31 protein-coding genes and 1 pseudogene (1 of these 32 running past the window's edge) are annotated in these 43,876 nt (G+C 35.2%); 18 read left to right on the forward strand and 14 right to left on the reverse strand.

Annotated elements, in window-relative coordinates; all coding sequences use genetic code 11:
• The 3 genes from ACECE_RS0222520 to speD form a co-directional block, all read right to left on the reverse strand.
• On the reverse strand, window positions 1–557 hold the start of the coding sequence (locus ACECE_RS0222520; RefSeq protein WP_010251326.1) for a glycoside hydrolase family 9 protein. It extends 1,450 nt beyond the left edge of the window; 557 of the gene's 2,007 nt are visible here — the first part of the coding sequence; its start codon is at window positions 555–557; the stop codon falls past the left edge of the window.
• Window positions 558–672: 115 nt separating this feature from the next.
• Window positions 673–2,325 (reverse strand): glycoside hydrolase family 9 protein, encoded by a 1,653-nt coding sequence (locus ACECE_RS0222525; RefSeq protein WP_010251328.1) that lies wholly within the window; start codon window positions 2,323–2,325, stop codon window positions 673–675.
• A 571-nt stretch (window positions 2,326–2,896) separates the two neighbouring features.
• Window positions 2,897–3,721 (reverse strand): adenosylmethionine decarboxylase, encoded by an 825-nt coding sequence (gene speD, locus ACECE_RS0222530; RefSeq protein ID WP_010251330.1) that lies wholly within the window; start codon window positions 3,719–3,721, stop codon window positions 2,897–2,899.
• A 212-nt stretch (window positions 3,722–3,933) separates the two neighbouring features.
• Between speD and ACECE_RS0222535 the strand changes: the two genes are divergently transcribed.
• The 5 genes from ACECE_RS0222535 to ACECE_RS0222555 all read left to right on the forward strand — a co-directional run bounded on the left by ACECE_RS0222535 (window position 3,934) and on the right by ACECE_RS0222555 (window position 10,724).
• Window positions 3,934–5,481 (forward strand): Ppx/GppA phosphatase family protein, encoded by a 1,548-nt coding sequence (locus tag ACECE_RS0222535; RefSeq protein ID WP_010251332.1) that lies wholly within the window; start codon window positions 3,934–3,936, stop codon window positions 5,479–5,481.
• Between the two features lie 5 nt (window positions 5,482–5,486).
• Complete coding sequence (locus tag ACECE_RS0222540; protein ID WP_010251333.1) at window positions 5,487–7,592, forward strand: RNA degradosome polyphosphate kinase; 2,106 nt, start codon at window positions 5,487–5,489, stop codon at window positions 7,590–7,592.
• 69 nt (window positions 7,593–7,661) lie between these two features.
• A complete protein-coding gene (locus ACECE_RS0222545) occupies window positions 7,662–8,621 on the forward strand; it encodes a D-2-hydroxyacid dehydrogenase (protein ID WP_010251335.1) in 960 nt (319 codons plus the stop codon).
• Window positions 8,622–9,153: 532 nt separating this feature from the next.
• Entirely contained in the window at window positions 9,154–10,023 is an 870-nt protein-coding gene (locus ACECE_RS0222550) for a class I SAM-dependent methyltransferase (protein WP_010251338.1), read from the forward strand.
• On the forward strand, window positions 10,023–10,724 hold the full coding sequence (locus tag ACECE_RS0222555) for an RluA family pseudouridine synthase (RefSeq protein WP_010251340.1): 702 nt from the start codon (window positions 10,023–10,025) through the stop codon (window positions 10,722–10,724). Before ACECE_RS0222550 ends, ACECE_RS0222555 begins: the two co-directional genes overlap by 1 nt.
• 189 nt (window positions 10,725–10,913) lie before the next feature.
• Here the strand turns inward: ACECE_RS0222555 and ACECE_RS0222560 are convergent, their stop codons facing one another.
• Together ACECE_RS0222560 and ACECE_RS0222565 are read right to left on the reverse strand one after the other, a co-directional pair.
• A complete protein-coding gene (locus ACECE_RS0222560) occupies window positions 10,914–16,175 on the reverse strand; it encodes an Ig-like domain-containing protein (protein ID WP_010251342.1) in 5,262 nt (1,753 codons plus the stop codon).
• Window positions 16,172–16,702 carry a sigma-70 family RNA polymerase sigma factor gene (locus ACECE_RS0222565; protein WP_010251344.1) on the reverse strand — a complete coding sequence of 177 codons (531 nt, stop codon included), beginning with the start codon at window positions 16,700–16,702 and terminating at the stop codon, window positions 16,172–16,174. The genes ACECE_RS0222560 and ACECE_RS0222565 overlap by 4 nt, the downstream gene beginning before the upstream one ends.
• A 246-nt stretch (window positions 16,703–16,948) precedes the next feature.
• On the opposite strand from ACECE_RS0222565, the gene glgA reads away from it, so the two are divergent.
• Window positions 16,949–18,394, forward strand: coding sequence for a glycogen synthase GlgA (glgA, locus tag ACECE_RS0222570; protein WP_010251346.1), 1,446 nt, complete (start codon window positions 16,949–16,951; stop codon window positions 18,392–18,394).
• A 253-nt stretch (window positions 18,395–18,647) separates the two neighbouring features.
• Window positions 18,648–19,976: an ATP-binding protein gene (locus tag ACECE_RS0222575; RefSeq protein WP_010251348.1), complete on the forward strand. Its 1,329-nt coding sequence runs from the start codon at window positions 18,648–18,650 to the stop codon at window positions 19,974–19,976.
• 57 nt (window positions 19,977–20,033) lie between these two features.
• Here the strand turns inward: ACECE_RS0222575 and ftsH are convergent, their stop codons facing one another.
• A complete protein-coding gene (ftsH, locus tag ACECE_RS0222580) occupies window positions 20,034–21,887 on the reverse strand; it encodes an ATP-dependent zinc metalloprotease FtsH (protein ID WP_235715997.1) in 1,854 nt (617 codons plus the stop codon).
• A gap of 411 nt (window positions 21,888–22,298) precedes the next feature.
• Between ftsH and ACECE_RS0222585 the strand changes: the two genes are divergently transcribed.
• From ACECE_RS0222585 to ACECE_RS0222600, 4 genes are all read left to right on the forward strand, one after another.
• Window positions 22,299–23,504 (forward strand): NADP-dependent isocitrate dehydrogenase, encoded by a 1,206-nt coding sequence (locus tag ACECE_RS0222585; protein WP_010251354.1) that lies wholly within the window; start codon window positions 22,299–22,301, stop codon window positions 23,502–23,504.
• 76 nt (window positions 23,505–23,580) lie between these two features.
• Window positions 23,581–24,318 carry a tRNA pseudouridine(38-40) synthase TruA gene (gene truA, locus ACECE_RS0222590; RefSeq protein WP_010251356.1) on the forward strand — a complete coding sequence of 246 codons (738 nt, stop codon included), beginning with the start codon at window positions 23,581–23,583 and terminating at the stop codon, window positions 24,316–24,318.
• A 184-nt stretch (window positions 24,319–24,502) separates the two neighbouring features.
• On the forward strand, window positions 24,503–24,997 hold the full coding sequence (locus tag ACECE_RS0222595; protein WP_010251358.1) for an SEC-C metal-binding domain-containing protein: 495 nt from the start codon (window positions 24,503–24,505) through the stop codon (window positions 24,995–24,997).
• Window positions 24,998–25,027: 30 nt separating this feature from the next.
• Window positions 25,028–25,324, forward strand: a complete 297-nt coding sequence (locus tag ACECE_RS0222600) for a hypothetical protein (protein ID WP_010251360.1) — start codon at window positions 25,028–25,030, stop codon at window positions 25,322–25,324.
• Window positions 25,325–25,469: 145 nt separating this feature from the next.
• Here ACECE_RS0222600 and ACECE_RS0222605 read toward each other — a convergent pair whose 3' ends face one another.
• The 3 genes from ACECE_RS0222605 to ACECE_RS0222615 all read right to left on the reverse strand — a co-directional run bounded on the left by ACECE_RS0222605 (window position 25,470) and on the right by ACECE_RS0222615 (window position 29,545).
• Window positions 25,470–27,176, reverse strand: coding sequence for an LTA synthase family protein (locus tag ACECE_RS0222605; protein ID WP_456049042.1), 1,707 nt, complete (start codon window positions 27,174–27,176; stop codon window positions 25,470–25,472).
• A gap of 551 nt (window positions 27,177–27,727) precedes the next feature.
• A complete protein-coding gene (locus ACECE_RS0222610; protein ID WP_010251364.1) occupies window positions 27,728–28,465 on the reverse strand; it encodes a M48 family metallopeptidase in 738 nt (245 codons plus the stop codon).
• A 123-nt stretch (window positions 28,466–28,588) separates the two neighbouring features.
• Complete coding sequence (locus ACECE_RS0222615) at window positions 28,589–29,545, reverse strand: Na/Pi cotransporter family protein (RefSeq protein ID WP_010251366.1); 957 nt, start codon at window positions 29,543–29,545, stop codon at window positions 28,589–28,591.
• 283 nt (window positions 29,546–29,828) lie between these two features.
• Here ACECE_RS0222615 and wsfD point away from each other — a divergent pair, with 283 nt between their 5' ends.
• Window positions 29,829–31,262, forward strand: a complete 1,434-nt coding sequence (wsfD, locus tag ACECE_RS0222620) for a glycan biosynthesis hexose transferase WsfD (RefSeq protein ID WP_010251369.1) — start codon at window positions 29,829–29,831, stop codon at window positions 31,260–31,262.
• Window positions 31,263–31,376: 114 nt separating this feature from the next.
• Window positions 31,377–32,096, forward strand: a complete 720-nt coding sequence (locus ACECE_RS0222630) for a peptidylprolyl isomerase (RefSeq protein WP_010251371.1) — start codon at window positions 31,377–31,379, stop codon at window positions 32,094–32,096.
• Between the two features lie 111 nt (window positions 32,097–32,207).
• On the opposite strand, the gene ACECE_RS0222635 is transcribed toward ACECE_RS0222630, so the two are convergent.
• From ACECE_RS0222635 to ACECE_RS0222645, 3 genes are all read right to left on the reverse strand, one after another.
• Window positions 32,208–33,878 (reverse strand): DUF2339 domain-containing protein, encoded by a 1,671-nt coding sequence (locus tag ACECE_RS0222635; RefSeq protein WP_010251373.1) that lies wholly within the window; start codon window positions 33,876–33,878, stop codon window positions 32,208–32,210.
• 152 nt (window positions 33,879–34,030) lie between these two features.
• On the reverse strand, window positions 34,031–34,681 hold the full coding sequence (locus tag ACECE_RS0222640) for a response regulator (RefSeq protein ID WP_010251375.1): 651 nt from the start codon (window positions 34,679–34,681) through the stop codon (window positions 34,031–34,033).
• A gap of 65 nt (window positions 34,682–34,746) precedes the next feature.
• On the reverse strand, window positions 34,747–36,540 hold the full coding sequence (locus tag ACECE_RS0222645) for a sensor histidine kinase (protein WP_083878898.1): 1,794 nt from the start codon (window positions 36,538–36,540) through the stop codon (window positions 34,747–34,749).
• A 203-nt stretch (window positions 36,541–36,743) separates the two neighbouring features.
• Between ACECE_RS0222645 and asnA the strand changes: the two genes are divergently transcribed.
• The 5 genes from asnA to pyk all read left to right on the forward strand — a co-directional run bounded on the left by asnA (window position 36,744) and on the right by pyk (window position 42,928).
• Window positions 36,744–37,757 carry an aspartate--ammonia ligase gene (gene asnA / locus ACECE_RS0222650; RefSeq protein ID WP_010251378.1) on the forward strand — a complete coding sequence of 338 codons (1,014 nt, stop codon included), beginning with the start codon at window positions 36,744–36,746 and terminating at the stop codon, window positions 37,755–37,757.
• A gap of 172 nt (window positions 37,758–37,929) precedes the next feature.
• On the forward strand, window positions 37,930–39,324 hold the full coding sequence (asnS, locus tag ACECE_RS0222655; protein ID WP_010251380.1) for an asparagine--tRNA ligase: 1,395 nt from the start codon (window positions 37,930–37,932) through the stop codon (window positions 39,322–39,324).
• A 247-nt stretch (window positions 39,325–39,571) separates the two neighbouring features.
• Window positions 39,572–40,147, forward strand: a complete 576-nt coding sequence (locus ACECE_RS0222660; protein ID WP_010251382.1) for a Crp/Fnr family transcriptional regulator — start codon at window positions 39,572–39,574, stop codon at window positions 40,145–40,147.
• A 14-nt stretch (window positions 40,148–40,161) separates the two neighbouring features.
• Entirely contained in the window at window positions 40,162–40,773 is a 612-nt protein-coding gene (locus ACECE_RS0222665; protein ID WP_010251385.1) for a Crp/Fnr family transcriptional regulator, read from the forward strand.
• Between the two features lie 415 nt (window positions 40,774–41,188).
• Entirely contained in the window at window positions 41,189–42,928 is a 1,740-nt protein-coding gene (pyk, locus tag ACECE_RS0222670; RefSeq protein ID WP_010251386.1) for a pyruvate kinase, read from the forward strand.
• 228 nt (window positions 42,929–43,156) lie between these two features.
• Here the strand turns inward: pyk and ACECE_RS28655 are convergent, their stop codons facing one another.
• Both ACECE_RS28655 and ACECE_RS29820 read right to left on the reverse strand, forming a co-directional pair.
• The gene (locus ACECE_RS28655; RefSeq protein WP_010251387.1) at window positions 43,157–43,630 is read right to left on the reverse strand and encodes an IS110 family transposase; all 474 of its coding nucleotides are present in this window, start codon (window positions 43,628–43,630) and stop codon (window positions 43,157–43,159) included.
• A 14-nt stretch (window positions 43,631–43,644) separates the two neighbouring features.
• Window positions 43,645–43,876 (reverse strand): annotated as a pseudogene (locus ACECE_RS29820) (hypothetical protein); the annotation flags it as partial.

The raw sequence follows: 43,876 nt of genomic DNA on the forward strand, positions 1-43,876 counted from the left end.
CCAACCATATCTTTATTCTGGCCTGATTCGGAACCACATTTGGCATCGTCTGTGTGACAAGCTTTGTGAAGTGCTTCAGCACTTGGTCTGTTGGTGAAGCCGCTTGACGGTATTGCTTGATTAGTGTCAACACCACAACGCTGAATTCTGTAAAACTCAACCATTTCATCAGTATAATCTTTCCATATATTATCCTTTATTGAGAATGTATAGGAAGATACTGAATTTGACTTGATTTTAAATTCTCCTGTCTGATCAAAATCAGTAAAATCTGCAAGATAATAGGTCTCGCCCCTTGTCCAGCCTGATGGGGTGTATGGACTCATTGTTCCGCTTCCGACTTGTGTTCCATCGCTTGCTTTTACTATCTGGAAAGTTGGATCTGTTAATGTGCCTGTAACTACAACAACAGCTGTTTTGATCTGACCAACAGAATATCCTGCCTGGCAGACTGTTACAGAAGATGGTGCAGCTGCTTGAATGCATGTTATACAAAATAGATTAACTATGAGCCCTAAAACTACTATAAAAGAAATTATTTTTACAACCCTTTTCATTTTTTTCTCCTTTGCTAATTTTAGAACATAAATTTTTATACATATACAAAAAATATTATTTCTATCTGGTTCAAGCATTTACTTGAACCAGATAGAGATAATTCATAATATCGGATTAGAATGAAGAAATCTTTCCAAGTAAATACAATCTCAAATAGCCAAAGTCAATTGAATTATTAGCTCCATCACTATTAACGTCAGCTGCATCAATCCAATTATGGGAAGGGTCTATTAACGTAGGAGTTTTGATCATGCCGAGAATCAATTGCCTATAGAAACCAAAATCAATAGAATTTACTTTGCCGTCTCCGTTTAAATCACCTTTAATAACAGTGCTTGAAGATGTAGCTGTTGGTGTAGGAGTAGAAGGATTTTTTGTAGGTGTAGGTGTTGAGGAGGATGGTTTTCCAGCCATTAATCCTGCGACTGCTCCTACAAAGGCAGCATTGTAGTCTATTGCTACCTCTGTATTCTGATAGGAGTTTACATCATCTAAAAATGCATCACTTGAATCCGGACCTCCAACTAAAGCTCCGGTCAGTGTATGCTTAGCAGGTTTTGTATTTTCTCCGCCAGCATATGTATAGCCGTTAGCAGCTCTGTGGTGTGGATGTAAGCTATAATTACTTCCGTATCCAATTACATAAGACATACTCTTAGGGTTTTTACCAAGCGCGTAATCTATTTGTGATTGGGCGAAGGTTTTGTAAGTTTCATTACCAGTTTGCTTATAGTACTGCAATGCCAGAAGAGCTTCAGCAGAAGCATATCTCAATACTCCCCAGTTGCTTAAATACTTCAAACCGCCTGGAGTTGTAGTAAGTGAAGTCATCCAATAGTTAAGGTTATACTCCATGGCATCTTTATATTTCTTTTCTCCTGTAAGTTCAGCCATCTTACAGAATACAGCCATGTACATATCATCCCAGCACATTGTCCATTTGTTTATAAAAGGTGATTCACCAAGGAATGTAGTGTGTGATAGGTAACTATCGATTTCTGTCATATAGGAACTATCTTCTTCAGCGACATAGAGCCATGCCGCAGCCCATGATAAATCATCCCAATAACCGTTAGACTGGTAGAACGCACCTTCTTTATATTTACCAAGATTAGTTTTAGCCATTGTATAAAGCTCTTTTGCAGCCTTTAGGCAGGTACTTGCATAGGAGGAATCTACATCCTTATAGTTTAAGTACATTAATGTAAGAGCTGATGAAGTAAGAGCACAAACATCGGAAGCTGCACTTGATGAATTTGCAACATAGGGAACGGCTCTTTCGCCAGTTTGAGTTTCAGGAGCTCCCCAGTATGTGTGGTCTATCTGTCCATCTCCAACCTGGTAATAGTAAGTTGTTGCATTAGGATGGCATTTTAATAAATAGTCTGTAAAATATTTCATTGTAGATAACATCTTGGTTTTATTGCCGGTTGAATCAAAAACAGATTTATATTCATATAATGACCAACCTAAAATTGATGCGGCATATGCCTGAGGTAAATTGAATTTTACATGGTCACCAGCATCGTGGTATCCGCCTGTTAGGTCTAGGCTGACTACGGAGCCGTCTTGTGTATGGCATGCTCCTCTCCAGTCAAAAACATTGTCTTTTGCTACATCAGGACCGCATTTGTTACCATCATAAAAATAAATTGAATATTTTAGTGCAGTACTGTAATCACTTCCAGCTGCGGTAACACTCACAGCGGTAAATACTGAAGTTAGTAATAGTGACATTGCAAGCACTATTGTTATTATCCTTTTCATATATTTCCTCCTTAATAATAAAAAATGATAAATTTGGGAAAAACAAAAACCATACCACTATTGTCATAGGTATTTTGATTAGCTGCTGCATTGAAAATACTAAACTATATGCATAAGCATAGAATCAATAAAATAGTGTAATGGTTTACCGGGTTTGAATATTGTATCTAATCACCTCCATATTTAATTGTAATATCAAAGTTGTTTAACAACCACCTCCGCTAAAAGATAATCATAATAAAAATATGTACTATAAACATCCAAAACAATGGAATGAGTATATACCAAAAAAGTATATTTGCAGGATCATTTCTCAGAAGATTGGTATAAAGAAATTAATGTCAAATCTTAAAACTATTATATCATAAAATATATTTAAAATTAACTAGGAAGTAAATTAATATTATTAAGGAATAGCTGAGATATTAATTCGGATTTTTTACTTAGCAATGATAGATAAATAAAAAGCATTATTAAATAGAGAAACTATATATTCCAAGAAGCAGCAGAGAAAAAAACTTCCTAGAATATATAGTATTTGTTGAAGTATTGGATTTGATAAATTTCATATTTATACTTTGGGAATGTTTCTTCCATAAAATATTTCTGCCATTTCCTTTTTCAATTTCTGTTTGATTTTTTTCTTTTCACCCTGTTGTAAATCTTTTTTGGTTACACCAAATAAATAATTGTCAAGGTCAAAATCCTTAATTAGCATTTTAGTGTGAAAAATATTCTCCTGATACACGTTCACGTCTACATTATGATAGAGGTCCTTTGTTTCACTGGCAATATAGTTTTGTATAGAGTTGATTTTATGATCTATAAAAAACTTTTTACCTTCAATGTCACGAGTAAAACCTCTTACTCTATAATCAATGGTAATAATATCCGAATCAAAACTGTGAATCAGATAATTGAGTGCTTTAAGAGGAGATATACGTCCACATGTAGATACGTCAATATCTGCCCTGAATGTACTTATACCTTCATCAGGATGGCTTTCAGGATAAGTATGGACTGTTATATGGCTTTTATCCAAATGTGCGAGTACTGTCTCAGGAATTGGACCGGGAGACTCCGTTTGGTTTGAATCATCTTCATGATCATGAGTGTTATTTATTTTCTCCTCAGATATAAGCATGGTAACACTAGCTCCTTGAGGTTCGTAGTCCTGACTGGAGATATTTAAAATATTTGCTCCGATAATATTCGATACATTAGTTAGTATTGTGGTCAGTCTTTCAGCGTTATATTGTTCATCAATATAGTCAATATAGCCTTTTCTATGCTCTAGCGTTTTTGCATAGCAAATGTCATATATGTTAAAGCTAAGTGTTTTGGTCAAGTTATTAAAACCGTAGAGTTTTAACTTCTTTAAGGATTTAATTTCCATAACATTTCCCTCCTTCCTAAATAATAGTCCATGATTATTATAATTTTATAATGCTATTTTGTAAATGGTCCATAAAAAATATGTACAACAAAATGTCGATTTGTACCAAATCTAAGCAATTTACCATAGTAAAAAAAGGTGATATAATAAAATGTACATATCACAGATGTGAGTAGTTATCGTAAAATCATGGGGAAGAGGTCTAATCTCAAATGGATAGAGGCAAGTACAAAGTAATGGCGGCTATTGATGTGGGATCTAATGCTCTAAGGATGATGATCGCACAGGTAAAACCAGATGGGGAAGTAATTCCCATGGAAGATTTATATCAACCAACTAACATGGGAAAAGATACATTTGCTTTTGGAAGAATCCAAGTTCAATCAATTCATGATACATGTGATATATTAAAAGGCTTTTACAGGCTTATGCAGGACTATAAGATTAAAGATTATCGTGCTGTAACTACGAGCGGAATCAGGGAAGCTGAGAATAGGGAATATGTGCTCGAACAGATTAGAATAAGGTCTGGACTTGAGGTCGAAATAATAAATAATGCCCAGGAACGTTTCCTGATGTACAAAGCGATACGTAATCATATGGTAAATGAACGGATGTTTTCTGAAAAGGGTACAATGATAGTAGATATTGGCTCAGGTGGTGTTGAAATTTCAGTATATAACCTGGGAACACTGAAATTTACCGAATATATAAAGATAGGTTCTTTAAGACTAAGTGAGGTTCTGGCTGATCTTCAAAAGAAGACTCTGGATTTTCCAAGTATAATGGAAGAATTCATTGACAGTAGGATTGATTTTTTGGAGGAGATATTGCCACAGTTTAAGATCAACAATTTTATAGGTCTTGGCGGTGAGCTTAAAACAATCAGTGGGTTGTGCTTAAGTGAGGGTGGAAATAAAGTTCCAAACTTTGTTGGAAAAGAAGAACTTAAGAAGTTGTATTCAAAAGTTCATAGACATACAACTGCGCAAATTAAAGAAGAATTCGGGCTTAAAAAGAATCAGGCACAAATACTGCTGCCTTCAATAATTTTGTTTAACAGCTTTTTAAATATGACCGAGGCCGATGGAATATATACACCTATGGTCTCATTAAGGCATGGACTTCTTGCGGACATGGTAGACGAAAGGTATGATGTTGCTGGAAGGAAAGAGGCCTTAAATAATATAATCAGTTCAGTATGGCATGTTGGAAAAAAATATGCTGTCGATGAAGTTCACAGTGCGTTTATTGAGAAGCTGACCTTGTCTATGTTTGATCAGATGTTAAGGGTTCATATGCTTGGCGACAAGGAAAGATTATACTTACGGGTGGCCTCAATATTACACGATGTTGGAAAATATCTAAATCATAATGGTCATGATATCCATTCTTATAATATCGTCCGTTTCTTGGATATTATGGGCTTCTCGGATGAAGAGCTTAATCTTGTAGCCAATATAGTGAGGTATCACAGTGATGACATTCCTGACTTATCGCATGAAAATTACAGGGTTTTAAGTCCTAGCCAACAGATAGTAGTTTCAAAATTGGCAGTAATTTTACGAATGGCTGAAGCACTGGATATTTCACACAAGCAGAAAATAAAGGATATCAAGATAAGTAAGGTTGGAAATGAACTGTATTTTGATATAGCTGCCAGAGAGGATATATTGCTGGAAGAATGGAGTTTTAATAGTAATGCGACTTTTTTTGAGGAAGTAATGGGAAATAAACCTGTTATCAGACGTAGGGGATGATGTCTATGAAAAAATGTGAAAATAAAATGAACAGTAATTTCTTTAATCGCGAATTAAGCTGGCTGGAGTTTAATGAAAGAGTTCTTGAAGAAGCTTGCGATACCAATAGTAATCCGGTACTAGAAAGAATAAAATTTATTTCCATTGTAAGTTCAAACCTTGATGAATTCTTTATGGTCAGGGTTGCATCATTGTTTGACCAGATACTTGCTGGGTTTAATGAGCCTGATATGGGAGGTTTTGCTCCGGCTGAGCAGATCGGTTTAATCTCTACTAGAACTCACAAAATGGTTAATGACCAGTATATTTGCTATAACCGTTCTTTACTGGCATGCCTGAAAAAAGAAAAAATCTTCTTTGTGAAACCAAAAGAACTAAATGAAAAGCAAAAGCTTTATATTGAAAATTTATATTACAAGACCATATTTCCTGTATTGACGCCGATGGTAGTTGACAGGAGCAGACCTTTTCCGCTGATACTTAATAAAAGCTTAAATGTTGCACTATTGCTTGAAAACAAAGAAGATGAGAACGAACCTATATTTGGAATGGTTCAGGTTCCCTCTGTGCTTGAAAGACTTGTGGAATTGCCCTCAAAAGAGAATGAGAAGCATTTTATTCTACTTGAAGATATAATCAAGATGTACATTGAAACTCTATTTACCGGCCACAATATTATTACAATGGCCTGCTACCGTATTACCAGGAACACAGATCAGGGGCTTGATGAAGAGGAAGCAGAGGACTTGCTTGAGGCAATTCAGCAGTTTATTAAGAAGAGAAAATGGGGAATGGTAATAAGGCTGGAAATAGAATATGGAATGTCAGAGGAACTTCTTGGAATTCTCACTGATGAGTTGGAAGTTCCAAAAGAAGGAATATACGAAATAAAAGGTCCTCTTGATTTGACATTCCTGATGAAAGTATATTCCCTGCCAGGCTTTGTAGATTTAAAATATCCTGTTTACAGGCCTCAGCCTATACCTAAGTTGGAAGCTGAAGGGGATATGTTTGACGCTATTTCAAAAGGGGACATTTTGCTTCACCATCCATACCATTCTTTTGACCCTGTAACCGAATTGGTTAAACAGGCTGCCAACGATCCTAAAGTACTTGCAATTAAGCAGACTCTTTACAGGGTTAGCGGTAATTCTCCTATTGTTGAAGCACTTGCTCAAGCTGCAGAGAATGGGAAACAGGTAACCGTGCTTGTTGAGTTAAAAGCAAGATTTGATGAGCAGAACAATATAATATGGGCTAAGAGATTGGAAATGGCAGGGTGCCATGTTATATACGGACTTGTGGGCTTAAAAACTCACTGTAAGATATTGTTGATAGTTAGGATGGAAGACGATGGTATAAAAAGGTATGTTCATATGAGTACAGGCAATTATAATGACATTACAGCCAAGTTCTACACAGATATAGGTTTGCTGACTGCCGATCCTTATTTTGGCTCGGATGCGTCTAATCTTTTTAATATGCTTTCGGGATATTCACGATTAACTAAAATGTATAAGCTGGATGTAGCACCAGTAGGTTTAAGACAAAAGTTTATAAGCCTTATAAGGCAGGAAGCGAATTATGCGCGAAGTGGTAAAAAGGCTAGAATTGTTGCAAAACTTAATTCCCTTGTAGATGAAGGTATAATTAACGAACTGTATGAGGCTTCGAAAGCTGGGGTTGAGATAGATCTGCTGGTAAGGGGGATATGCTGCTTAAAACCTGGAATAAAGGAACTAAGTGAAAATATCAATGTTAAGAGTATAGTTGGAAGATTTTTAGAGCATAGCAGGGTGTACTACTTCCATAATGATGGGGAAGAGCAGTTATACCTGTCTAGTGCTGATTGGATGGGAAGAAATCTTGACAGGAGAGTGGAAATACTTTTTCCAATTGAAGACAAAGGTATTGTTTCAAATATAAAAGACATGCTGAAGACTTATTTGAAAGACACTGCAAAATCAAGGGTTTTAGATAAGGACGGAAATTACAGGCATGCTAACAGGCGGGGAAAAGCAGTTATGAACAGTCAGGAGTATTTTTGTAAACAGGCAATAAAGCAGGCTCAGGCATTCTTAAATGATAAAATAGATAAAGAACTTGAGTGAGTTTATAAAAGATTAGAAATTAGAAATGTTAATAAGCACTAGTTGAGTTTTAAGGGAGGCGTGATGTTGGTGTTAAGAATTTGCTTTCTGGATGCAAAAACACTTGGAAGTGATGCGAATTTATCAGGATTGGCTGAATTTGGAGATATATCCATATATAATACAACCAAGTCTGAAGATGTAATAGACAGAATAAAAGACCAGGACATAGTGATAACAAATAAAGTTGTACTTAACGAAAGTAATTTGAAGCCTGCTCTAAATTTGAAACTTATATGCGTTGCTGCGACAGGTACAAATAATATTGATTTGGGCTATGCCAAAAGCAGGGGAATTGCTGTGACAAATGTAGCAGGATACTCTACACAGAGTGTGGCCCAACATACATTTGCCATGTTGTTTTATTTGCTGGAGAGCCTTAAGTATTATGATGAATATGTAAAATCAATGGATTATTCAAAAAGTGATGTGTTTACCCACCTAGAAAAACCGTTTACCGAACTTTATGGGAAGACCTGGGGAATTATTGGACTTGGAACTATTGGAGGTACGGTTGCTTGTATTGCAAGAGCGTTTGGATGCAGAGTTGTTTATTACTCAACTTCGGGAATGAATAATAATGGTGAATATGAGAGAGTTGAGCTTGATAAGTTAATGGAGGTATCTGATATAGTTTCCATTCATGCACCGTTAAATGACAGGACCAGGAACCTTATAGACTATAGGTGTTTGCAGTCTATGAAGAAGAGTGCAATACTTATAAACCTTGGCAGAGGCGGAATAGTAAATGAAAATGACCTTGCAAAGGCTTTGGACGAAGATTTGATAATGGGGGCAGCTCTTGATGTTTTGGAATCGGAACCTATAAAACCTTCAAATCCTCTTCTTGCTTTAAAAAAGCGGGAGAAATTAATTATAACACCTCATATAGCCTGGGCAAGCGTTGAGGCGAGAAGAAGGCTTATAAATGAGCTGAATTTAAATATTAAAGCTTTTTTAAACAATGAAGTGAGAAACAGAGTGGATTAATAAACTGGTATAAAGTATTGATGGAGCATCAGTTGATGCTCCGTCAATATTGTACAGATAAGTTATGGTGGAAAAAATATCTTCTACTAAGTATTACTAATCCCTAAAGCCACGTCCGTCGAAGAACAATAAAAGGAATACGAGGATGAAGAATAAAATTTCGCAGTTGTCTCCAAAAATACCCTTATTACATGACATAAAATATCATCTCCTTTTCTTTGATACTACATATTATTCATTGATATTCAAGTTGGTTACAAAATGACAGCACCTAATACGGTGCTTTTTGTGTATTCCAAGATAACAATATTATCCACTGAGCTAGAAGATGATGAGTTTTATAGAAAAAGAAGTTGCAATAACAATCTTTAAAAAGAAGCTTTTTGTGATATAATATTGCAAGTGTTATACTGTTATTTACAAAAAGACTATTAAAAAATTTGCTTATAACACTGGAAATTACTGAGCTTTGCTTTTTATGAGCCGGGAATATGTATACTTATAGTATTAACGAATGGAGGTTTAATATATAATGCTGCTTGCTGATGACTGGAAAGATTATGAATTGATAGATACAGGAAATGGAGAGAAACTTGAAAGATGGGGTACATACGTTTTAAGAAGGCCTGACCCACAAATTATTTGGCCTGTTAATGACAATAATGGTTTGTGGAATAAAGCTGATGCGCATTATCATAGAAGCACAAGTGGGGGAGGTAAGTGGGAGTACAAAAGAAAGCTACCGGAAAGATGGAAGATATCATATAAAGGAATGTCATTTCATATCGAACCTACGGGATTTAAGCATACAGGTTTATTTCCCGAACAAGCTGTTAACTGGAGCTGGATGATGGATAAAATACGTTCTTCCAAAAGGCCGATCAACGTGTTGAACCTTTTTGCATACACAGGCGGGGCTACAGTTGCTGCTGCATATGCCGGAGCATCGGTATGCCATGTAGATGCCTCAAAGGGTATGGTGCAGTGGGCTAAAGATAATATAAGCCTGTCGGGACTTTCAGACAGGCCCGTACGCTTTATAACCGATGACGTTATTAAATTTGTTCAAAGGGAAAAGCGAAGGGGCAGCGTTTACGATGCAATAATAATGGACCCTCCGTCTTATGGTCGTGGACCAAAGGGAGAAATATGGAAGATTGAGGATGAGATATATCCTTTAGTTGAGCTGTGCATGGATGTTCTATCAAAGGAACCGCTTTTCTTTCTCATAAATTCATATACCACAGGTTTTTCTCCAACTGTAGTTGAGAATATTTTAAAAATGACCATAGGAAAGAAATTTAAGGGTTCCATATCTTCAGGTGAGGTTGGAATACCCGTTTCTTCTACGGGGTTGATACTTCCGTGCGGTATATTTGGCCGTTGGGAGGCAAAAAGTTAATGAGCCCCGGTAAGAACATGAAAATTAAAATTCTATACGAAGATAACCATCTGCTGGTAGTGGAAAAGCCAGTTAATATCCCTGTTCAGCAGGATAGCACAAACGATGTTGATATGCTTACACTTCTGAAAGAGGATATAAAAGTCAGATATAATAAGCCGGGGAATGTGTATTTGGGCCTTGTTCATAGGTTGGACAGACCTGTGGGCGGAGCAATGGTTTTTGCCAAAACATCAAAGGCAGCATCAAGGCTTTCGGATCAGGTTCGTACAAGAGGTTTGAATAAGACTTATTACGCTGTAGTACACGGGAAGTTTGAAGATAAACAAGGCAGATTGGAAAACTATCTCCTAAAGGACGAAAAAACCAATATGGTAAGTGTTGTTTCTCCTGAGGTGGCAGGGGCAAAACAGGCAATTCTTGATTATAAGGTGATCGACGTATTTAAGGATTACACTTTGATAAAAGTAGATTTACATACAGGACGTTCACATCAAATAAGAGTGCAGTTTTCAAATATAGGCCATCCGCTGTATGGAGATCAGAGATATGGCAAGAGTGTAAACAAAGTTGGTCAACAGATTGCGTTATGGTCTTGCGGTATTGCATTGAAGCATCCGACAACGGAAGAAGAATTGGATTTTAAATGTAATCCGCCTGATGTGGAGCCGTGGAATTGGTTTAAGTATTTAGGCTTCTAAGGAATAGCTGAAATATTACTTCAGGTTTTTCACGTGTGCGGTTGCCCCACTTCGCTATACTGATCGCCATGCAACCCAGCTAGTCGCTTCACTGCTCGACTAGGCTTATTTGGGTAAAATAAGCCTAGTCCGTGAAATTATAGCCAAAGTTATATTTTCAGCATTCCTTGATATCTGTTTTAGTAAATCCTATTGTATAACTATTGTACTTGTATCACTTGTATTCAGACTTTCCTTGGAGGATACACTCTGAATTATTGCACTATCAGCCTTGTAAGTTCCAGGGCTTATTACTCTTGCGTAGTAGGTAAGCGGGGGGCTCTTTTTCTGGTCTTTACTAATGTACAAGGTTACTTTTTGCCCATCTGATTCCATATAGCTTATTTCATTACTATTTGGCTCAACACCCATGGTTGAAGGGTTGTCAATTGGTTTTAAGCCAGACGGAAGAAAATCGGTGACCTGGTAAGAACCATCTATGGCTTGTTTGCTTATATCCAATGTGATAACTACTTTTACTATTTCGTCTTGCTTGAAAGTAGTTTTCTCGTCCTTACCTTTTTTGGAATAATAAGCTTTTTTGATAGTCAGATTATTATCAGGTTCTTTAATATCCGTAAGAGGCTTTTTAAACATGGAAACCATAGAAATGTCTCCTGTTACGGAATTGATTTTTAAATTATTTATATCCTTTGAAGGTAATGTAAGTGTAAATGACTCTCCAGCATTTAATGTTTTGCTGTAGGATTTTTCATTTAGTGTATAATTGAAGGATATAGGACCAGCATCGGCTTTTTTTATTTCTTCTTTTATATACAGCAACTTTTCAATACTTGTAAGCATATTTTTACTCTCATTATTTACGCAGTACTCATAAAAGCCTGATTTTTGAGGTTTATCGAGCTTCGATGCCAGTATTGCAGCAAGTGCAGTACATTCGAGAATATCATCCTTGTCTTTTCCAGTTTCTATTCTGTAATAAGGTTTATATGCTTTCATATGAGCTGTAATTTTTTCAATAAAGATCTTATCAGCTTTAGGAAGTTCACCAAGCTCACAATACGCAAGAGCTATATATATAAGATCCTTTATACTTGCATTTTTAACCTCTGAAGCTTTATCAAGCTCCAAAAGCACAGGTTCCTTCAATACGGCAAGGCCATATAACGCATTACCTTTAAGACCTGGTGAATCATCATAAAGTTTAGTGTAGAAATACTCTTTAAGTCTGAAGGTATTTACCTCGTCCTTGATCAAAGATGATATCTTTGCACTTAAATCAATATCGCTGTTACCATAAGGGAGGACAGCAATACCTCCATTGTCTTTTTGGTAGCTGGATGCGTTAACAGGTGAAACAGAATCTTCCGGATCACTTTGCTGGAAATAGCTGCTAATCAGGTCGCTTGCTATTTGAGCTGTGAGTTTTTGGTCAATTCGGTTACCTGATGTATATCTTAAGGAGTTCAATTCACCTAGATACATACCTTTTCCTCTGTCGGTAAATATAAGTTTTGTATTGCCCGCAGTTCCTCCTTCGAATTTCATACCGCTTTTGAGGTTGTAGTACAACGCTTCATCAATCTGGTGATATGTTTTGACAACATTAACAGTGTGCTTTAGAGAGTCTTTTAATCCACTCTGGGTGGATGCTTTTATTATAAGATCGTGTTTGCCTTCACTGAATTTCCAAAGCGGTATATTAACCCTCTGGAAAGCTTTACCTTTGGCACTTGCCAATACTTTTTGATTTTGAGGATCGTACACTTCAAATAAAACATTCTCGTTGCCTTTAAGGTCACTACCATATGCTGTAACACCTAAATCCGGCTTGTCGCCATCTAAATAGGTGGTGTTTAAGGTATAGTTTATAAAGAAAGGAAGGGTGACATTCAAATTGACCTTGTTGCTTCCTGCAAGCAAGTCTGGAGTTACGCCGGAAAGAGATACTCGCCATGAGGTAATGTTATCAGGTATTTTGAATTTAAGTTCACCATATCCGTCATTGTTTAATGTTATGGTATTAAAGTATGCTGTGTCCTTAAAGTCCTCTCTGGTTGCAGCCTTTGTATTAGTATTAGATTCAAGATTGTATGCATCAAATTCTATATCCATATATGCAGTATTGAGCGATTTAGCTTTTGTAGAAAAAGTTGTATAGATTCCGCCCCTGCCAAAGCTCCCTTTAGAAACTTCACCAATACCTGAATTTGCATGGGACTGGTAACTATAGCTAATTCCGGAAGGAAGAGTGGAGTATAAGGCTTGAAGAGTCTCAATGTACTGTTCATTAAGTTTGAAGAGAGCTTCATCAACAATACTTGTGTTAACCACAGCCTTTATTGGATTTCCGTCTTTATCTTTCGCAGAAATTTTAACAGTTACTTCATCACCAGGTTTATAGGATGCTTTATCCAATTTTGCGTCTATTACAAGTTTTTTCTCATCAGGGTTGAATACTGCATTGAATTCTTCAGACTGTACATATGTTAATCCGTTGAAGTAAACACCTGTTACACATACATTAGGTGTGTCCTTATTGTCCATTATAAAGCTGGAATTTGGAGCTTTTCCGACTTCATAACTACGGATTCCATTCTGTGCTTTTATGAATACATATGACCCAGCAGGCATTGTTTTAGTACCTTTTTTAAAGGTGAGATCGACTTTTTCGCCTGTTTTATAATTCTCTTTACCCCCATCAAGAAAATATCTGTTATCATCATAGTTGTTTACAGTATAGTTTCCTATATAGCAGTCAAACTTCATGTTTCTTCCGGAATTATCTATACATTTAATTTCAGCAGAGTAGTAACCGTTTTTTATGTCAGGAGCATCCAAGGTGTAAGAGGCTTTCCCGCTAGCGTCGGTTGTCATTGTTATATGGGCAAATGCTTCTTTATGGTCTTCATACCGATACCTCTTCTGAGTAACCTTGTTTATATAATCGTAGTATTCACCGTCTTCAATTTCGATCCAGGTATGCTTATATATTGTTCCTGTTAAGGTTTTACCGCTTACAGCATCTCCAAGGTAATCCATACTATCTTTAGCAGTTCCGCTGTTAATTCTGTCGAGTACAACTTTATTTACAACAGCATTTATTTTAGCCTTTTGATTCTTTATTTCAGACGTAAGATTTACATTGATATCATTAACAAAAAGGCGTACCTGTGTATTACTTGATATTTCTCCAGCTTCAGGGAGAAGTGCATGGGCATATACGTCAATATACTGTTCTCCCTGAACATTTCCTGATGGATTTGGAACATATTTTACGTCAATACAGCCGGAGGAATCTGTTGTAATGGACTTTTGTACGGTAGTATCGCCAAAATTATCGGCATTAATGTTATAGTCTACCTGAAGATCAGGTACAGCTGTTCCTTCAAAGAATGAGCCTTTAATATTCAGGTTTACTTCTTGCCCAGGAAAAACTGCTTCCTTATTCTTTGTGATATCGAGTTTATAAGCTGGTTTTATAAAGTTCTCAATATTGATGTATGAGCTTGCAACAATTTCATCTTCTTTTTTGACTACCAGTTGATATCCACCAGGGTCAAGGTTTGGAAGTGTAAAATTGCCATTGAATACGCCATCTTTGGTTGTTATATCCTGACTCACAAGGGGAGGTTCACTCATAGGATAGTAGCCTATAACATCTTTATCTCCTTGTCTGGAGTTTATATATCTTTGAAAATAGCTGCTGCCTTGATTGACTTCAACAACCATTGATTCAATTTTCTCATTAGAATACCTGTCTTTTACAAGTCCCCAGAAGTTTACAGTATCATCGGGCTTATAGAGGTTTCGGTCGAGTTGTATGAAATTCCAGTATTTACTGGAGTTGTTATCCTCGTAAACGCCATAGGAGTTTGAACCGCTGGTAACTACAGCTTGTTTATTGTCTTCTGTTTCTATTTTGTAAAACGTTGTACATTCTCCAGAAGCATTTTTAGGTGAAGGGGAATCAAAGTAAGCTATGCCTTCTTTATCGGTAGTATAAGTTTTATTGGAGTCTACCTGCGATATTTTTGCATTGTAAATGGCTTTTTTGCTGCTCAAGTCATTTAGCCATATAAGAGTTTTATTGGTACTATTCATCAGGTACATGCCAATATCGGTTACCTGGATAAAGGTTTGAAATTTTAAATCCTCCCAATTGCTATCTACAAGATAGAATCCTTTGGATAGAGAAGAGGGAAGTTTAATAAACTGTTGTTTATCATTAGAGTTAGCGTTAAATCTCTGCTCAAATTCAATAACTTTCTCTAGACCTTTAATAGGTATAGAGTTTTTTGAAGAACTTCTATAGGCCCAGGATGAAGCATTAAAAGAATTTTTGTTTTTTAGTGCTTCAATGAAGGAATTGATATCTTTATAGGAGTAGACACTTGTCTTAACTTTTACAGGATCTTTAAAATTATCTGTATTTATATAATGGTTAATTGAAAGATATGGACTTTCGTTTGAAGTGTATTCATTTATGTTTTGGTTATAAGAGAAAAATCCCTTGTTGTAAGGCTCGCTTTGATTTGTTGCAGTTGTTTCAAATTGAAAGGTGAAGTCTTCACTTAAAGAATAGTCTGTACCAGCAAGTTTCAAGCCCCTTTTTACTTTGACTGTATAAAGAGTACTTTCCTTTAATGCTTTTGGTACAAATACCATTGTTTTTTTATGTCTTTCAAAGCGTCCTTCTGCTTTGGGATATATCTCAAAATAATTATCAATATCTTCAAAACCTTCATGACTGAAGTAAATTTCTATACCTGAATTTGTTGGCACATCGGTTGTTTTGTCACCAGGAAAAGCACTGAGTATTTTAAACGCTGCGCATGTTTGGAAAGTCCAGGTTATATCGCTTCTGTCTGGTGATTTGATTCTGAAGGTATAAAGGGAGTTTTGTTCAAAATCTTTAGAAGGCTTAATTTTAAAAGAATTTGAACCATTTTTGGATATTACCGGTGCAGGTTCGTTATCAATTGATAAACTACCTTCCAACTTTTTTAATTCAATACTGTTTTTTGACTCAAGAATAAATTCACTGTCGGGTTTTACGCCAGTTGAATCAAGGCTGACTGGAGTAAGAGTAAAACCACCTCTGTAATCACCGGCAATTACTTTTTCAGTAAATGTAGAATTTGGTATAAAGATTATTCCCAGTAAAAGCGCAAATACACAAGCTATTGCAATTGCAGCCTTTTTTACAGTTATAAAATGTTTTTTGCTATTGCTATTTTTATTTGGCAAGGATATTGTATTGAGTTTTTCAGGAATTTTAACATCCGAGTAGGCTTTCTTTATACTTTCAATGGAGTATTTTAGTTGCAAATATTCTTTGGTACACAAAGGACATTCGCTAAGATGCTTTTCAAGCTCCACTTTTTCGTTTTCTTTAAGTTCGTCCTGTACATATGCTTCTAAATTGTCAATTATTTCTTTGCAGTTCATAAAGATACCTCCTTTTTGGTATAATTAGCACCAAGTTGCTCCTTAAGTAATTTGTGGGCTCTGTTAAGCCTGGATTTCACTGTCCCTATAGGTATATCAAGCACCGATGCGATGTCTTCAAATTTTAAGTCATGGTTATACCGGAGGTCAATTACCTCCTTGTAAATGGCCTCCAGTCTGTTTGTAAGGTTTTGTATATCCATCGACTCGTCGGAATCATATTCATCGTGCTGCTCAGAATGGTTTATTTCACTGTCTAGAGGAATGACTTTCCGTTTATATTGTTCAATGTTATTACACTCATTGAGAAGAATTCTTATTAACCATGTTTTAAAAAACTGGTTTTCCCGCAATTTTCTAATGTTTGAAAAAGCCTTATAAAGTGCTTCTTGTACGGCATCTAAAGCATCTTGCTCGTTTCCGAGTCTAACTAATGCAGTTTTATACAATTGTACTTTCATAGTATCTACCAGCTCCATGAAAGCATTTTTGTTACCTGCTTTAGCTTTTTCAACAAGTTCGGTCAAATTTGTGGTCACCACCTTAAGATTGATTCTCGATATATCAAGATTTAAATGAACTTTTATTTGTGAATTCTATTATTAGACTCATAATTTTTTATAAAAGTTCGATACATAAATGAAAATATAAAAAATATTTTAAAATTAGGGGAATATTTATTATAATGATAGTAGCTAAGGATAATGAAATAATATCTGCTATATTTTCAATTATTCTTTGAACAATCAAATTATTATACACAGGAGGATATTATGAAGAAGACTAAGGTGCTTTTTGTTTCATCCGAAGTAGATCCCTTTGCAAAATCCGGTGGACTTGCCGATGTGGCGGCTTCACTGCCGAAGGCGTTGAATGGGTTGGGACAGGACGTTAGAGTAGTAATGCCGAAGTATAAGAACATTCCTAAAAAGTATGTAGAAGAAATGGAGTACTTGGGCTATGTATATGTAGATATTTCTTGGAGACATCAATTCTGTGGAATAATGAAATACGAGAAAGACGGAGTTGTCTATTATTTTCTTGACAATGAATACTATTTCGGAAGAGATGGCTATTATGGCTATGATGATGAAGCAGAGCGTTTTGCATTCTTTTCTATGGCTTTATTGTCCATGCTTCCAGTAATTGATTTTAAGCCAGATATAATACATTGCAATGACTGGCAAACAGGAACGGTTAGTTTACTTCTCAAAGCTAATTACAAAAACAATGAGTTTTATAAAGATATAAAAACGGTATTTACGATACATAATTTGAAGTATCAAGGAGTTTATCCAAAAGAGGTTTTAGGCGGTGTATTAGGACTTAGCTGGGAATACTTTACTCCTGATGGAGTCGAGTTTTTTGACAATATCAACTATTTAAAAGCCGGGTTGGTGTATTCTGATATAATTACAACAGTAAGCAAAACCTATGCGGAAGAGATAAAAACGGATTTCTTTGGAGAAAAACTCAATAATGTTCTCAATAAAAGGTCCCAGGACCTGTATGGAATTCTTAACGGAATTGATATGGAGAGCAATGACCCTGCTAAAGATAATAAAATCTTTGCAAACTTTACCGCAGACAACCTTGATGGTAAGATGACAAATAAGCAAATGCTTCAAAAGAGCCTTGGACTGCCTGAAAGAATTGATATACCGGTTATAGGTATAATATCCAGATTGGTTGATCAAAAGGGTTTTGATATTATAAATTATGTTATGGATGATATTATGAATCTGGATATTCAACTTGTACTTCTCGGAGCAGGAGACTACAGTTATGAACAGGCGTTTAAACACTATCAGGAAAAATATCCGGGAAAAATATCCGTAAATCTCAAATATGATGCAGTTCTCTCACAGAGAATTTATGCCGGTTCAGATATGTTTCTTATGCCTTCACTGTTTGAACCATGTGGATTAAGCCAGATGTTTAGTCTAAGATACGGTACTATACCTATTGTCAGAGAAACCGGAGGGCTTAAAGATACCATTTCGCAGTATAATGATATAACGCATGAAGGTAACGGCTTTACATTTACCAGATATAATGCGCATGATATGCTTTATGCTATCAAGGAGGCGGTACATTTCTACTACCATAGATCTACATGGAACTGGCTGATGAAGAAGGGAATGGCTGTAGACTTCAGTTGGGAAAAGTCTGCAAAAGAGTATATGGAAGTCTACAAGAAAGCTATTGCTAAGAAATAGTAAGTTGTATTGTAATAGATAAACTGTTTGTTATCAAAAAATTGCTTAGAAGGATAATATAAGACCCTGGTGATGCTTCATCAGGGTCTTGTCAATTTGTTAGATAAGCACTCCCACAGTTTTTTTGCGCGCCCCTTGAGAAAGCTTTATAAAAATTCTATTGACCTTAATGCTGGATTTTGACAGCTAAATAATATAAACTGTAATTGGAATAAACTATGAAGCATTTTAGCATTACTTGGAGGTAGTTATTATGAGACTGGAAGAACTAAGGCTGAAGTTGAACTCTATATCGGTATATAGAAACTTATTGGAAGATAAATTAATAAATAGTTTGCATGTTTTTTTAGAAAGATTATTTTCTGGTGAGATGGATTTAAATGGTTTTGCACGACATTATAATTTGTTGTTTTTTAATATAATCAATATAGATCAGCAGAAATCATTCAGGGAATATATCATAGACTTGATAATTTCAGATGAGAACCCGTTTTCCATGGCTTCTGAGAAAATGGATTATGAAAATATTAATAATAATCTTGTGAAGGCAGCATCGAATGACTTAAGGAGCTTTGGTGAGATTTCAATGATATCTTCTGATATATTTAAGGAATATGCGCTCCAGCACCTTTGTACTTCAACTTTTGAGGCCACAGTTGCAAGTGGATTTCCAGAATGGGGTAATAGTGAATTGGGGGACCAATTAGAGCCAATAAAGGAACTGTTATATAAAAATGATGCTTGGGATAGATTTGCGAGGGACCTTTCAACGTTTTACAGAGCTAACGGTACCGGTATGTTTTCTCGATTTCGTGCTTTTATATGGGAGAGAGGCAAATCTTCTGGCAGCTTAAGAGGTATTGATTCACCGGACCCTATAATGCTCTCTGATTTTATAGGCTATGAGTCGGAACGCTTGGAGATTATTAAGAATACTGAGCAGTTCCTAAAAGGGTTTACTGCCAACAATATGCTTTTGTATGGAGACAGGGGCACCGGCAAGTCTTCGACAGTAAAAGCACTTGTCAATGAATACTGGCAAAAGGGACTGCGAATTGTTGAAGTTCCCAAGAATAATTTAGCGGACTTTCCCCAAATAATAATGCAGCTTAAAGACAGAAAACAAAGATTCATTATATTTATAGACGATCTTGCTTTTGAGGATGATGAAGAGAATTATACAAGCCTTAAGGCAGTGCTTGAGGGAGGACTTCAAAGTAGACCGGGCAATGTTGTTATTTATGCCACTTCCAACAGGAGGCATTTGATAAAAGAAAAGTTCAGTGACAGATTAGGACTCCAATCAGGAAATGCAGACGATGAGATCAGATCTCAGGACACAATTCAGGAAAAACTTTCACTGGCAGATAGATTTGGAATTACGATAGTATTTTCTTCGCCGGATAAAAGCATGTTTTTAGAGATTGTAGAAGGCCTTGCTGATAAAAGGGGTATTGGCTACGATAAGGACAAGCTTTATAGTGAGGCACTTAAGTGGGAAATTTGGTATAACGGACGATCACCGAGAACTGCAAGGCAGTTTGTCGATTGGCTTGAAGGAAACAGCAACGTGGTTTGCTGATAAACTGTGTAAAAGGATTATCTGAAAGAGGCAGGTGATTTAATATAGTTTGTTAAATCAAGAGCCTCTTTTAAACATTGTTGTTTCTACAATATTATCTACATCCTTCTTAAAGATAGTTTCCCGTTCAAGTAAAAGTGATGCAATGTTTTCCAAACAATCCGAATTGTTTTTTAAGAGTTCCTTTGTTTCTGTGTAGACTTCTTCAATTATTTCCTTAACTTCTTTTTCCACTACATTCAAGTTTGTATTTGATGGATGATCATTATTGGTATCAAGAAAACTTACCAAGCCGACTGTATGACTCATACCAAAGTTCTTGACCATGTCTACCGCGATTTGAGTTGCTTTTCTAAGATCATTACTAGCCCCATTAGTGACTTCATTTTCGCCAAATACTATCTCTTCTGAAGCCCTTCCACCAAGGAAAATAGCGATGTCGTTAAGAAGGTCTCTTTTTGTTGAAAACATTTTTTCGTCGGGAAGAAACAGGGTATATCCGCCAGCGCCTTTAGTGGTTGGAATAATTGTAACTTTTGAGACAGTGACACCTGAAAGGAGTTTGGCAATAAGAGCATGGCCTGCTTCATGGTAAGCAGTTATTTCTTTATCCTTTGAAGTAATATTTTTCTTGTTCCTTTTTTCTTCGCCTGCCTGTATTTTACTTATAGCATTATCAATATCCTTCATGGTAATAGAGGTATGTCTATTTCTTACAGCATATATGCCGGCTTCATTCATAACGTTTGCCAGGTCGGCACCGGACATATAAACTGTCATCTTGGCAATTTCCTTGAGATCTATATCGTTTCCCAAAGGTTTATTCCTGGCATGGAGTTCAAGGATGGAGAGCCGAGCATCTACATCCGGGAGACCTACCTGTATTTGCCTGTCAAACCTACCTGAACGCAAAAGTGCAGGATCCAGCATATCAAGTCTGTTGGTTGCTGCAATAACTATTATGCCTTCACTTCCTGAAAAGCCATCTATTTCCACCAGAATCTGATTGAGCGTTCTATCTCTTTCGTCTCCGGAACCGGATCCGTCATTGCTGCTTCTTTTGCCCAAGGCATCAATTTCGTCTATGAATATTATACATGGGCTTGACTTACGTGCAAATTCAAACAATTGTCTTATTCTTGAGGCACCAACACCTACAAATTTTTCAACAAAGTCTGAGCCGGAAACAGCAATAAACGGCACTCCTGCCGTACCGGCAAGTGCCTTGGCTAAAAGAGTTTTTCCAGTACCGGGAGGTCCAAACAATACTGTTCCCTTTGGTGGAACTACTCCAAACTTTTTAAACCTTTCAGGCGAAACCAAAAAATCCACTAACTCCATCATGTTTTGTTTGGCTTCTTCGTTACCTGCTACATTATCAAAGGTTATGTCACACTTTTTTATAATGCCGAATTTCGAGTCCTTATTACCGGAGTATTGTTTCTTTATCATTCTTCCCATAAGTAGACTGATAAAGGCTATAGACAGCACGAGGGGAAAAATTGAAAGCAAAATGCTAATTGTTGATTGATAAAGGCTTTCCGTAAAGGGTTTGTCTTCAAGTGAAATATAGTGTTCTAAAAGGTACTTTTTTAGGTCTTCTGATTCAGGATTATCGGTTATAAAGAGGTCACCGTTTTTGAATTTCCCTTTAATCTTTTTGTCGCTTTGATTGTAATCATAAATTGCAGATATGTTGTCTGATTCCACATATTTTATAAATGCTCCGTATGTAATGTTAGAAGTTGTAACAGTTTTTTTTGGCGAGTTTGCCATATTATCAAGTATTAAAGATGCGCATATTGTGAAAATTGCAATGAAGGATATAAGTAATAAAGCTACTTTTCTAGCTGTTGAAGTTTTCACGGTTTTGTAGTATTTTGGTGTCAATATTAAAAAAAGGTAACGCATACTGGGAATAACTTTATTACGCAAGAAAAGCAATAGTTTTGATAACAGGGTCGCCACCACCTTTTTGATTGTTTTACCAATTAAAATTAGAAAAGCATGCGGCTTATAAAATATAACTTAATCTATATTTTCTCTCAAGACATTATTTATTTCAAAGTATTTCTATATATATATTTTACCAGAGCACAGTCTGATTTTCTATGGAACTAAAGGACCATAATAATTAATAATACATGGGACTATTATAGTAAAAAAGACTTGGATAATTTTTTATCAATCTTTCTTGATTATACATCTATTTTAATTTAAAATAATAGAGTGTTTTAATATGAAAATTTGAGGTAAGTACCTTAAATGCCAATAGTTATCGAAACCTAATTGCTTAATTATTATAAAAAAGGAGTAATTGACATGAGTAAAATTAAAATGACAGTTCCGTTGGTTGAGATAGACGGAGATGAAATGACCAGGATCATGTGGAAAATGATTAAAGATATCCTGCTTGAGCCATATATTGAGCTTAATACCGAATACTATGATTTAGGGCTTGAAAACAGGGATAAAACTGATGATCAGGTTACAATTGATTCAGCTATGGCTATAAAGAAATATGGGGTTGGTGTTAAATGTGCTACCATTACACCAAATGCTCAAAGGCTGGAAGAATACAAATTAAAGAAAATGTGGAAGAGTCCTAATGGTACTATCAGGGCTATTTTAGATGGCACAGTTTTTCGTGCACCTATAATAGTTGATAGTATAAAACCGTTTGTTATTGGCTGGAAAAAGCCTATAACACTTGCGAGACATGCTTATGGCGATATATATAAGGATGTTGAATATAAAGTAAATGGAGCTGGAAAGGCAGAAATCGTATTTACTTCTGAAACCGGGGAAGTCTCAAGAGAGACAATCCATGACTTCAAGGGACCTGGAGTTATACTTGGAATGCATAATACCGATGAATCCATTATGAGTTTTGCAAGAGCTTGCTTTAATTATGCTGTTGACCAGAAGCAAGACCTTTGGTTCTCAACTAAGGATACTATCTCAAAGATTTATGACCACAGGTTTAAGGATATCTTTCAGGAGATCTACGATGCGGAATACAAGGACAAGTTTGAAGCAAATGGAATAGAATACTTCTATACATTGATAGATGATGTTGTTGCAAGAATAATGAGATCAGAAGGCGGTATGGTATGGGCTTGTAAGAATTATGACGGTGATGTTATGTCAGACATGGTAGCATCAGCTTTTGGAAGCCTTGCAATGATGACCTCAGTTTTGGTTTCACCAGATGGTAAATATGAATATGAGGCAGCTCATGGTACTGTTACAAGACATTACTACAAGCACCTTAAAGGTGAAGAAACTTCCACCAATTCAATGGCTACTCTGTTTGCATGGACAGGAGCACTTAAGAAACGTGGAGAATTGGATGAAAATAAAGAGCTTATGAATTTTGCAGATAAGCTTGAAGCAGCCTCCATAAAGACAATAGAGGACGGTGTAATGACAAAAGATTTAGCCCAGTTGTCAGAGGTGGCAAATAAAAAGATTGTTAATACTGAAGATTTCCTGAAGGAAATAAAGAAGACCTTTGATGCTATGTAATTTAAATTAATAATTTATTAGCCCAGTAGAGATAATACCATACTGGGCTACAATTTTTTAGGACTGGAGATATAAAATGAGAAATATAAAGCTAGTTATACAATATGATGGAAGCAAGTATAGAGGATGGCAGAGGCTTGGGGATTCGGACAAAACTATTCAGGGCAAGTTAGAACAGGTTCTTAGCCAAATGTCGAATGAAAAAATCGAATTGATAGGTTCAGGAAGAACTGATGCTGGGGTTCATGCTTTCAAACAGGTAGCAAACTTTCATACAAAAAGTGATTTGGCTGAAGATGCTATGCTGGATTATCTATACAAGTATCTTCCGGAAGATATTGTAGTTATTGATGCTGAAGAAGTAGATAATATGTTTCATTCAAGGCATCATGTGAAAGGCAAAAAATATTTGTACAGAATCTGGAATGCAAAGCGCCATAATCCTTTCATGAGAAAGCATTGCACACATATTGCAGAACCATTAGATATAAGGTTAATGCGGAATGCTGCTGAACATTTTACAGGAATGCATGATTTTTCAAGCTTTACATCGCTCAAAACAAAAAACAAATCAAAGGAAAGAGAAATATTTTCGGTAGAAATTGAAAAGGAAAATGAGATAATGGATATTGTGTTTTATGGAAACGGATTTCTTTACAATATGGCGAGGATTATGGCAGGTACTTTAATTGAAGTTGGAGCGGGCAGGATTAATGCTGATAACATACCTAAGATACTTGCTAAAAAGGACAGAAAACTGGCAGGCCCGACAGCCCCGACCAACGGTTTGATTCTTTATGATGTGGAATATTAATTGGAAACCGAATTTATTAAAAAGGGTTGGAATGACTTTTAAAGGTATTTTATGGCAGGCTATTCCTTAGCTTGCCATAGAGGATTTGACAATTGGCTGATTTTATGTAAAATTGTTTTAGGTACTAAATTTAGAAGAAAAAGCTGATTTTAAAGCTGCAATAACATAAAAGGAGAGGAAAAGTATGAGTTTATTTGATCAGTGGAAGGAAGTTGCTGATAAGGAAAGACCGGAGAAAGAGTACAATGAGTTTTGGAATACTTATTTGGAAAAGGAAAAGGAAGTATATGCGTATATTCTAGAAAATCACAATGAGATTATAAGTGGTAAGGTTTCTGAGTTGGCACAAAAGTTTGAAATGGATTCAGCAACATTTGCCGGGTTTATGGATGGAATAAATACAAGTTTGGTTAAAGAAGTAGATTTGGATAGCTTAAGTGAAGACTTTGATATTAGACTTGAAGTAGATTACGAGAAACTATTCTATAATATGCTGGATGCAAAAGCGAATTGGTTATATACCTTACCTCAATGGGATGGGGTATTAACAAAAGATAGAAGAAATGAAATTACGAAAGATTATAACAGATCCAATATGGCTGTAAGCAATAAAGTGGGAAGAAACGAACCCTGCCCTTGTGGTAGCGGTAAAAAGTATAAAAAGTGTTGTGGCATATAAGCTTTATTTTAGATTCAGAGGAGTAGAGTTATGAGTGAATGTATTTGCAACAGTTGCAAACATTTGAAACTACAGGTAAATATAGAATCAGATGATAGTGATTATATATGTAAATTTGGTTTTCCTTCAGAACAGTGTAAGGAATGCGAAGGTGAAGAATGCAATATTACCGAGTGTAGTCATTACATAGAAGACAAAGAGGATGAAACGTTAAAGACAGTGCATTGTAAAGGCTGTGGTAAAGAACTTGAACAAATGTGTGAAGATGACATCGATGGAGAGGTATACTGCATAAGCTGTTACTTGGATATAAAAGAGAATGATTAATGCATAGAATTAGAATCTTAAGGGAATTTGCCTTGCAAGTTTCTCAATAAAAGACCACCCATAGAGGCGTGGTCTTCTTTACTATTTGGCCTCTTGGAGTGAAATGAAAGAGGCTAAAACGGAGGGACTCGATGTCCCTGAGTTTTTATTTTTTTGGTACATTGTGGTTGGAAAACAGATCTTTAGAGATTATAATATCCGACATGTTTAGTTCACTAATTAAGTCTTGCAGCTCGTTATCATATAAATCAATATTGATAGGATCACCGCTGTTGTAATCGTATAATTCTCTCGTATCATTAAAATATATATATTTGTCGGTGATAATTGATCCGCTTCTTAAAACTGCATAGCTTTTTTTTGTATTAACTAGATCCTTGCCTAAGGCATAAGATACATCAAAGCCCATAATGTTTGCAACTGTAGGCATTATATCAATTTGTCCGCCGGTAGTAGATATTAATTCTCCTTTTTGCTGCCCGGGGTAATGTATTATTAGTGGAACACGTTGAAGTTTAGCCCAGTCAAGATCATTGTATTCCATACCCAAAAATTGCATCAGTCCTTCATTTTCAAGCTTAGGAACAGCGGAATGGTCACCATAAAAAACAAGCAGGCTGTTTTCATAGAGACCTTTAGACTTCAAATCATCTATAAAGTTTCCAATACAACTATCCGCATAGTGTGCTGCTTTTATATAGTTTCCTATGTAAGTTCCTTGATATTCACCAACATTAAAGTCAAAGTTTTCAAAGTAGGTAAAGGGATGATGACTTGACAATGTAACAAGAAAGCTGTAAAAAGGTTTTGAGGTATCTATTTTATTCAGTGATTGCCTTAAAAATGATTTATCACTGAGTGCATTTCCGCTCCAGCCTGCAAAATCATCCATAACATAGTCTTCTGAGCTAAAGAATTTATCAAATTGCAGTGCTTTATACATCTCATTCCTGTTCCAGAAGATTTTATCAAAAGCGTGAAGTGCATATGTACTATATCCCTTTTGTTTCAATAAGGACGGCAGCGAATGATATGTATTTTCAGGATATCTATGGTACACTGAGCCCTCACTTAGTGGATAAAGGGAATTATTAGTCAAAAACTCTGCATCAGAGGTGTTTCCACCGGATACCTGATAATATATATTGTTAAAGTAAAGGCTTTCTTTTATAAGCTTATTTAGATTCGGTGTGATCTCCATATTGTTAATTTCTTTTCCAATAACAAATTGTTGCATAGCTTCCATTTGTACAATAATGAGATTTTTACCATTAGCTATACCTTCATACTTGTATTGAATATTGGAATTTTCTTTTTTTACGTTTCTGCTCTCAAAATATTTTTCTACCTCTGTTTTTTCTTCTTTAGCAGTATTTTCATCCTCTAAAACATTCTTTTCAATAAAAAGTTTTGTATTATAAAAATGAGAATAGAATACTCCAAGACTCTTAGCAGAATAGTTATTGCTGTAAGCATAAGAAGAAATGTTGGATATCGAAGATACGCTAAGTATTATTACTAAGGCCACAGCCAAAGTGACAATGGATTTTCTGATCCTTTTAGGAAAATGGATACTTGTTATCCCCTTTTTATGCAGTTTTATAAGCGCAGCTAACATAAAAGGAATATCGACTATGTAAAGTATATCTTTAACTTGAAAAAGGCTTGCAATACTTTGGTCCACAGTACTAATCATCTTGGGATTTAGCTGAAATATAATAGGTATTGTAATCAAATTATAGTAGTACCTGAAGAAATTTGTATCTGCAATTAATAATGTAGTAAGCAGTACGTTAAGTATAAAAATAGCAATAAGCCTTTTCTTGTTAAAAAGGAATAAGGATAAGGACACTATAATTAAAAGAACTGAAATGGAGGAAATTAGCATTAAAAAATTATTAAGCGTAAAATATGGTGCCTTATTAAGCCTTGATGAAAATTGGAAATAAAGGCATTTAAATAGCATAAAGGTTACAAAAAGCGTTATAAATAATGATTCTGTAAGTTTAATATATTTGGACAAAAAATCTTTAAATCTATTTAGCATATCAAACATAACCTCTCTATAAAGTTAATACATTATTATTTTAATTATTATACTTACCATAACTTGCATCGCATATATATTTTAATACAAAATGCCAACATTTTGCAAGATAACTCGATTTCTTGATTACCTACTAATTGAGCAAAAAACAAATGTATAAGGAATTTCTATACACATTTTAGTTGTTTGAAACATTATACAACAATTTATTATATAACAAAATTATAAAAAATATATAAACAAAGTGTGAATAAATATTTAAGTTTTACTTAGTATAACCTCAATTGAAAAAAATAGTAGCTTGAAGAAATTGTAAAGTCACTCCTACATTTTACAGAATATAGGAGTGAACTGTTTTAAAAACTCAATTTATGCCCATTAATCTTAAGCCATTTGGAACACTCCTTATAATTGGGAAGTATTGACTCTGCCATTCCCCAAAAGTGTTTTGAGTGATTTTTTATTTTTATATGAGTTAGCTCATGTACAACAAGGTAATCTACAATATCCAGAGGAGCTATTATAATTTTCCAGTTAATATTAATGGCATTTCTTCCCGTACAACTTCCCCATATTGATTTTAGATCCTTTATAATAAGATTTGATGGCTTAACATCCAACTTTTTTGCAAAGAAGTCTATTCTTTGTGAAACTACCTCTCTTGCAAGGTTCTTATACCAATTAATTATATGACTTCGTATTAGATTGGCTTTACTATCAAGGATACTATCACAAACATTTTGAGGTAAGGATACAATCAGGTATTTATCCGAAGTAGAAACTGATGCTAGGCTTATTGCCGGATTGATATTTACTTTGAGAGTATATTCTTTTCCCAACACTGAAAACTTCTCGCCATCGATAAACTTCATTTGAGGCACTTCAGACTTAATACTTTCGAGATAGGAAAGCTTCTCTATTATCCATGCCGCTTTGCTGTTTACTACTTCGGCAATTTGCTTATCGCTGATTTTTCTGGGAGCTGCTACTTTAACCCCATAGCTGATGGAAAGGGATATGCCTACTGTTTTCCTGTTGCTTCTAACAATAGTATAATTAATTTTCTGATTTCCAAATTCAATAAAATTCTGCATTTTTGATACATCCCAATATTCTTATAAATTTTAAAGGATAAAACTTTTAAAACGTGGAGCACTTTTAATTTTACAACACTTTTTTAATAAGTGAAATAGTTTTTTACTGCAATTGAGAATGACTTAATCAGTTTCATTAACCACCCATTCGATAAATTTTACATAGTAGGACGTTAGAGGGAGAAACAGACAGGCGCTTACCAGGTTAAAAATGGTATGGGCATTTGCGATAAGCCTGTTATCACCTTGCCCTGCAATATGGGTAATTAATTGAACCGACTTAGAAAAAGGTGAGAAGAATAGCATGGCGAGCAAAACTCCAACTATGTTATACAGCGTATGAGCCCATGCTGTACGTTTGGCAGATAAGTTAGTTCCTAAGCTCGCAATTTGGGTAGTTATAGATGTTCCGATATTATCACCGAAAGTCAGACCGAGTGCAGCATCAAAAGATATGAGCCCGGCATTAAACAGAACGATAGTTAGACCTACTGTAGCACTGCTGCTTTGCACCAGCATGGTAGTTATTAAACCTATGAGCAGTCCAATCAGAGGGTTATTTCCATATTTCATAAAAATATAATGTGCAGCCTGACTTTCTTTTATGTAAGGGGCACCAAAACTTAATATACCTAAACCTGTAAACATCAGACCGAGTCCTGCAACAGCTGTCCCCAGGCATTTTACCGAGTTCCTTTTTGCAAAAAACTTAAGCAACAAGCCAATTGCCACAAAAAAGTATGCAGAATTCGTGATTTTAAAGGACATCAATTGTGCTGTAAGTGTTGTTCCGAGGTTAGCTCCTAAGATTATACCTACTGCCTGAGGCAGTTTCATAAGTCCTGAGTTTACGAGCCCTACCGTAATTACTATTATTGCAGTACTGCTTTGGACTAGTGCAGTAACTAATGTACCTGTTATAAAAGCTGTTGAGGTTTTACCTGCAAAGGTTTGCAGACATTTTTTCATTCTATCGGTGTTGGCTTTTTCGAGGCCACTGCTCATGAGGCTGACACCATACTTTAGGAGCACTGTACCAATAATGAAGTTTATTAAAATTATAAAAATTGTTTTTGTCATATCCACGTTCCTTAAGGGTGTATTTTTTGTAATTAATTGGGCTTCTATCATTCTCAGCTTTTACTAATAAATAAGATTTAATTATTGAGAATAGAACACAATTTTTTGTTAATACTGAAATTTTATTCAAGTGATCTTTCCTTATGATCCGAACCGTATAGCTTTTGTGTTTAAAGGCAATAATTCTAGTAATCAAAATATTGCTGTAAGATGCTAGTGCCCAAAAATATAACTGGATAATTTTGCTATAGTTTTTATTAATTCTGAATATGGTTGGTATAGAATGAGGGAGAGAATATTTAAAGCTGAGATAGTTGTTGTTTTAATGGTTGCTGTTTTTTTAGTCTGCGAATTGATGTTTAAGCCGATTATAGGTGTTGCAGATAATGGGGATTTTGCAAGAATAATGAGTACTACAGGTTTGAGTTATAAAACTATGGATTATAATGAGAGGTATTTCAATTTTGTAAACAGGGAGTTTATAATGACTCTCCCATTTCAAAAAGGTGTCGGTTACTTTTCTACAGAGGTTATTTTAGTTTTTATTGCTAAAATAGTAAGCAGAATTGTGCTATTTAACAGAGGAATTTTTGATATAAGATTTCTTGGGTTCTTATATTGCTGTTTATTTCTTTTATCTATTTATCTTTTGATTAAATACAATAAAAGACCTATACCTATAATTAACATTATCTCAATAATCCTCACAGTTTTAGTATTTACAGATTTAGGTTATATATCTTATTTCAATTCCTTATACGGGGAGGCTTTATCCTATACAGCTCTTCTTCTTGCGGTGGCTGTTTCTATATATATAGCTAAAAGTCAAAATCCAAGTGCTTTTGCCCTGATTGTTTTTTATATTGCGGCAATTCTTTTAACAGGTGCAAAGGCCCAAAATGCGCCAGTAGGGATAGTTTTAGCATTATTTAGCTTGGTGTTTCTTAGAATTGAAAATAGTGGTAAATGGAAAAGAGTAATTGCAGTATGTGTTGTTTCACTTTTTATTACATCCACAGCATCGTACTTCTCAATCCCTGGCGTAATGAGAGTTTGTAACAAGTATCAGTCTGTTTTTTATGGAGTGCTAAAAAATTCCGAATCACCTAATAATGACCTTGAGGAATTAGGATTAAAGACAGAATATGTTCAGCTTGCAGGGACAAACTTCTTTATGGATGAATATCCGATTAATATTAAAGATCCTGTGTTTCTAAAGGAAATTAACAGAAATATAAGTCCTTTAAAGGTAGGCCTGTTTTATATAAGACATCCGTTAAGGTATTTAGAAAAACTGGGGATTACAGCGAATAAGGCATTTAATCTGATATTGGGGTTTGGAAATTATGAAAGAATGTATAATATTGAGGCCAAAAAAGAGGTGGGGTATTTTAGAATGTGGAACGATTTTAAAGTCACATTTATGCCACATTCACTGCTGTTTATTATATTTTTCTTTATAGCTTATGCAGTTATACTATCTGTTCAATATATTAAAGCCAGAAAAGCAGCGGAAAAAATTTATTTTAGTACATTTATAATGGTAATGCTAATTGGAATTATTCAATTTGTTGTTCCTGTAATATGTGATGGGGAAGCAGACTTAAGCAAGCACCTATTTTTGTTTAATGTGTGTTTTGATATTATGTTTGTTTATATGTTTATACTCCTACTTGAATTAATCGTTGAATTAGGGAGGAAGATTAAATTAAAATAGCTTAATTACCTTATTGGAGGTTGATATAATTGAAAATAGTATGTGTATTATTCATATAAAATATGGTATACTATTTTTCATAAAAAGTATAAAGTATAAAGATGGGGGATTAAGATGCTAAAGAAATTTCTAATTACACTAGTATGTTTATCGATTCCATTTTCTGTTGTGGGATGCCAAAAAGGCTCTTCAGGTAGTGGAGTAGCAATATGGCCTAAGGAAGGGGCAGTTGTTCCTGAAACTGATCAGCTTAAGCCACCTGCTAAGGGGGAGACCATAGCAGTTATGAAGACAAGCATGGGGGATTTAAAGATTAAATTTTTCCCTAGGGAAGCACCAAAGGCAGTCGAAAACTTTGTAACTCATGCTCAGGACGGGTATTATGATGGCTTGATTTTTCACAGGGTAATCAATGACTTCATGATACAGGGTGGAGATCCGACCGGGACAGGTACAGGTGGAGAGAGCATTTGGAAGCAACCTTTTGCTGATGAATTCAGTGAAAAAGTTCATAACTTTAGAGGAGCCCTTTCAATGGCAAATAGCGGATCTAATACTAATGGAAGCCAGTTCTTCATTGTTCAAGCACCTGTAAGCACAATTAATTCTGAGGTGATAAATCTCATGACAGAAAACAGGATTAACAAAACCGCTATAGCTAAATATAAAGAAATTGGTGGAACACCATGGCTTGATAAGGCACATACGGTATTTGGTCAGGTTTATGAAGGCATGGATATTGTTGACAAAATTGCGGCTGTAGAGGTAGATGCAAAAAGTAAGCCAACGAAAGATGTAAAGATTGTGGATATTAAAATTACGACAGCACCGTAAATTGAATAAAAAATAAATTTGTTATAGCACAAAAAAACTCAAGTGTTCAATCAACTTGAGTTTTTTTGATATCCAAAATAATATTATTGGGGGAGGGTTTTTTGTATAATTTTATTCCCAAACTTCCTTAATGATATTAACACTGTTAACATTATTTTCAGGTGTTTTGATTTCGTCCTCGCTGTAAATTTCAATAGTTGGTGTGTTGTGTATTTCAACTTTAGTTTTCTGATCTTTTCCCCATTTGCTATTTATATAAGATATGGCAAATGTGATTATAGCAAGTATGAACATCGCTATAATTTTGAAGATCATTTCCGATTCCGAGAGATCATAGAATATAGTCTTAATAGCTACAATAACTAAAACAACTGACCCAAACCATCTGAATATTGACTGTTTGCTATATGCGCCCCACACAAAGAGGAGAAGTGCATAAATTCCCCATGTAACTGATAGTGTCAACCACAAGTCAAAGGATTTAATGGTGTATTCCATCCATAGATTATCAATTTGGAAAGTCAGCAATCCGCCAACAATCAGGTGGCTTGTTACTGAGAAGAAATTGGATACGAATTTGCTGTCAGAGCCTGCTGGATCTTTGCTTGCAAAATCAAATTTAACTTTAAGAGAGAAATAAAAGCCCAATACTGCAAGTGTTACCCAAGCCATACCTGACCAGTTTAATATAGGGATAAATGTATTAAACCATTCGCCCATAGGTGTAGTCCAGGTAACACCATACCAGTATGTACCTACGAAAATCCAGATAACAGCTGATATAAGCTTAAGGTAATCTTTGTTTTTAATCTGACCTATTACGAGAATCAGTATTGCGATAATTGCCCACATGAAAACTGATATTAAAGGCTTGATGGAAGTTCCGGAACCAATTTCTGATCCTGAAATTATAAGGAGGAGCATAGCTGCGAAGAAATTAGTGATAACAGAGAAGGAATATTTTTTTGTTAAGGAATATGTTATTGCTGTAGCTGCGAGGTATATAATTCCCATACCTGCAAGAATTATTGAGAAGTTTATAATATCATTCATTATCCCAAATGACCATAACGCGAATACAGCTCCGTTTGTAATTCCAAGATAGAGGTTAAGTCCATCAAAGCTCTTGTTTTCTTTCCAGGAGGATATTAAAAAGCCAACATTATAGAATATAAATGCGCTTATAGCATACATGAAAGGTACAACCCGGTTTTCAGGGTTAAAGTAAAAGTAATATACAGTAAAAAGTATCCATGTCCCTATAAACGGTAATAATCTTAGTTCAAGCCATTTCTTGTTTACGCTTACAAAGAAGAATATTGAGTTGATTACGAGGAGGTAAAGAAACAATGTAAAAACCTGATCTCCCTGTGATTTCATAATTATTGGGGATATGAGTGCTCCTAATATCGCAAGATTCATAAGTGTACGGAAATTGAATTTATAAGAATATACTGCAAGCGCCAGAGTGACTGCTGTCATGGCAAGGAATACAGTCATTGGAGTCCAGAGGCTGTAGTAAATACCGGCAAAGGAGAATGTTGTATATAGTAATGCAACGCCCAGCCCGTTTAATATTTCACTTAATATGTTGTTGCCCTTTTGATGGAGTGTAACACCAAAAGCTATGAAAGCCGATGCTGCCATAATTCCAATTCCAATTTTTAGTTCATCAGATATCCAGCCCATATCAACTGCATATTTGAATGAATAGGAGAAAGCCATGAATGTAAAAATTGCACCTAAAAGTGTTATCCAATGCTTTCTTAGAAAATCTTTCATTTTAACCATCCCTTCTATACAACTTAAAACCTCAAAAATGTTGTTTGGCTGTATACTCTAATATTACTCCCAATAAAGGCGAGTTTGTAGATATCGCAAGTCATCAAACAACATCCGAAAGTCATAGTTTAAAAAAGGGAAGGTGACTAAAGTCATACTATATTGTTTTTTACAGCAAATACGGCAAGTTGTGTACGGTCTTTCAGGTTTAATTTTTCCAATATGTTTGTAATAATGTTCTTTACACTGCCTTCAGTTATGAAGATGCTTAATGCAATTTCCTTATTGCTTTTTCCATCGACAATCAGCTTGATAATGCTAAGTTCCCTGTCTGTTAAGTTTATATCGAATTTAGGTTCTTGTTTACGTTGGGTTGGTTCCTTATCATGGTTAATTTGCTTTGCAACAGTATTTAGAGCTGTATGGTGCATGATGCTGAAACCTTTAGCAACACTTTTTACTGCAACTATCAAATCGTCCGGTTTTATATCCTTTAGAACATATCCATCAGCGCCATTTTTGATTGCCTTTGAGATATTTTCTTCGTCGTTAAAGGTTGTAAGGATAATAACCTTTATAGATTGGAACTTTGATTTTATAAGTTTTGTTCCTTCAACACCGTTGCAAACAGGCATCATAATATCCATTAAAACTACATCAGGCGCAAGTTCTCCGCAAAGATTCAAGGCTTCTTCTCCATTACTGCCCAGCCCAACAACTTTTATTTCAGGATCCTGCTCTACTATAAATTTGAGGCTTTCCCTGAGGATTACTTGATCGTCGACTAGTACAACTTTTATCATTTTATATATCAATCCTTTCGTTAACTCGATGCATTTAATAAATATAATCCTTTTATTTTAGGGTATTACAGGCTATTTATAGGTATTTCGAGTCTAATATTAAATCCGCTTTCACCGTCTGAACCAAATACTATGTCACCATTGAGATCTTTTACCCTCTGTTCCATTCCAGATAGCCCGAAACCTTTTTTGATATCAGTACTTCCACAGCCATCATCAAATATAAAAATCTTAATTTTGCTGTCAGCTAGTCTTAATATTATATTAACATGTTTTGCCTTGCCATGGCGAAGGGAGTTTGTAAGAGCTTCCTGACATACCCTGAATATTACCTTTGAATATGTTGGAGAAGAGAAAGAATTAAAACCGTCGTATGAAAAGTCAATATTCATACCGGAAGGTTTGAAATCTTCGATCATTTTCTCTATTGAACTTATAATATCTTCACTTTCAAGCTTCTCAGGCTCGAGACCTTTGATTGAGCGTCTTAATTCTTTAAGACCGTCCCTTGCAGCTTTAAGTGCTTCTGAGAGCTTCTCTTCAGTTTTTGCAGGATCCTGCTTACACATTATGCTGCTTACTTCGAGGAGTGATATTAGCAGTGTCATAGTGTGACCAAGTGTATCATGAACATCTCTTGCAAAACGGTTTCTTTCTTTGGTTATAGCAAGTTCTTCAACTGTTTCGGCATATTCAGAGAGTTGTTCGTTCATAGCGGATAACTCTACATTTTTTTCATTCACCTCATCGAGCAGGTTTTTATATTCAGTTATATCATTAAAAATAACTATTCTTCCGAGATACTCATGTTTGCTGCCGAAAATAGGCTGTATATTTACTTGAAAACACTTTTTCACAGGTGCCAATATGGTGAGTTCACCGGTGGCATTTGTTTGTGTTTCACTTTTTATAGATCTTATCAGGTTTTCTGTTTCAGGTGTATAAATTATATTATCTTTCAGCGTCCTAATAAATTTGTTTATATTATCATATGTTTTAATTTGACCATTGTTGGAAAAAGTAATTTCAAAGGATTTATTATAATTATCGATTTTATTTAGGCTATCTACCACAACTATTGATTCGTTAAGGTTATGGACTATCTTTCTGAAAGCAATAGGTACTATATTCAAAAACCTGTATTTGAATGTGGCAATGGCAAAAAACAAGAGAGTCAGTGAAAAACTGATAGGAGTAATATCATACTTGGTGTTTAGTATATTAAGTTTAAAGGTCCGGTTTGCAAGATAAATAATGTTAGCAGCAAAAGGAATTAAAGAGGCTATAATAAGAACGATCGATTGATTTCGGGCATAACCTAAATGGTTTATAGAGGACTTGATAAGGATAACTATTCCTGCTGTCAGGTAAATATAGGATATGGCAGCATGAGCCCAAAAAAGTGGTCCAAATACCACATGTCCAATTTCAAATGAGCTGAAAAATAAATGGTGAAAGTGATTTGTGAGCAATGCAATGAACATTAGCACAGGTGGAGTAAATAAAAGAATAATAAACCACTTTCTTATGAGAAGTCGGTTGTATGTATAGTGAAGGCAGAACATCAACCATGAGAGAGAAACAAATATCACTGCAGTATATTCATATATCATTGATATTCTCATCGTATTGTTGTTTTGGGCAGAAAAAACCAGTATCTGGCCTGTAGACCAGACAAATATCAGAGCTTGACATGATATATAGCTTAAAAGCAAATGTGTCTTTTTGCTTCTAAAAAGGAAGAAGATTATCATTGACAATGATAAAACAATTGATATAGATTGAATAAATATTATGTTATTCCAAAGATGGTTCATGGCACTCTCCAAGAAAATATATTTTAAGATACATTTTAACATAAATTAATACAAATATAAACTGAGTATTAAAGATGAGTATTAAAAAATGATATGGAAAATTTATAATGAGGGATTAAGCATTTTGCAAGATTGGAATTTGAAAAATTCTTTTATTAAGAATTCACCTTTTTGTGGCAATGGAATAAGAACGGTGATATAATGTGTGGTATGACTATTTTTTGTATATTGAGGAGGAAACATAAATGACAGATAGACTGATAATACCTTCAAACTATGATCCTATTTTGTCTGTGAGAAAGACTGAGGAAGCAATAAAGAAGATAAAAGATTATTTTGAAGATACGCTCGCTAAAGAATTAAACTTAAGCCGTGTATCTGCTCCCCTTTTTATAAAGCCTGATACTGGCATGAATGACAACCTTAATGGAGTAGAAAGACCTGTAGCTTTTGATGTAAAGGGAATTGGCGGAGATACTGTAGAGGTCGTACATTCTCTTGCAAAATGGAAGCGTATGGCTCTTGGAAAATACAATTTCCAGGTAGGAGAAGGTTTGTATACTGATATGAATGCAATAAGAAGAGACGAAGATCTTGACAATCTTCACTCAATATATGTTGACCAGTGGGACTGGGAACGCGTCCTTAATAAGGAAGATAGAAATGTTGATACTTTAAAGCAAATAGTGAGAAAAATCTATGGTGCAGTAAAGGAAACTGAAAAATTTGTTTGCAGCAATTATACAGATGTTCCTGAAATCTTACCGGAGGATATTTTCTTTGTAACTACACAGGAACTGGAAGATATGTATCCTTCACTTTCACCAAAGGAAAGAGAAGATATGATAGCAAAAGATAAAAAGGCTGTATTTGTAATGAAAATCGGTGGACTTTTAAAGTCAGGTATAAAGCATGATGGCAGGGCTCCTGACTATGATGACTGGGAGCTTAATGGAGATATAGTTTTATGGTACCCAGTATTAAACAGAGCTTTCGAAATATCATCAATGGGAATAAGAGTTGATGAAGATTCTATTGTAAAACAGTTGAAAGAGGCGGGATGTGAAGACCGTAAACGTCTTAAGTTCCATAAGGATTTAATGGAAAAGAGACTTCCATATACTATTGGAGGCGGAATCGGCCAGTCAAGATTATGTATGTACTTCCTTAAGAAAGCTCACATTGGGGAAGTACAAGCTTCAATATGGTCTGATGAAATGATTGAAGTTTGTGATAAGGCAAATATAAAATTGTTATAGGAATAGTGGAAATATTTTTTGATTCGTTATAAAAAATAGATAATATAACAATAATAATATTGGCATTTCAATAAAATTCCGTGTACAATATTTATTGAAATGCCAAATATTATTATTTTCTTTGAGATTATATCTTAAGAAAAAATATCAATTAACAAAGGGGTTAATAGGTATGAAAAGTATAATGATCAAAAGCCTGTATAGACAATCAGGTGATTATATCAACAATGAAATAACTGTTGCAGGTTGGGTAAAAACAATTAGAGACTCAAAAACCTTCGGATTTATTGAAGTAAACGATGGATCATTTTTCAAAAACCTCCAGATTGTTTTTGAAGAACAGAACATATCCAACTTCAAAGAAATAACCAAAATTCCGGTTGGTTCATCTATAATTGTTCAGGGGGTGCTTGTTGAAACTCCAAATGCAAAGCAGCCTTTTGAGCTTAAAGCGAGCAAGATTGAAATTGAAGGTATGTCTGCGCCAGAGTATCCTCTTCAGAAGAAAAGACATACATTTGAGTATTTGAGAACCATAGCGCATTTAAGACCAAGGACAAATACCTATTCTGCGGTATTTAGAATCAGGTCTCTTGCTGCATACGCTATACACAAGTTCTTCCAGGAAAGAGGCTTTGTATATGTTCATACACCTATTATAACTGGAAGTGATGCAGAGGGAGCGGGCCAAATGTTCCGTGTTACGACACTTGACATGAATAATTTGCCAAAAACCAAAGAAGGTAGTATAGATTTCAATGAGGATTTCTTCGGGAAGGAGACAAATCTTACAGTTAGTGGACAGCTAGAAGGTGAAACCTACTGTATGGCCTTCAGAAACATATATACCTTTGGACCGACTTTCAGGGCAGAAAACTCAAATACTGCAAGGCATGCGGCTGAGTTCTGGATGGTAGAGCCGGAGATTGCTTTCTCAGATCTTAGTGATGATATGGAACTTGCAGAAGACATGCTTAAGTTTATAATAAACTACTGTATGGAAAATGCACCGGAAGAGATGGAGTTTTTCAATAGTTTTGTTGATAATACATTGTTTGAAAGGCTTAATAATATTGTTAATTCCAAATTTGGACATGTAACTTACACTGAGGCAATTGAGCTGCTTAAGAAGGAAAAGGACAAATTTGAATACCCTGTAGAGTGGGGAACTGACCTTCAAACAGAACATGAAAGATACCTTACGGAGCAGATATTCAAAAAGCCTGTGTTTGTAACCGATTATCCAAAGGAGATCAAAGCGTTTTACATGAGGATGAATGATGACAACAAAACGGTTGCAGCCATGGATCTACTAGTACCAGGAGTTGGTGAAATAATTGGCGGAAGCCAGAGGGAAGAAAGACTTGACTATCTTGAGAAGAGAATGGATGAACTTGGTCTTCACAAAGATGACTATTGGTGGTATTTAGATCTAAGAAAATATGGAGGAACAAAGCATGCAGGCTTTGGTCTTGGTTTCGAGAGAGCTATAATGTATATTACAGGTATGTCTAATATAAGAGATGTTATATCATTTCCGAGAACTGTAAATACTGCTGAATTCTAAATTAAGAATATTATGGGCATGGATTTATAAAATAATCCGTGCCTTTTTTAATGCCTAAGAAAGTGCATTTCTTTCTGACTTTTTTGTTTTTTAGGCATTTGTTACTATTAAAACAGTAGAAAAGACTAGGTCTTGTGGGTACGAATATTCATTGTAAGCAGTAGAGAAAAGTTATATGCTTAAATTAGGGTAAGTATTGTCTTATAGAATTCTGGTACAGTTATACTGGTACAGGAGGCGTATGGTTGTGGAAAGGACAATGGAGTATAGAAAAGGATGCTATATTTATATGGAAAATTCGCTGTCCTTGAAATGCTATATTTTGCTAAAGGGACAGATAATACTTAAAAACAGACAATTTGGCAATTTGTGTGTTAAAGAAGGTGCTGTTTTCGGGTTGGCAAGTTTTGCTAGCGATTCAAAATATAGAGAGACTGCAATTGCGAATACTGATTGTGAAGTATTGGAGTTTGACAGCAAGGGTATACAGAAATATATTATGGAAAATAAAGATATTAGAGAAAGTATATTTACTCACATTGTTGAATTCCTGAAGGTAATAAACAGAAGGATTGAATTAAAAAGTGTTCAATCCGATGATGACCTGGCCCAAAAGATATATGATGGTTTTATGTACTTTTATAAACATAACCAGATGGACAAATCACAAGAGCTGTTTGAAAGGCTTAAAGTGAAATATGAGAATACAGATTATTACAGAAAAGCTTTAATAATTCTTAAGCAGTATGAGTGTAATAATAAGGATGACTCTGAGGGGCAAGAAACTATTCAGGAGTTAGATACTCTCTTAATGAGAATTTGATTGGGGGGATATGTATGGAATCCACGATGAATTCTCAAAATCTTTTCGAAAAATATGGTGTTACCTATAACACTGGAGACATTATTTTCTTTGAAGGCGATTATGGAGAAGATTTTTATGTTGTGTATGAAGGTTCTGTGAAAGTAGTTAAGTTTGTAGATGGCAATATGTGTACAATAAGAATTATGAAGAAAAATGAATTGTTTGGAGAGTTTGCCTTATATAGTGAAAATATAAGAACTGCCACAGTTATGGCTATAAGTGATGTAAAACTTATTAAAATAAATAACAGGAATTTATATAATATAATTAATACAAATACAGCGTTTGCAGCATACTTTTTAAATATTCTGTCGGATAGGCTGGAGTATTCTTTTGAACTTCTAAATGCCATGCAGATGACTTCTATATATAAAAAGTTATACAGCTACCTTTACCTTGTGGTATACAAAAACAAGGAGGAAGTCAGTATTTCTGAACTTCCTGAACTTATAAGGGAGCCAGAATTGGAAGTTCAGCAAATAATTGATAATTGGACAAGGATGGGGCTTATAACTTTAAGGAGTGGAAACATTGTAAGTATAAATGACATGGTCTTGAGGAGAGTTATCGCGAGCAGGCCATAGGTGTTAAATTTTGATAAGACATGTTCGAAATATGATAGGGTAGATATTCGAATTTACATATATCTTTATAATTTTCGTCAAACACATTTATATATTGTGAAGTCGAGATTAATTCAGTACATAAATGATTTTGACTGAAAAAAGCTGAAATTATTGAATAATGGACAAATTTCGACTTTGTGGTTTGCACAAAATGATGATATAAATTAAATTGACTTATTGGATATGACGCTTTAAAAGTCTTTGAAATATTTATTTGATGTGCCCAATAAACCATTTGTTTGAAACTCAAATCTATGTGGTATTAATTTTTTAAAATACCCTATACAATTATAATGTGTGTACAATTATTACAAAGGTGTAAGAGTGTACTTTTTCTTGCACCTTATATTTATGTTTGGAGGTAGTGTAGTAAATGAGAAAGACAAAAATAATTTGTACTTTAGGACCGGCAGTAGACAGTGAAGAAACTTTAAGGAAACTAATGCTAAAAGGTATGGATATTGTGCGGCTTAATTTTTCACATGGAACTCATGAGGAGCATAAAATACGTGCAGATCGTTTAAAAAAGGTTAGAGACGAATTGGGATTGCCAGTTCCTTTACTTTTAGATACGAAGGGTCCGGAAATCAGACTTGGAAACTTTGAAAATAGTGAAGTGCTTTTAAAAGAAGGTGATAGGTTTACTCTTGTAAATGCTGATATTTTGGGTGATTTGACTAAATGCTCAGTATCATATAAGGAATTATATAAAGATGTAAAAAAAGGAACCAGAATACTTATAAATGATGGGCTGGTTGAACTTGAGGTAATTAATATAAAAGATAAGGACATCGTATGTGAGGTGTTGAACGGGGGAATGATAGGGAATCATAAGGGAGTTAATGTTCCGGGGGTTGAGGTCCATCTTCCTTCCCTTACCGAAAAGGATGTTGAAGATATAAAGTTTGCAATAGAAAATGAATTTGATTTTATTGCAGCTTCCTTTATCAGGAAGGCTTCTGACGTTATTGATATAAAAAAGGTGCTCGAAAATAATGGTGGCCAGGATTTGAATGTCATTGCCAAGATTGAGAACCGGGAAGCTATTGAAAATGTTGATGAAATAATAAAAGTATCAGACGGAATAATGGTGGCAAGAGGAGATTTGGGAGTTGAGATACCGGTTGAAGAGGTGCCTGTGGTACAGAAGATGCTGATAGAAAAATGTTACAGAAGTGGTAAGCCTGTTATTACTGCTACACAGATGCTTGATTCTATGATCAGAAATCCAAGGCCCACAAGAGCTGAAACCAGTGACATTGCCAATGCTATTTATGATGGTACTAGTGTAATAATGCTTTCAGGTGAAACGGCAATAGGAAAATATCCTATAGAGACGCTTGAAACTATGGCTAAAATAGCTAGAAAAGCAGAAGGATCAATTGATTATTGGGCAAGGTCTCAAAGGATGCAGCATGATTTTTCACCGAATGTAACCAATGCAATAAGTCATGCTACATGTACAACTGCCCAGGATTTGAAGGCTTCTGCAATAATTACTGTTACTCATTCCGGACATACTGCCAAGATGATATCAAGGTTTAGACCCCAGTGTCCTATAATTGCAACAACTGTCTCTCCTAGAGTACAGCGGCAGTTATCGTTGTCATGGGGAGTGTTGCCTTATCTTGTAACGGAAGCTACATCTACTGATGAAATGTTCGATATGGGAGTTGAAAAGGCGCTAGAATCCAACCTTGTCAGAAATGGGGATATTACTGTAATAACTGCAGGTTTACCTATTGGGATGAGTGGGACCACAAATATATTAAAGGTGCATATTGTAGGAAAGGTTCTTGTTCAGGGAACAGGTATCGGTACGGGAACAGTAACAGGAGAAATAAGGGTTGCAAGGTCTGTTGATGAGGCTAATGCCAATTTTTCCGATGGCAATATATTGGTTGTAGCATATACCAATAACGAAATGCTTCCTATAATCAAAAGAGCTTCCGCATTAGTAGTTGAAGAGGGTGGACAGAATACTCATGCGGCTACAGTAGGTCTTGCTCTTGAAATACCTGTTATAATTGGTGCAGATAATGCTACCAAGATACTTAAAAACGGCTCAGTAGTCACTATTGACTCGGAAAGAGGAATTGTTTGCTACGGATAGGATGTAAATTGGTAGCGTTTTTATAAGCAAATAGTCTATGTTAAAGAAGTTAGAAGTAATATTTCGTATGACCCTTAAAGTCCAGCGGTAAAATGTCAATACCAAATTGGAAATAAATTTAGAAATATTGATGATATTTTACCGGTTTTGAGCATAAAAAGGCATCACCTATTAAGTCTACCAAAGTAAGTTTGTAAATATGGTAGGATATGGTTAACCAAATGGAAATTAATCTCCTTTTGGTGGAATATAAAGTCGATTGCTATGCAGCAGTGCATAGACAAGTCGAACGAATTTTCTGGCAGTTAATGCAAGTGCCCTTTTATGAGCTGTTTTTGGGGTTTGGCTATATTTTAATTCATAGAAGCGTTTTAACTCGTGATCGTGCAATCTCACTTTGTTAGTTGCTTCCATGAAGTAGTAACGCAAATAACGGTTACCAAACTTAATTAATTTAGTATTTGAAGCCGTAAAGTTTCCTGATTGGTGTTTTGTCCAGGAAATACCCGCAAATTTAGCTAATGCAGCATGATCTTTGAAACGATGAATATCACCAATTTCTGCTATTATTCCGGCAGAGTATACAGGGCCGATTCCTTTGATAGAGGTTAAAGGATTAGGAATAAGTTTAATTTGTTCCTCAATAGCCTTATCAAAGATTTTGAGCTGTTCCTTATAAGCTTTTATAGCCGAAAAAGACACAGCAAGTACCTGATTTACTGAATGAGTAACCGTTTTGGGAAGACGGTATGAACTTCTTGCAGCTTTCTGAAGAGTGGCTGCAATTTCATCAGGATTATCAAAGCGGCCCTTACCTTTTTGCTGATAAAGTCAACCAGTTCTTCAATTGGCATATACGAAATTTCATCAACAGAAAAGAATTCTTCAATAATGCTGCTGGATGTAGCACCAAATGTATCTGAAAATATCTTTTCTTGGGCAAGAGAA

It is taken from the genome of Acetivibrio cellulolyticus CD2 (assembly GCF_000179595.2).
GTDB lineage: Bacteria > Bacillota > Clostridia > Acetivibrionales > Acetivibrionaceae > Acetivibrio > Acetivibrio cellulolyticus.

What these genes read in the sequence shown, in the direction of transcription:
- ACECE_RS0222560 (WP_010251342.1), bottom strand. Translation starts at nt 16,175, where the DNA reads ATGAACTGCAAAGAAATAATTGACAATTTAGAAGCATATGTACAGGAC.
- ACECE_RS0222540 (WP_010251333.1), top strand. Translation starts at nt 5,487, where the DNA reads ATGAAAAAATGTGAAAATAAAATGAACAGTAATTTCTTTAATCGCGAA.
- ACECE_RS0222665 (WP_010251385.1), top strand. Translation starts at nt 40,162, where the DNA reads ATGGAATCCACGATGAATTCTCAAAATCTTTTCGAAAAATATGGTGTT.
- ftsH (WP_235715997.1), bottom strand. Translation starts at nt 21,887, where the DNA reads ATGCGTTACCTTTTTTTAATATTGACACCAAAATACTACAAAACCGTG.
- glgA (WP_010251346.1), top strand. Translation starts at nt 16,949, where the DNA reads ATGAAGAAGACTAAGGTGCTTTTTGTTTCATCCGAAGTAGATCCCTTT.
- ACECE_RS0222635 (WP_010251373.1), bottom strand. Translation starts at nt 33,878, where the DNA reads ATGAAAGATTTTCTAAGAAAGCATTGGATAACACTTTTAGGTGCAATT.
- ACECE_RS0222615 (WP_010251366.1), bottom strand. Translation starts at nt 29,545, where the DNA reads ATGACAAAAACAATTTTTATAATTTTAATAAACTTCATTATTGGTACA.
- ACECE_RS0222555 (WP_010251340.1), top strand. Translation starts at nt 10,023, where the DNA reads ATGAGCCCCGGTAAGAACATGAAAATTAAAATTCTATACGAAGATAAC.
- asnS (WP_010251380.1), top strand. Translation starts at nt 37,930, where the DNA reads ATGAAAAGTATAATGATCAAAAGCCTGTATAGACAATCAGGTGATTAT.
- ACECE_RS0222575 (WP_010251348.1), top strand. Translation starts at nt 18,648, where the DNA reads ATGAGACTGGAAGAACTAAGGCTGAAGTTGAACTCTATATCGGTATAT.
- ACECE_RS0222630 (WP_010251371.1), top strand. Translation starts at nt 31,377, where the DNA reads ATGCTAAAGAAATTTCTAATTACACTAGTATGTTTATCGATTCCATTT.
- ACECE_RS0222610 (WP_010251364.1), bottom strand. Translation starts at nt 28,465, where the DNA reads ATGCAGAATTTTATTGAATTTGGAAATCAGAAAATTAATTATACTATT.
- speD (WP_010251330.1), bottom strand. Translation starts at nt 3,721, where the DNA reads ATGGAAATTAAATCCTTAAAGAAGTTAAAACTCTACGGTTTTAATAAC.
- ACECE_RS0222525 (WP_010251328.1), bottom strand. Translation starts at nt 2,325, where the DNA reads ATGAAAAGGATAATAACAATAGTGCTTGCAATGTCACTATTACTAACT.
- ACECE_RS0222550 (WP_010251338.1), top strand. Translation starts at nt 9,154, where the DNA reads ATGCTGCTTGCTGATGACTGGAAAGATTATGAATTGATAGATACAGGA.
- truA (WP_010251356.1), top strand. Translation starts at nt 23,581, where the DNA reads ATGAGAAATATAAAGCTAGTTATACAATATGATGGAAGCAAGTATAGA.
- asnA (WP_010251378.1), top strand. Translation starts at nt 36,744, where the DNA reads ATGACAGATAGACTGATAATACCTTCAAACTATGATCCTATTTTGTCT.
- ACECE_RS0222595 (WP_010251358.1), top strand. Translation starts at nt 24,503, where the DNA reads ATGAGTTTATTTGATCAGTGGAAGGAAGTTGCTGATAAGGAAAGACCG.
- ACECE_RS0222640 (WP_010251375.1), bottom strand. Translation starts at nt 34,681, where the DNA reads ATGATAAAAGTTGTACTAGTCGACGATCAAGTAATCCTCAGGGAAAGC.
- ACECE_RS0222585 (WP_010251354.1), top strand. Translation starts at nt 22,299, where the DNA reads ATGAGTAAAATTAAAATGACAGTTCCGTTGGTTGAGATAGACGGAGAT.
- ACECE_RS0222645 (WP_083878898.1), bottom strand. Translation starts at nt 36,540, where the DNA reads ATGTTAAAATGTATCTTAAAATATATTTTCTTGGAGAGTGCCATGAAC.
- pyk (WP_010251386.1), top strand. Translation starts at nt 41,189, where the DNA reads ATGAGAAAGACAAAAATAATTTGTACTTTAGGACCGGCAGTAGACAGT.
- wsfD (WP_010251369.1), top strand. Translation starts at nt 29,829, where the DNA reads ATGAGGGAGAGAATATTTAAAGCTGAGATAGTTGTTGTTTTAATGGTT.
- ACECE_RS0222600 (WP_010251360.1), top strand. Translation starts at nt 25,028, where the DNA reads ATGAGTGAATGTATTTGCAACAGTTGCAAACATTTGAAACTACAGGTA.
- ACECE_RS0222535 (WP_010251332.1), top strand. Translation starts at nt 3,934, where the DNA reads ATGGATAGAGGCAAGTACAAAGTAATGGCGGCTATTGATGTGGGATCT.